This window comes from Pseudomonas sp. G7(2022) (assembly GCF_052660475.1).
The window spans coordinates 5,034,893-5,092,563 of record NZ_CP109659.1 but is presented as its reverse complement, the minus strand read 5'-3'; the positions used below and the strand labels follow the sequence as shown (position 1 = coordinate 5,092,563).

At 60.0% G+C, this 57,671-nt stretch carries 42 protein-coding genes and 1 pseudogene (2 of these 43 running past the window's edge); 23 read left to right on the top strand and 20 right to left on the bottom strand.

The features are described from left to right. The 5 genes from ispG to der all read left to right on the top strand — a co-directional run. On the top strand, positions 1 to 526 hold the 3' end of the coding sequence (gene ispG / locus NE357_RS23240) for a flavodoxin-dependent (E)-4-hydroxy-3-methylbut-2-enyl-diphosphate synthase (protein ID WP_169431778.1). Its footprint begins 584 nt before the window's first position; only the last 526 of its 1,110 coding nucleotides appear in the window; its start codon lies off the left edge, out of view; its stop codon occupies positions 524 to 526. A 22-nt stretch (positions 527 to 548) separates the two neighbouring features. After that, positions 549 to 1,838 carry a histidine--tRNA ligase gene (gene hisS / locus NE357_RS23235; protein ID WP_169431777.1) on the top strand — a complete coding sequence of 430 codons (1,290 nt, stop codon included), beginning with the start codon at positions 549 to 551 and terminating at the stop codon, positions 1,836 to 1,838. Between the two features lie 41 nt (positions 1,839 to 1,879). Then, entirely contained in the window at positions 1,880 to 2,521 is a 642-nt protein-coding gene (locus NE357_RS23230; protein ID WP_085734102.1) for a tetratricopeptide repeat protein, read from the top strand. Next, entirely contained in the window at positions 2,514 to 3,665 is a 1,152-nt protein-coding gene (gene bamB, locus NE357_RS23225) for an outer membrane protein assembly factor BamB (protein WP_169431776.1), read from the top strand. Before NE357_RS23230 ends, bamB begins: the two co-directional genes overlap by 8 nt. Positions 3,666 to 3,925: 260 nt before the next feature. Further along, the gene (gene der, locus NE357_RS23220; RefSeq protein ID WP_169431775.1) at positions 3,926 to 5,398 is read left to right on the top strand and encodes a ribosome biogenesis GTPase Der; all 1,473 of its coding nucleotides are present in this window, start codon (positions 3,926 to 3,928) and stop codon (positions 5,396 to 5,398) included. A 48-nt stretch (positions 5,399 to 5,446) separates the two neighbouring features. Here the strand turns inward: der and NE357_RS23215 are convergent, their stop codons facing one another. Beyond that, positions 5,447 to 6,667: a hypothetical protein gene (locus NE357_RS23215; protein WP_169431774.1), complete on the bottom strand. Its 1,221-nt coding sequence runs from the start codon at positions 6,665 to 6,667 to the stop codon at positions 5,447 to 5,449. 248 nt (positions 6,668 to 6,915) lie between these two features. Between NE357_RS23215 and NE357_RS23210 the strand changes: the two genes are divergently transcribed. Both NE357_RS23210 and NE357_RS23205 read left to right on the top strand, forming a co-directional pair. Further along, a complete protein-coding gene (locus NE357_RS23210; RefSeq protein WP_169431773.1) occupies positions 6,916 to 8,064 on the top strand; it encodes a pyridoxal phosphate-dependent aminotransferase in 1,149 nt (382 codons plus the stop codon). Continuing rightward, on the top strand, positions 8,052 to 8,843 hold the full coding sequence (locus NE357_RS23205) for an amidohydrolase (RefSeq protein WP_169431772.1): 792 nt from the start codon (positions 8,052 to 8,054) through the stop codon (positions 8,841 to 8,843). Before NE357_RS23210 ends, NE357_RS23205 begins: the two co-directional genes overlap by 13 nt. Before the next feature lie 202 nt (positions 8,844 to 9,045). Here NE357_RS23205 and leuA read toward each other — a convergent pair whose 3' ends face one another. From leuA to NE357_RS23185, 4 genes are all read right to left on the bottom strand, one after another. Next, on the bottom strand, positions 9,046 to 10,725 hold the full coding sequence (gene leuA / locus NE357_RS23200) for a 2-isopropylmalate synthase (protein ID WP_169431771.1): 1,680 nt from the start codon (positions 10,723 to 10,725) through the stop codon (positions 9,046 to 9,048). 342 nt (positions 10,726 to 11,067) lie between these two features. After that, positions 11,068 to 11,889: a peptidoglycan DD-metalloendopeptidase family protein gene (locus NE357_RS23195; RefSeq protein WP_169431770.1), complete on the bottom strand. Its 822-nt coding sequence runs from the start codon at positions 11,887 to 11,889 to the stop codon at positions 11,068 to 11,070. A gap of 3 nt (positions 11,890 to 11,892) precedes the next feature. Beyond that, entirely contained in the window at positions 11,893 to 13,272 is a 1,380-nt protein-coding gene (gene xseA / locus NE357_RS23190) for an exodeoxyribonuclease VII large subunit (RefSeq protein ID WP_169431769.1), read from the bottom strand. Positions 13,273 to 13,282: 10 nt separating this feature from the next. Then, on the bottom strand, positions 13,283 to 14,170 hold the full coding sequence (locus NE357_RS23185; RefSeq protein ID WP_169431768.1) for a LysR family transcriptional regulator: 888 nt from the start codon (positions 14,168 to 14,170) through the stop codon (positions 13,283 to 13,285). A 100-nt stretch (positions 14,171 to 14,270) separates the two neighbouring features. On the opposite strand from NE357_RS23185, the gene NE357_RS23180 reads away from it, so the two are divergent. The 4 genes from NE357_RS23180 (at position 14,271) to guaA (ending at position 18,922) form a co-directional block, all read left to right on the top strand. Then, on the top strand, positions 14,271 to 15,038 hold the full coding sequence (locus tag NE357_RS23180; RefSeq protein ID WP_169431767.1) for a sulfite exporter TauE/SafE family protein: 768 nt from the start codon (positions 14,271 to 14,273) through the stop codon (positions 15,036 to 15,038). A gap of 73 nt (positions 15,039 to 15,111) precedes the next feature. Further along, positions 15,112 to 15,660, top strand: a complete 549-nt coding sequence (locus NE357_RS23175) for a sugar ABC transporter ATPase (RefSeq protein ID WP_169431766.1) — start codon at positions 15,112 to 15,114, stop codon at positions 15,658 to 15,660. Between the two features lie 115 nt (positions 15,661 to 15,775). Next, positions 15,776 to 17,245 (top strand): IMP dehydrogenase, encoded by a 1,470-nt coding sequence (gene guaB / locus NE357_RS23170; RefSeq protein ID WP_034156270.1) that lies wholly within the window; start codon positions 15,776 to 15,778, stop codon positions 17,243 to 17,245. Positions 17,246 to 17,344: 99 nt separating this feature from the next. Beyond that, on the top strand, positions 17,345 to 18,922 hold the full coding sequence (gene guaA, locus NE357_RS23165; protein WP_011335797.1) for a glutamine-hydrolyzing GMP synthase: 1,578 nt from the start codon (positions 17,345 to 17,347) through the stop codon (positions 18,920 to 18,922). A 127-nt stretch (positions 18,923 to 19,049) separates the two neighbouring features. Here guaA and NE357_RS23160 read toward each other — a convergent pair whose 3' ends face one another. Further along, a complete protein-coding gene (locus NE357_RS23160) occupies positions 19,050 to 21,122 on the bottom strand; it encodes a TerD family protein (RefSeq protein WP_169431765.1) in 2,073 nt (690 codons plus the stop codon). A 235-nt stretch (positions 21,123 to 21,357) separates the two neighbouring features. Here NE357_RS23160 and NE357_RS23155 point away from each other — a divergent pair. After that, positions 21,358 to 21,438: pseudogene (locus tag NE357_RS23155) on the top strand (GMP synthase (glutamine-hydrolyzing)); the annotation flags it as partial. An 81-nt stretch (positions 21,439 to 21,519) separates the two neighbouring features. Here the strand turns inward: NE357_RS23155 and NE357_RS23150 are convergent. Beyond that, positions 21,520 to 24,615: a membrane-targeted effector domain-containing toxin gene (locus NE357_RS23150; protein WP_169431764.1), complete on the bottom strand. Its 3,096-nt coding sequence runs from the start codon at positions 24,613 to 24,615 to the stop codon at positions 21,520 to 21,522. A gap of 193 nt (positions 24,616 to 24,808) precedes the next feature. Between NE357_RS23150 and NE357_RS23145 the strand changes: the two genes are divergently transcribed. Both NE357_RS23145 and tadA read left to right on the top strand, forming a co-directional pair. Then, positions 24,809 to 26,191 carry a multicopper oxidase family protein gene (locus NE357_RS23145; RefSeq protein WP_169431763.1) on the top strand — a complete coding sequence of 461 codons (1,383 nt, stop codon included), beginning with the start codon at positions 24,809 to 24,811 and terminating at the stop codon, positions 26,189 to 26,191. Beyond that, positions 26,191 to 26,688 carry a tRNA adenosine(34) deaminase TadA gene (gene tadA, locus NE357_RS23140; RefSeq protein ID WP_065261858.1) on the top strand — a complete coding sequence of 166 codons (498 nt, stop codon included), beginning with the start codon at positions 26,191 to 26,193 and terminating at the stop codon, positions 26,686 to 26,688. The genes NE357_RS23145 and tadA overlap by 1 nt, the downstream gene beginning before the upstream one ends. A 123-nt stretch (positions 26,689 to 26,811) precedes the next feature. On the opposite strand, the gene cmoB is transcribed toward tadA, so the two are convergent. The 9 genes from cmoB to NE357_RS23095 form a co-directional block, all read right to left on the bottom strand. Then, entirely contained in the window at positions 26,812 to 27,768 is a 957-nt protein-coding gene (gene cmoB / locus NE357_RS23135; RefSeq protein ID WP_007956659.1) for a tRNA 5-methoxyuridine(34)/uridine 5-oxyacetic acid(34) synthase CmoB, read from the bottom strand. Then, positions 27,765 to 28,472, bottom strand: coding sequence for a carboxy-S-adenosyl-L-methionine synthase CmoA (cmoA, locus tag NE357_RS23130; RefSeq protein ID WP_218888027.1), 708 nt, complete (start codon positions 28,470 to 28,472; stop codon positions 27,765 to 27,767). Before cmoA ends, cmoB begins: the two co-directional genes overlap by 4 nt. A gap of 121 nt (positions 28,473 to 28,593) precedes the next feature. Then, complete coding sequence (locus NE357_RS23125) at positions 28,594 to 29,238, bottom strand: lysoplasmalogenase (RefSeq protein WP_169431762.1); 645 nt, start codon at positions 29,236 to 29,238, stop codon at positions 28,594 to 28,596. A 2-nt stretch (positions 29,239 to 29,240) separates the two neighbouring features. Then, positions 29,241 to 29,633: a protease inhibitor I42 family protein gene (locus tag NE357_RS23120; protein ID WP_169431761.1), complete on the bottom strand. Its 393-nt coding sequence runs from the start codon at positions 29,631 to 29,633 to the stop codon at positions 29,241 to 29,243. 121 nt (positions 29,634 to 29,754) lie between these two features. Continuing rightward, positions 29,755 to 30,132: a hypothetical protein gene (locus tag NE357_RS23115; RefSeq protein ID WP_169431760.1), complete on the bottom strand. Its 378-nt coding sequence runs from the start codon at positions 30,130 to 30,132 to the stop codon at positions 29,755 to 29,757. 171 nt (positions 30,133 to 30,303) lie between these two features. After that, complete coding sequence (gene lon / locus NE357_RS23110) at positions 30,304 to 32,727, bottom strand: endopeptidase La (protein WP_243433436.1); 2,424 nt, start codon at positions 32,725 to 32,727, stop codon at positions 30,304 to 30,306. Between the two features lie 708 nt (positions 32,728 to 33,435). Continuing rightward, positions 33,436 to 33,804, bottom strand: a complete 369-nt coding sequence (locus NE357_RS23105) for a DUF6124 family protein (RefSeq protein WP_169431759.1) — start codon at positions 33,802 to 33,804, stop codon at positions 33,436 to 33,438. 395 nt (positions 33,805 to 34,199) lie between these two features. Further along, a complete protein-coding gene (locus tag NE357_RS23100; protein ID WP_169431758.1) occupies positions 34,200 to 36,611 on the bottom strand; it encodes a glucose/quinate/shikimate family membrane-bound PQQ-dependent dehydrogenase in 2,412 nt (803 codons plus the stop codon). 153 nt (positions 36,612 to 36,764) lie between these two features. Then, positions 36,765 to 38,126 carry a carbohydrate porin gene (locus NE357_RS23095; protein ID WP_169431757.1) on the bottom strand — a complete coding sequence of 454 codons (1,362 nt, stop codon included), beginning with the start codon at positions 38,124 to 38,126 and terminating at the stop codon, positions 36,765 to 36,767. A gap of 300 nt (positions 38,127 to 38,426) precedes the next feature. Between NE357_RS23095 and NE357_RS23090 the strand changes: the two genes are divergently transcribed. Both NE357_RS23090 and NE357_RS23085 read left to right on the top strand, forming a co-directional pair. Then, the gene (locus NE357_RS23090) at positions 38,427 to 38,657 is read left to right on the top strand and encodes a VF530 family protein (RefSeq protein WP_007956650.1); all 231 of its coding nucleotides are present in this window, start codon (positions 38,427 to 38,429) and stop codon (positions 38,655 to 38,657) included. Position 38,658: 1 nt separating this feature from the next. Beyond that, on the top strand, positions 38,659 to 39,297 hold the full coding sequence (locus NE357_RS23085) for a Pr6Pr family membrane protein (protein WP_169431756.1): 639 nt from the start codon (positions 38,659 to 38,661) through the stop codon (positions 39,295 to 39,297). A 15-nt stretch (positions 39,298 to 39,312) separates the two neighbouring features. Here NE357_RS23085 and NE357_RS23080 read toward each other — a convergent pair whose 3' ends face one another. Then, the gene (locus NE357_RS23080) at positions 39,313 to 40,098 is read right to left on the bottom strand and encodes a siderophore-interacting protein (RefSeq protein WP_169431755.1); all 786 of its coding nucleotides are present in this window, start codon (positions 40,096 to 40,098) and stop codon (positions 39,313 to 39,315) included. Next, positions 40,095 to 40,670 (bottom strand): PadR family transcriptional regulator, encoded by a 576-nt coding sequence (locus NE357_RS23075; protein WP_169431754.1) that lies wholly within the window; start codon positions 40,668 to 40,670, stop codon positions 40,095 to 40,097. Before NE357_RS23075 ends, NE357_RS23080 begins: the two co-directional genes overlap by 4 nt. A gap of 504 nt (positions 40,671 to 41,174) precedes the next feature. On the opposite strand from NE357_RS23075, the gene NE357_RS23070 reads away from it, so the two are divergent. The 6 genes from NE357_RS23070 to NE357_RS23045 all read left to right on the top strand — a co-directional run bounded on the left by NE357_RS23070 (position 41,175) and on the right by NE357_RS23045 (position 48,152). After that, complete coding sequence (locus tag NE357_RS23070) at positions 41,175 to 41,669, top strand: CS1 type fimbrial major subunit (RefSeq protein WP_169431753.1); 495 nt, start codon at positions 41,175 to 41,177, stop codon at positions 41,667 to 41,669. Positions 41,670 to 41,751: 82 nt separating this feature from the next. Then, positions 41,752 to 44,274: a TcfC E-set like domain-containing protein gene (locus tag NE357_RS23065; RefSeq protein WP_169431752.1), complete on the top strand. Its 2,523-nt coding sequence runs from the start codon at positions 41,752 to 41,754 to the stop codon at positions 44,272 to 44,274. 3 nt (positions 44,275 to 44,277) lie between these two features. Beyond that, positions 44,278 to 45,501: a hypothetical protein gene (locus NE357_RS23060; RefSeq protein WP_169431751.1), complete on the top strand. Its 1,224-nt coding sequence runs from the start codon at positions 44,278 to 44,280 to the stop codon at positions 45,499 to 45,501. Between the two features lie 33 nt (positions 45,502 to 45,534). Further along, positions 45,535 to 46,275 carry a molecular chaperone gene (locus tag NE357_RS23055; RefSeq protein WP_169431750.1) on the top strand — a complete coding sequence of 247 codons (741 nt, stop codon included), beginning with the start codon at positions 45,535 to 45,537 and terminating at the stop codon, positions 46,273 to 46,275. A gap of 57 nt (positions 46,276 to 46,332) precedes the next feature. Next, positions 46,333 to 46,836, top strand: a complete 504-nt coding sequence (locus tag NE357_RS23050; RefSeq protein ID WP_169432696.1) for a CS1 type fimbrial major subunit — start codon at positions 46,333 to 46,335, stop codon at positions 46,834 to 46,836. Positions 46,837 to 46,889: 53 nt separating this feature from the next. After that, on the top strand, positions 46,890 to 48,152 hold the full coding sequence (locus NE357_RS23045) for a hypothetical protein (RefSeq protein WP_249314335.1): 1,263 nt from the start codon (positions 46,890 to 46,892) through the stop codon (positions 48,150 to 48,152). 63 nt (positions 48,153 to 48,215) lie between these two features. On the opposite strand, the gene NE357_RS23040 is transcribed toward NE357_RS23045, so the two are convergent. Further along, positions 48,216 to 53,129: an NEL-type E3 ubiquitin ligase domain-containing protein gene (locus NE357_RS23040; protein ID WP_249314333.1), complete on the bottom strand. Its 4,914-nt coding sequence runs from the start codon at positions 53,127 to 53,129 to the stop codon at positions 48,216 to 48,218. Positions 53,130 to 53,397: 268 nt separating this feature from the next. Further along, complete coding sequence (locus NE357_RS23035) at positions 53,398 to 56,538, bottom strand: transglycosylase domain-containing protein (protein WP_169431748.1); 3,141 nt, start codon at positions 56,536 to 56,538, stop codon at positions 53,398 to 53,400. Between the two features lie 496 nt (positions 56,539 to 57,034). Here NE357_RS23035 and NE357_RS23030 point away from each other — a divergent pair, with 496 nt between their 5' ends. After that, positions 57,035 to 57,671, top strand: the 5' portion of a protein-coding gene (locus NE357_RS23030; RefSeq protein WP_169431747.1) for an amino acid permease. It continues 785 nt past the right edge of the window; only the first 637 of its 1,422 coding nucleotides appear in the window; it begins with the start codon at positions 57,035 to 57,037; the stop codon falls past the right edge of the window.

The following is a 57,671-nucleotide window of genomic DNA, read 5'->3' as shown; positions in this document are numbered from 1 at the left end:
CGCCAAGGAAATCGTTCAGCCGCTGCACTTGGGCATCACCGAAGCCGGTGGATTGCGCTCCGGTACAGTGAAATCCGCCGTGGGCCTAGGTATGCTGCTCGCCGAGGGGATTGGCGATACCATCCGCATCTCGCTGGCCGCCGACCCGGTCGAGGAAGTGAAGGTCGGTTACGACATTCTCAAGTCTTTGCATTTGCGTTCCCGTGGCATCAACTTCATCGCCTGCCCGAGCTGCTCGCGGCAGAACTTCGATGTGGTCAAGACCATGAACGAGCTGGAAGGGCGCCTTGAAGACCTGCTGGTGCCGCTGGATGTCGCGGTGATCGGTTGTGTGGTCAATGGCCCGGGTGAAGCCAAGGAAGCCCATATCGGCTTGACCGGCGGCTCGCCAAACCTGATTTACATCGACGGCAAGCCGTCGCATAAGCTGACGAATGACAATCTGGTGGACGAGCTGGAAAAGCTGATCCGCGAGAAGGCGGCCGAGAAGGTCGAAGCCGACGCAGCGGTCATCGCGCGCGGCTGATCGAACGAATTAAGGAATTTCTGTGAGCAAGTCCCTGCAAGCCATTCGTGGCATGAACGACATCCTGCCGGAACAGACCCCGGTATGGCGCTACTTCGAAGGCACCGTTTCGCGTTTGCTGGATAACTACGGTTACAAGCAGATCCGCATGCCGATCGTCGAATTCACCGAGCTGTTCAAGCGCTCGATCGGTGAAGTGACCGACATCGTCGAAAAAGAGATGTACACCTTCGACGACCGCAACGGCGACTCCCTGACCCTGCGTCCGGAAGGCACCGCTGCGTGCGTGCGTGCCGTGCTCGAGCATGGCATCACCGGCGGTGGCCAAGTGCAGAAGCTCTGGTACATCGGTCCGATGTTCCGTCACGAGCGTCCGCAGAAAGGCCGTTATCGCCAGTTTCACCAGATCGGTCTGGAAGTCTTCAACCTCGACGGTCCGGACATCGACGCCGAGTTGATCATCATGACCTGGCGCCTGTGGGGCGAGCTGGGTATCCGTGATGCCGTCAAGCTCGAACTCAACAGCCTGGGCACCAGCGAGTCCCGCGGCCGTTATCGTGAAGCGCTGGTCGAGTACCTCTCGGCGCACCACGACAAACTGGACGAAGACAGCCAGCGTCGCCTGAAGACCAACCCGCTGCGCGTGCTCGATACCAAGAACGCCGACACGCAAGCCGTCCTGGTCGATGCGCCGAAGATGGCTGACTACCTGGACGACGAGTCCCGTGCCCACTTCGAAGGTCTGAAGGCCCGTCTGGATGCTGTCGGCATTCCTTACGTGCTCAACCCGAAACTGGTACGCGGTCTCGATTACTACAGCAAAACCGTATTCGAATGGGTCACCGACAAGCTCGGCGCCCAGGGCACTGTTTGTGCGGGCGGCCGTTACGACGGTCTGGTCGAGCAGATGGGCGGCAAGCCGACGCCGGGCGTCGGATTCGCCATGGGCATCGAGCGTCTGGTGCTGATGCTGGAAACCCTGGAGCAGATCCCGCAAGAGCTTTCCCGTCAGGTTGACGTCTACCTCTGCGCCTTCGGCGAAGAGGCGGAGCTGGCCGGTCTGGCCCTGGCCGAGCGTGTACGCGACCAGTTGCCTAACCTGCGTCTGCAAGTCAATGCCGGTGCCGGCAGCTTCAAGAGCCAGTTCAAGAAAGCCGACAAGAGCGGTGCGTTGTACGCGCTGATCCTGGGTGACGACGAAATGGCCCAGCAAGTGGTAGGTTTCAAACCCCTGCGTGGCCAGGGCGAACAACAAAGCATTGCCTGGGATGCGCTTGCCGCTCACCTGGCCACCTGCGTCGTGCAGGGTTGAAGCTGTCCAAACAGCCGATTTAGCGATTAAGGAGTATTGGGGTGTCGAGTACCGAAGACGAACAGTTGGCGGATTTGAAAGACTGGTGGACACGCAACGGCAAACCTCTGGTCACTGGCGGCCTGTTGGCGCTGGTCATCGTGTTCGGCTGGCAGGCATTTCACAAGTATCAGAGCAACCAGTCGCAAGGCGCCTCGGTGCTCTATCAGCAATTGCTGGAAACCACGCTGACTCCGGATGGCAAGCCTGACGCCGCGCGCGTTGCGGATCTGGCCGGCAAGCTCAACAGCGAATTCGGCGGTACTGCCTACGCGCAGTACGGCAGCCTGTTCGTGGCCAAGGTTGCGGTCGACAGCGGCAAGCTGGACGACGCGGCGACCGAACTCAAGGCAATCGTTGCCAAACCGGCCAACGCGGCGTTGGGCGAAATCGCCCGTCAGCGTCTGGCGCAGGTGCTGGGTGCACAGAACAAGGCTGACGAGGCCCTGAAACTGCTTGAAGGCGATGCCGACAAGTCGTTCCTGGCCACTCGCGAAGAACTCAAGGGCGACCTGCTGGTACAGCTGGGCCGCACTGACGAAGCGAACGCGGCGTATCAAAAAGCCAAGGCGGCACTGTCGGATGAAGCGGCGGTCGGTGGCCTTCAAATCAAGCTGGACGACCTGGCCAAAGGGGATGCGTGACGTGATCGGTTGGAAGCATGCAGCATTGCTGGCTCTGGCCATTCTGGCCACGGGTTGCAGCAGCAACAGCACCAAGGAACTGCCACCGGCCGAGCTGACTTCCTTCAAGGAAGAAGTGGTTCTGCACAAAGTGTGGAGTCGTTCGATCGGTGACGGTCAGGGCGAAACCTACAACATGCTGGTGCCGGCGATTGATGGTGACACCATCTACGCCGCCGACGTTACTGGCATCGTGATGGCCATGGATCGCAGCAACGGCGACGTGAAGTGGAAGAAAGAACTGGATGTGCCTGTCTCCGGTGCCGTCGGCGTAGGCTACGGTCTGGTTCTGATCGGTACTCTGCGTGGTGATGTCATCGCCCTCGACACCATCAATGGTGAAGAGAAATGGCGCGCCCGGGTGACCAGCGAAGTGCTGGCGCCACCTGCCAGCAACGGCGACATCGTGGTTGTACAGACCCAGGACGATCGTCTGATCGGTCTGGATGCATCCACCGGTCACCAGCGCTGGGTGTATGACAGCACCCCTGCCGTACTGACCCTGCGTGGTACCAGTGCGCCGCTCGCGACCAACCGCCTCGCGGTGGCTGGCCTGTCGACCGGTAAAGTGGTCGCTCTGGACATTTCCAACGGCGTGCCGGTCTGGGAGCAGCGGATCGCGATTCCACAGGGTCGTTCGGAACTGGAACGTGTGGTTGACATCGACGGCGGGCTGCTGCTGTCCGGCGGTACGCTGTACGTTGCCAGCTATCAGGGTCGCGTTGCGGCACTGGACCTGGAAAGCGGCCGTCAACTCTGGCAGCGCGATGCGTCGAGCTACGCCGGTATCGCACAGGGTTTCGGCAACGTCTATGTGAGCCTGTCTTCGGGTACCGTTGAAGGCGTCGACGAGCGTTCCACCACTGCACTGTGGAGCAACGATTCGCTGGCCCGCCGTCAACTGTCGGCACCGGAAGTGTTCTCCAGCTACGTTGCAGTCGGTGACCTGGAAGGTTACCTGCATCTGCTGAGTCAGGTGGACGGTCGTTTCGTCGGCCGCGAGCGCATCGACAGCGACGGCCTGCGTGCCCGTCCGCTGGTGGTGGGTGACACGATTTATGTGTATGGCAACAGCGGCAAACTGGAAGCCCTGACCATCAAGTAACAATTCACTGAAGGAGCCGAGCGAAGATCAGGCAAGGCAAAAATCAGCGAGGGCGCGGAGTTGACTTCAGTCAATGAGCATCCCGAGCTGATTTTTAACGCCGCATGATCGAACGCAGGCCCTTTAGCTATGCTTGGGGTTAAACCCCCAGGCGGCCCCGGTATACCGGGGCTTGCAGCGCTTTTGGGCGTTGCCCCGAGCACCAGCCGCTGCCTCGCAGCGGCTTTTGTATTTTCTGAAATAACGAAGTGGAGAGCCGCATGGTTCCCGTAATCGCCCTGGTGGGCCGACCGAACGTCGGCAAGTCCACCTTGTTCAACCGCCTGACCAGGACTCGCGACGCCATCGTCGGCGACTTGTCCGGTCTGACCCGTGATCGCCAGTACGGTGAGGCCAAGTGGCAAGGGCGTTCCTACATTCTGATCGACACCGGCGGTATCTCCGGTGACGAGCATGGTATGGACGAAAAAATGGCCGAGCAGTCGCTGCTGGCCATCGAAGAAGCGGATGTCGTTCTGTTCCTGGTAGATGCCAAGGCCGGTTTCACCGCCGCCGACCAGATGATCGCCGAACACTTGCGCAAACGTAACAAGCGTTCTCACGTGGTCGCCAACAAGGTCGACAACATCGACCCGGAAATGGCCCGCGCCGAATTCGCCCCGCTGGGCATGGGCCACGCGATCCCGATCGCCGGTGCCCACGGTCGCGGCATCACTCAACTGCTGGAAGCGGCCCTGAGCGACTTCCCGCGTGATGATGACGAGCCGGCGGAAGGTGAAGAGGAAGAAGTGGTCGCCGAAGGCGAGGAAGCCAAGCGCATTCCTGGTCCGAGCGAAAAAGACGGGATCAAGATCGCCATCATCGGCCGTCCGAACGTCGGCAAGTCGACCCTGGTCAACCGCATGCTCGGTGAGGACCGGGTAATCGTCTACGATCAGCCCGGCACCACTCGCGACAGTATCTACATCCCGTTCGAGCGTAACGACGAGAAGTACACGCTGATCGACACCGCCGGTGTGCGCAAGCGCGGCAAGATCCACGAAGAAGTCGAAAAGTTCTCCGTGGTCAAAACCCTGCAGGCGATCAAAGACGCCAACGTGGTGATCTTTGTGATGGACGCCCGCGAAGGTGTGGTCGATCACGACCTCAACCTGCTGGGCTTCGCCCTTGAGGCGGGTCGCGCGCTGGTGATCGCGATCAACAAGTGGGACGGAATGACGCCGAGCGAGCGCGACTTCGTGAAGGTCGAGTTGCAGCGTCGGTTGTTCTTCGTTGACTTCGCCGATATCCACTTCATCTCGGCACTGCACGGCACTGGCGTGGGCAACCTCTACGCTTCGGTGCAGAACTCGTTCAAGTCCGCGGTCACCCGCTGGCCGACCAGCCGCCTGACGCAGATTCTCGAAGACGCGGTCAGCGAGCACCAGCCGCCGATGGTCAACAGCCGCCGGATCAAGCTGCGATACGCTCACCTGGGGGGGGCGAACCCGCCGATCATCGTGATCCACGGCAACCAGGTCGAGAAAGTGCCGAAGTCGTACGTGCGCTATCTGGAAAACACTTACCGCCGCGTGCTCAAACTGGTCGGTACGCCGATCCGTATCGAGTTCAAGGGCGGCGAGAACCCGTACGAAGGCAACAAGAACACGCTGACCGACCGCCAGGTCAACAAGAAGCGCCGCTTGATGTCGCACAACAAGAAAGCCAGCAAGAAGCGCCGCGACAAGCGCTGATGCAATCGGGAAAGGGCGTCCATGACGCCCTTTTTTGTGGCTGTCAGATCAGTTCAGTAGTCGGGCCAGAAAGTGTGTTTGCGATCCGGTCAGATCTTTCGCTGATGCCAGTACTAAAATCCCCGACGAGTCGATCACGATATCCCGAGGTTCTGCGGGTTGTCCGTTGAAAAGAATGGAAGTCCAGCCCCCATCTCTGCCAAATGAAGGGTCGAGAATTCCACGCTCGTTGAAACGGGCAACCACCGTTCCGGTTCCGAAAGGAAATTGCTGCTCGCCGAGTGCAAGAATATGGTTGTCGTGCCATGCGACCTTGATCCAGCAAGTACTCACTTCAGCAGGCGTAATGCTGGGGGAGTGCAGTGGATTACCGTCCCGGTCCAGTTGCGCAATCAGGGCCTCACCTGAGCGGGTTGAGCCACAACACAAGATTCGGTCATCGCAAGGAAGCAAATTATCAAAGTACAGTTCTGTACTTTGCAGTGCTCCGTTATTTGCAAAGCTCTTGTCTTCCATCCCGTTTGGCTGAAAGCGCATGACAATGCCTGTCTTTATGCCTCGAACATCCGTGGTATGACCACACACCAGTATTGCATCCCGTTGGTCTACTGCGATGGCGTTCAGCCTTGTTTCCTCGCCACCACTGAGCGGGAGTTCGACATAGCCTTTGCCGTCATTGAATTCGGTGGCTGGCGTGCCGTTGGCGCGGGTCATTACGATCAGCGTCATGGTCAGTTCAGGACCCGCAACGTGAGGATTTATCGTCACCCATGCGCCGCTGGATTGACGGCTGCCGTCAATGACCGTTCCGCTCGGTGCGCCGTATTCCGGTATCAGGGAAGTGCGAACAACGTGGGTTCCCTGGTCAGCAAAGTCCGTATCGAACGTCCCGTCGGGACGAACTTGTGCTAGACCGGGCAAGGGCGCATTGGTGCCATTGTTGAACTGACCGATCAGAACAATATTTGAGTTTTCGAGGGGGAACGCCTTCAGTCCGACGGAGGAAAGACTGGCATCGGGGGAAAATCGAGCCTCCAGGACTCCATTCGTAGCGAAGGATTTTTCTCGTTCTCCCCGCGGATCAAGTTTGATCAATACGAAGTTCGTAAAGTTGCGTTCTGAACCGTCACTGCTGCCGGCAACGAACAATTCTCCATTGTCTGATCGGCTCAGGCCAAAGGCCTGAAAAAAGTCTCCGTGTGGTTCCAATGGATGAATACCATCATTACCAAACCCGGGATCGAGTTCACCCGCCTTGAGTTTTCTCATGATTTGACCTCTGATTGGAGTCCGGACAGTGAACGCCTCGATGGGTATTTCGACAACTGTCAGAAGTAACAGGTAGCTCGTCATTATTCTGCTGTTGGACGGCATCCGAGAGACGGCCCGATCGGTCTAATCAAAGGCGTGACGCGGCATTCTGTGTTGCGCCAATCCCTTTTTTTATGGGCGCCGGATGGGCTATCCTCGGGCTCTCCCGCGCCGTCGTCAGTGCCGGGGCAGAGCAGGGAACCCCGATGATCAACAGCAAGCTGCCGAATGTCGGCATCACTATTTTCACGCAGATGTCTCAGCTCGCGGCGCAGACCGGAGCCATCAACCTGTCCCAGGGTTTTCCCGATTTCGACGGCCCGCAGGCACTGCGCGATGCGGTCGGTCGGCACATCGCCAGCGGCCATAACCAGTATTCGCCGATGACCGGCCTGCCGGTCCTGCGCCAGCAGATCGCGGCAAAAATCGCCCGCAGCTATGGCGTGAACGTCGATGCAGATCATGAGGTGACTGTCACTCCGGGTGCGACCCAGGCGATCTTCTGTGCAATCCAGGCGGTTATCCACAGCGGCGATGAAGTCATCGTGTTCGATCCGGCCTACGACAGCTACGAGCCATCGGTGGAACTGGCTGGCGGGCGTTGCGTGCATGTGCAGTTGGGGCTGAAGGATTTCTCCATCGACTTCGACAAGCTCAGTGCAGCCCTGAGCCCGCGCACGCGGATGATCATCCTCAACACCCCGCACAACCCGAGCGGCGCCCTGATCAGTCGCGCAGAGCTTGATCAGTTGGCGGCGCTGATCCGTGATCGCGACATCTATGTGATCAGCGACGAAGTCTACGAGCACCTGGTGTTCGACGGCGTTTCACATGTCAGCGTACTGGCCCATGAAGAGCTGTATCAGCGTGCATTCGTGGTCAGCTCGTTCGGCAAGACCTATCACGTCACAGGCTGGAAAACCGGCTACGTGGTGGCGCCGCCGGCGCTGACCGCCGAACTGCGCAAGGTGCATCAATACGTCAGTTTCTGCGGCGTGACGCCGCTGCAATATGCGCTGGCCGACTACATGGCCGAGCATCCGGAACACGTCGAAGAACTGCCGGGCTTCTATCAGGCCAAGCGTGATCTGTTCTGTGATCTGCTGGCGCCGTCCCGATTCAGCTTCACCCGGGTCACCGGCACCTATTTCCAACTGGTCGATTACTCGCAGATCCGTCCCGACCTGAACGACGTCGAGATGGCGATGTGGATGACTCGCGAACATGGTGTGGCGAGCATCCCGGTGTCGGTGTTCTACCAGAACCCACCTGAAGGCCAGCGCCTGGTGCGCTTGTGCTTTGCCAAGCGCGAGGAGACGCTGCGGGAAGCGGCGGGGAAACTATGCGTGATCTGAGTGCGTTGCCCGATCTCAACCTGGCGCTGATCCAGACCAGCCTGGTCTGGCATGACCGTCAGGCCAACCTCGAGCATTTCGACGCGTTGCTGGAGCAGGCGCGTGGTGCGGATCTGATCATTCTGCCGGAAATGTTCACCACCGGATTTTCCATGGAGTCCAAAACCCTGGCCGAAGCCGAAAACGGTCCGACCAGCAAGTGGCTTCGGGCCCAGGCGGCGAAACTGAATGCAGTCGTCACAGGCAGCGTGATTATCCAGGCCGCCGATGGCAGCCACCGCAATCGCTTGTTGTGGGCACGGCCGGACGGCGAAGTGCTGCATTACGACAAGCGCCATCTGTTCCGCATGGCTGGCGAACACAATCACTACACGCCCGGCGAACGCCAGGTGCAGTTCGAACTCAAGGGTTGGCGGGTTCGTCCGCTGATCTGTTACGACCTGCGCTTCCCGGTGTGGAGCCGCGACGCGCAGGACACTGATTTGCTGCTGTACACCGCCAACTGGCCGGGGGCGCGGCGTCAGCATTGGAACCGGTTGTTGCCGGCCCGGGCGATCGAAAATCTTTGCTATGTGGCGGCGGTCAACCGGATTGGCACCGATGGCAAGGGCTTCGCTTATACCGGCGACAGTCAGGTGCTGGATTTCCAGGGCGAGACCTTGCTGGCGGCAGGGGAGGCTGACGGGGTGTTCAAGGTGGTTCTGGAAGCGGCTTCGCTGGCGGCTTACCGGGAGCGGTTCCCGGCGAATCTGGATGCGGACACCTTCGAGTTCACCTGACATCTGCAGCGTCTACAAGGGCCTTTTCGCGGGCAAGCCCGCTCCCACAGTGTTCTATGGTGTACATGAGTCTGGGGTGCACCAGCGTCCCCTGTGGGAGCGGGCTTGCCCGCGAAGGGGTCATTACAGACAGCACCAGAATGGCAGGTAAAAAAGGCCCCGGAGTTCGCACTCCGGGGCCTTTTGCATTTCAGCGGTGAAGTTACGCCGCTTTCGCTTCCGGCTGGCTCAGCGAGCGGTTCAGCGCGCTGAACAGGGCCTTGAAGCTGGCGGTGGTGATGTTTTCATCGATGCCAACGCCGTGTACCGCACGTTCACCGTTCACACGCAATTCGATGTACGCCGCAGCCTTGGCGTTGGTGCCCGCGCCGATGGCGTGTTCGTTGTAGTCCATGATCTCCACCGGAATCGGCAGGCCGGCCACCAGTGCTTCCAGCGCGCCGTTGCCCTTGCCGCGCCAGTGCAGGTTGGTTTCGCCCTGACCCTTGCTCGCCACTTCCACTTCGACGGCGCTGTTGCCGTTTTCTTCCTGCAGGCGATGGCTGACCAGCGCGTACGGGGTGTTGGCTTGCAGGTACTCGCTGTGCAGCAGCGCGTGGATTTGCTGCGCGGTCATCTCCAGGCCCAGCCGATCGGTTTCACGCTGCACCACTTGGCTGAATTCTATCTGCATGCGACGCGGCAGGCTGATGCCGTATTCCTGCTCCAGCAGGTAGGCGATGCCGCCCTTGCCCGACTGGCTGTTGACGCGGATCACCGCCTCGTAGCTGCGGCCGATGTCGGCCGGGTCGATCGGCAGATACGGCACTTCCCACAGGGTGTCCGGTTTCTGCTGGGCGAAGCCCTTGCGGATCGCGTCCTGGTGGGAGCCGGAGAACGCGGTGTGCACCAGATCGCCGACGTACGGGTGACGCGGGTGAACCTGGATCTGGTTGCACTCTTCGACGACTTTGCGCACGCCGTCGATGTCGGAGAAGTCCAATTGCGGGTCGAGACCCTGGGTGTACATGTTCAGTGCCACGGTGACGAGATCGACGTTACCGGTGCGCTCGCCGTTGCCGAACAGGCAACCTTCGACGCGGTCGGCGCCGGCCATCAGGCCCAACTCGGTGGCGGCCACGCCAGTGCCACGGTCGTTGTGGGTGTGCAGGCTGATGATCACGCTGTCACGACGGTTGATGTTGCGGTGGAACCACTCGATCTGGTCGGCGTAGACGTTCGGGGTTGCGCATTCAACCGTAGCCGGCAGGTTGAGGATGATCTTGTGCTCGGGTGTCGGGTTCCAGACCTCGATCACCGCGTCACAGACTTCCTTGGCGAATTCCAGCTCGGTGGCGCTGAAGGTTTCCGGCGAGTATTCGAAGGTCCACTCGGTGTCCGGCTGCATGGCAGCATATTTGACGAACAGCTTGGCGGCGTTAACGGCGATGGCCTTGATCCCGTCCTTGTCCTGGTTGAACACGATGCGACGGAAAGAAGGGGAGGTCGCGTTGTACAGGTGAACAATCGCTTTCTTTGCCCCACGCAGGGATTCGAAGGTGCGCTCGATCAGGTCTTCACGGCCTTGAGTCAACACCTGAATGGTGGTGTCGTCCGGGATGTGGCCGTCTTCGATCAGGGTACGCACGAAGTCGAAGTCGGTTTGCGAAGCGGCCGGGAACGACGCCTCGATTTCTTTCACACCTACCTGCACCAGGGTTTTCCAGAAGCGCAGCTTTTTCACCGCGTCCATCGGCTCGATCAGCGACTGGTTGCCGTCACGCAGGTCGGAGCTGCACCAGATCGGCGCGGCATCGATGGTTTTCGATGGCCAGGTACGATCCGGCAGATTGATCACAGGAAACGCGCGGTATTTCGAAGACGGGTCTTTGAGCATGCTCATCGGGAAATTCCTTATTGTCTGGGCCGAAAAGAGGCGGCCTGCCGGTGGACGAACGTTCTTGGAAAAGCGTGGGACGAGGCGCAGCGATTCAGCCCGGCAGTCGTGCGCTGACGAGGCACAGGCTGCGGTGCTGGCGAAGCTGAATGAGGGTGTGAGAGGTTTTCATGCCTTCAACCCTAACCGCGGGGGATGAGGATGGCAAGCAGTCGAAAAAAATTGAGAGGAATACCCGGAAAGCGGTTTTTTCCGAGATTTTATTCTTGATATGGCGATAATTGTTGGCGGGGATTGCGCGGACCATTCGTCGTGCGCAATCCCTGCTGGAGGGTGTTCAGCCTGGAATCAAGGCTGGAATGCGCCAATGAAAATCGCCGGATCGACCCGCGCATCGTTCAGGCTGACGTTCCAGTGCATGTGCGGCCCGGTCGCCCGACCTGTAGCGCCCACCTTGCCCACCACTGCACCGCGCGCCAGTTGCTGACCGTTCTGCACATCGATCTTCGACATGTGGCAGAACATGCTGATGAAGCCCTGGCCGTGGTCGACGAACACTGTGTTGCCATTGAAGAAGTAATTACCGATCAGGATCACTTTGCCCGCCGCCGGAGTCTTGATCGGTGTGCCGGCCGGCACCGCAAAGTCGAGGCCTGCGTGCGGATTACGCTCTTCACCGTTGAAGAAACGGCGCACGCCGAACTTGCTCGACAGCGGTCCGTTGACCGGTTTGTCCAGCAGCAGATTGCTCGGCGTGTTCGGGCTGAAGCTGCGATAGGCTTTGATCTGTTCGGCCAGTTCGCCCTCGATGCGCTTCAGATTCGCCGGGTTCGGATTGACCTGCTGGGTGTTCTTCAGGGTGATGTGTTGTTCCGGGTATTTCTTGTTGCCGACACTGAAGCTGAGGTTACGGCCGCCACTGCTGATCTGTTGCGCACCGGGTTTGACGGTCAACGGAACGCCGACAATCGCCAGCCAGTTGTTCTGTTCCTTGACCACCAGCACCGGTTTGCCCTGATACGTGGCTTTCGGCGCTTGCGCAGCGGTCCCCAGATCGACGACAGCCACGCCGCCCGGCACCGGTTTGTTCAGCAGGCGGGTGATGTAACTGTCGGCATGGGCGTTGAAGGTCAGGCACAGCAACAGCAGCGGAGCAAGAAAACGCGGCATGGATCAGTCCAGTAGAGAGAGTGTGACAGGCGTCAGGTGATTGTCCTCGACGCGCACTTGCAGTTCGCCTTCGCCCAGTCTGGCCTTCAGACGCTGGCCGGTGTGGGTCTGCGCGGCGTTGCGGATTGCGTTGCCGCGCTCATCCAGCAGGATGCTGTAGCCACGGCCGAGGGTCGCCAGGGGGCTGACCACGTGCAGGGTCTGCATCTGGCTCTGCAACTGTAAACGGCGTCGTTTCAGGCCTTCGTTCATGGCGCGGGGCAGGCGCTCGGCGAGACTGTCGAGGCGCTGGCGCAACAGGGCCAACTGGCGTCCCGGATGTTGCCCGGCGAGACGGGTTTCCAGGCGGATCAGGCGTTCGCGACGGGTGTTGAGCTGGCGCTCGAAGGCACGGCGCATGCGCATGTCCAGGTCATCCAGACGCTGTGCCTGCTGGCGCAGACGTTCGCCGGGATGACGCAGACGACGGGCCATGCCCTCAAGACGCAGCCGATCACGCATCAGGCGGTCACGCATGCGCATCACCAGTCGGCGATGCAGGCTTTCGACCTGACGGATCAGGTGGCTGGAATCCGGGGCAAGCAGTTCAGCAGCAGCGGACGGTGTCGGTGCGCGCACGTCCGCCACGAAGTCGCTGATCGACACGTCGGTTTCATGGCCGACTGCGCTGACAATTGGCGTAACACAGGCATCGACCGCCCGGGCCACGGCCTCTTCGTTGAAGCACCAGAGGTCTTCCAGCGAGCCGCCGCCACGGGCCAGGATCAGCGCGTCGAAGCCACGGGCATCCGCCAGCTTCAGGGCGCGGACGATCTGCGCGGTGGCTTCGCGGCCCTGAACGGCGGTCGGAATCAGCGTCAGTTGCACTTGCGGCGCGCGGCGGCGGAACACGCTGATGATGTCGCGGATCACCGCACCGGTCGGTGAACTGATGATGCCGATGCGTTGCGGGTGCGCCGGCAGTGGCACTTTGCGCTCGGCACTGAACAGGCCTTCGGCGCTGAGCTTTTCCTTCAAGGCATCGAAGGCCAGACGCAGGGCGCCGTCACCGGCTGGCTCCACGGTGTCGAGGATCAGCTGATAGTCGCCACGCCCTTCGAACAGCGAGACCTTGCCGCGCACCTTCACCGCCAGGCCATCCTTCAGCGCCTGACGCACCCGCGCAGCATTCTGGCGGAACAGTGCGCAACGCACCTGCGCGCCGCTGTCCTTGAGCGTGAAATACACGTGGCCGGACGCCGGGCGGGCGAGGTTGGAGATTTCGCCTTCGACCCAGATGTTGCTGAACACGTCTTCGAGCAACACCCGCGCGCGGCCGTTGAGCTGGCTGACGGTCAGGACTTCGCGGTCCAGGCCGAGTCTTGCAAAGGGATCTTTAATCATGGGGCGCAGTTTAAAGGCTTTCGCCGATGAATGTCTGGAGGAAGTGTTGCACCAGAGGTGTGGGATTTTGCCGAGAAGCGAGGGCGACGGTACTTCGGCAATCGCCGGTCAGCGGCAGAAATCGCACACCGGGCGGAGCGATGTCCTGCATCGATTCCGGCAGCAAAGCGATGCCGAATCCGGCCTGGATCAATTGCAACTGCGTGGTCTTGCGCGACATTACCCGCGCAGCCTGAGGGAAAAAGCCGTGGCGCATGCACAGTTCGGCGCACAAATAACTCAGCCCGCCGCGTTGCGGGTGGGGGATGGAGATGAAGGCCTCGTCCTTCAATTGCGCCAAATCGACGACCTCTGCCAACCCCAGTCGATGATCCTCCGGCACGGCAAGCAGCAAACGTTCGGTATAGAGCGGCACAACCTGAACATCCTCGCGCTGGCGCAGAACTGGAAGGCGCAGCAAGCCGATGTCGAGCCGGCCCTCTGCCAGTTCTTCGAGCTGTGCCTCCGAGGAGAGCGTGCCGATGTCCAGCGAAACCCCGGGTTGTTGCTCCAGGTAAGTACTCATGTCGCGCAACAGTCGGCCGCTGATCGGCACGGTGCTGGAGTGACACACGCGCAAAGTACCGCGCTGCCCTTGGCCAATTTCCGTGGCCAAAGTGCTGGCCTTGTTCAATTCATTCAGCAGGTTTCTCGCCCGGGGCAGGAACGCTTCGCCTGCGGCGGTGAGCCGGGGCTGGCGCGCGGTGCGTTCGAACAGCGGCGTTTGCAGGCGGGTTTCCATGTCCTTGATCTGCCGGCTTAACGCCGACTGAGCAATGAACAGGCGTTCGGCCGCGGCGCTGAAGCTGCCGCTCTCGGCGATTTCCACGAAGTAGCGCAATTGACGGGTTGAAAGCACGAGACATGCCTTTTCGAGATGGCTTGGCGGTTTCGATGATATTAGTCGCAACCCTCGGCGCTGGCTAAAGTCATCGCAGGCTTATAAAGGAAGCGAGCGAATGAGTGTGGCGGGGTTGTTGAGCGAATGGTCGTGGGGCGCGCAGGGCTGGGTGGTGATCGGACTGGCCATCGCGCTGGCCTACATCGTGTTCGGGATTGCCGGTTTCGGCACTGCGCTGGTGGCCGGGCCGATCCTGATTCTGTTCATGCCGCTGTCGAAGATCGTGCCGTTGCTGGTGCTGCTGGATTTCGTCGCGGCGTTCGGCAACCTGCTGCCATCGCGGCGCGACGTGGCGAAACCGGAATTGCTGCGGTTGCTGCCGTGCATGGCGGTGGGCTGCACGCTGGGGGTGATTTTTCTGCTTAACCTCAAGTCCGATCTGCTGTTGCTGCTGATGGGGTTGTTCATCAGTGCCTATGCGGTTTACAGCTTGTGGATCAAGGCCCGGCCGGCGCAGTTATCCGCCGTGTGGGCGTTGCCGATGGGCACCGTCGGCGGGCTGTTCGGAGCGTTGTTCGGCAGTGGCGGCTTTCTTTATGCAATCTACCTCAACAGCCGACTCCCCAAAGACGCGGCGCGGGCCACGCAAAGTGCGCTGATCAGTTGCAGCACGGTGGTGCGTTTGAGTCTGTTCGCCATCGCCGGGGTGTATGCCGAGCTACCCTTGTTGATGCTTGCGCTGTGCCTGTTGCCGGCCATGGCGCTGGGCTTGTGGATCGGGCGGCGGTTGACCATGCGCCTGTCCCGCGAGGCCTTCGTACGGCTGGTGACCTGGCTGGTGCTGGCGAGCGGGATTGCGCTGATCGGCCGCTATTTAAGCACTTGACCGGATTTTGTCAGGGATTAAGCTGCCGGCCGCGTTCGTCGCCGAACATCCTTTGACGCAGCAGGCTTGCACCATGAATTCCCAAAGCATCATCGTCCCGAAAATCTCCAACCTGCCGGTGCACGAACCCCGGGCCCGGGCGATCCTGCGCTGGCTGGTGCGCAAGAACATCGTCAAGGAAGAGCTGAGCACCTGCGGACGTACCGGCAACCGCATGGCCTACGCCATCGCCGATGGCGCCCGCGCAGTGGTGCTGCACCCCGAGGCGCTGCCGTTCGGTGAGCCGATCAATGGTCTGGAAATTATCACCAAGCGCTGCATCTTCACACCGGCCAAAGGCTTTCTCGAGGAGGCCGGATGTGCCGAGTGCCGACAGGAAATCGGCGAGGCACTGTTCGAAAGTCTGGAAGACTGGATGCCGGGGCGCACCGACAACTTCACCTGCCCCGAGTGCGGGCATGAAGATGACATCAATGGATTTCTTTATTTGCAGGAGTGCGCGTTTTCCAACCTCGGGTTCATCTTCAACAACTGGCTGGAGGCGGGGTTCAAGCAGAGTTTCATCGACGAATTCGCCGACTGGCTGGATCAACCGGTGAGCTGGGTCAAGGTCGAGTTGTGAGGGGCGTTTTTCCCGTACATCAGCAACATTGATATAAGACAAGTTTTACATTGAACCCGAAGGGGTGTCTGACTATAATGGCGCGCTTCCATTTTCCCGCTCGGGAGCCCCCGCGATGCTGCGTATCAGCCAAGAAGCTCTGACATTCGACGACATTCTCCTAGTGCCCGGTTATTCCGAGGTGCTTCCTAACGAAGTCAGTCTGAAGACCCGCCTTACCCGTGGCATCGAGCTGAACATTCCTCTGGTTTCTGCCGCCATGGACACCGTCACCGAAGCCCGTCTGGCAATCGCCATGGCTCAGGAAGGTGGCATCGGCATTATCCACAAGAACATGACCATCGAGCAGCAAGCTGCCGAAGTTCGCAAGGTCAAGAAGTTCGAAGCCGGTGTGGTCAAGGATCCGATCACCATCGAGGCTGACGCCACGGTTCGTGATTTGTTCGAACTGACCCGCATGCACAATATTTCCGGCGTTCCGGTCCTGCACGATGGCGACCTGGTCGGCATCGTCACCTCCCGTGACGTGCGTTTCGAAACCCGTCTGGAAGCCACCGTTCGTGAAGTGATGACGCCCAAAGAGCGTCTGGTCACTGTTCGCGAAGGCGCCGACAAGAACGAAGTCCGCGAGCTGCTGCACAAGCACCGTCTGGAAAAAGTCCTGATCGTCGACGACAAGTTTGCCCTCAAAGGCATGATGACCGTCAAAGACATCGAAAAAGCCAAGGCCTACCCGCTGGCCAGCAAGGACGATCAAGGTCGTCTGCGCGTCGGCGCTGCGGTCGGTACCGGTAAAGACACCGGTGACCGCGTTGCAGCCCTGGTCAATGCCGGTGTGGACGTAGTGGTGGTCGACACCGCTCACGGTCACTCCAAAGGCGTGATCGACCGCGTTCGCTGGGTCAAAGAGAACTTCCCTGAAGTGCAGGTGATCGGCGGCAACATCGCCACCGGCGCAGCCGCCAAGGCCCTGGCCGAAGCTGGCGCCGACGCAGTCAAGGTCGGTATCGGCCCTGGCTCGATCTGCACCACCCGTATCGTCGCCGGTGTCGGCGTTCCGCAAATCAGTGCCATCGCCAACGTTGCCGCTGCCCTTGAAGGCACCGGTGTTCCGTTGATCGCCGACGGCGGCATCCGTTTCTCCGGTGACCTGTCCAAGGCCATCGTGGCCGGTGCGTCCTGCGTGATGATGGGCTCGATGTTCGCCGGTACCGAAGAAGCGCCGGGCGAGATCGAACTGTTCCAGGGCCGTTCGTACAAGGCTTATCGCGGCATGGGTTCGCTGGGCGCCATGTCCCAGGCCCAGGGTTCTTCCGACCGCTACTTCCAGGACTCCTCGGCAGGCGCCGAGAAACTCGTTCCGGAAGGCATCGAAGGCCGTGTTCCTTACAAGGGCACCCTGAGCGCGATCATTCACCAGTTGATGGGCGGTCTGCGTTCCTCGATGGGCTACACCGGCAGCGCCAACATCGAAGAAATGCGCACCAAGCCAGAGTTTGTGCGGATCACCGGTGCCGGCATGGCCGAATCCCACGTCCACGACGTGCAGATCACCAAGGAAGCGCCAAACTACCGCGTAGGTTGAGGCTTCAAGCAAAACGTTAAATGACCGGGGCTGTTTTATTCAGCCCCGAGTCGTTTCTGAATCAAGACTGTTTCTGAATTACTTAGACGAGACTGAATCATGGCCCTCGACATTCACGCTCACCGCATCCTGATCCTCGACTTCGGTTCGCAGTACACCCAATTGATCGCTCGCCGCGTGCGCGAGATCGGTGTGTACTGCGAACTGCATCCGTTCGACATGGACGAAGATGCGATCCGCGAATTCGCTCCAAAAGGCGTGATCCTCGCCGGCGGTCCCGAGTCTGTGCACGAAGCCAACAGCCCACGCTGCCCGCAAGCGGTGTTCGATCTGGGCGTACCGGTCTTCGGCATCTGCTACGGCATGCAGACCATGGCCGAACAACTGGGCGGCAAGGTTGAAGGCTCCGAGCTGCGTGAGTTCGGTTATGCCCGCGTTGACGTGGTCGGCAAGAGCCGTCTGCTCGACGGTATCGAAGACCACATCGACGCCGACGGCCTGTTCGGCCTCGACGTATGGATGAGCCACGGTGACAAGGTCACCAAAATGCCGAGCGATTTCCACATCCTGGCCAGCACCCCGAGCTGCCCGATCGCCGGCATGTTCAACGACGAGCGCGCTTACTACGGCGTGCAGTTCCACCCGGAAGTGACCCACACCAAGCAGGGCGGTCGCATCCTGTCGCGTTTCGTTCTCGACATCTGCGGCTGTGAAGCCCTGTGGACTCCGTCGAAGATTGCCGAAGACGCCATCGCCAACATCCGCGCGCAGGTCGGTACCGACAACGTGCTGCTGGGTCTGTCCGGCGGTGTGGACTCCTCGGTAGTTGCGGCACTGCTGCACAAGGCCATCGGCGATCAGCTGACCTGCGTCTTCGTCGACAACGGCCTGCTGCGTCTGCACGAAGGCGAGCAAGTGATGGCCATGTTCGCCGAGAACATGGGCGTCAAGGTGATCCGTGCCAACGCCGAAGACCAGTTCCTGAACAACCTGGCCGGCGAAGCCGATCCGGAGAAGAAGCGCAAGATCATCGGCCGCACCTTCATCGACGTGTTCGATGCCGAATCCTGCAAACTGGACAACATCAAGTACCTGGCCCAGGGCACCATCTACCCGGACGTGATCGAGTCGGCTGGCGCGAAAAGCGGCAAGGCCCACGTGATCAAGTCGCACCACAACGTGGGCGGCCTGCCGGAAGAGATGAACCTGAAACTGGTCGAGCCACTGCGCGAACTGTTCAAGGACGAAGTCCGTCGTCTGGGTCTGGAACTGGGCCTGCCGTACGACATGGTCTACCGTCACCCGTTCCCGGGCCCGGGCCTGGGCGTGCGGATCCTTGGTGAAGTGAAGAAGGAATACGCCGACCTGCTGCGTCGCGCCGACCACATCTTCATCGAAGAACTGCGCAAGGCCGACTGGTACCACAAGGTCAGCCAGGCCTTCGTCGTGTTCCAGCCGGTGAAATCGGTGGGTGTGGTGGGAGATGGCCGTCGTTACGCCTGGGTCGTGGCCCTGCGTGCCGTGGAAACCATCGACTTCATGACCGCACGTTGGGCACACCTGCCTTACGAATTGCTGGAAACCGTTTCCGGCCGCATCATCAATGAAATCGAAGGCATCTCCCGCGTCACTTACGACGTGTCGAGCAAGCCGCCGGCGACGATTGAGTGGGAATGATCCCGCGTCGCGCCCTCTAGAATTCAAGGTTGGATTCGCAGAGGCATAAAAGGGGTTATAGAAAATGCCAGTCAGTTAATCTGACTGGCATTTTTTTGGGCGGAAAGTGTGGAGGCGGGCGCAGGTATTAGAGGAACTGTGACCGAATCAAATCCGTATCGAACGGTGTTATCCCTTGATCAGGTGCAAACACCGCTTGTGCCTGCTGCGGCGAAGCCACTCGTTCGCCTCGTGCTCGTACATGCAAATCGAATAATGTCTCCAGATCAGGCCGCGGCGTATGTACCAAAGCCCGCAGCATCAACGATATTCCGCTGAGGTTGTTCCCGACATTGTTCCATCGGGGAGCTGAGGTCAGTCCCAGGTCGGCCCAGATCACGCGCCGCTCCTGCAAGTCCATCACGAATGGCAGGCAGATCTGTGTATCGGATGCGATATCGATACGATCGAACACGGTTCGCGGTTCGAATACTTCGCCCGATGCCGTATCGGTGCGGGCCATCCAGCCAGCAAAGCATTCTGGAAGATCGCAGTACGGCTGTTCGGTGAACGAGTTGATAGACGTGACGACGTAACGGATGCCTTTCTCGACGAGGACTTCAAGATCGAGGTCGATGAACTCCGAAGCCCCTTCGGGTGCGTCGACGATGTCGCCGCTGTGGCAGCCGCCGTAATCTCTCAGGTTGTAGTACGCAACCGTTTCTCTGAACACGAAGTTGGCATCGAAAAATGCGGCGGACAAATCGATGTCAGTGCGTGATCGACCGTTTTTCCACCACAGAAAAAGGCGAATAAAACGTGTGTCGGGCATCGGCAATCGACTGCCCCGCACCAGTGTCCGTAGCGATTTCGAAGAAGCGCGTTGTGCCAGCGGTACCCTGTATTCGCGTAATTCTGGATCGATGTAGCAGCGCCCCAATGGCGGTAGTGTCGCAAAACGCGTAACCAGAGCGACCTCGCAGATTCGGGCTGCACGAGCCAGCACCTCGGGTGCGAGAAGCTCTCGGTCATCCTTGATGCCATAGACTTTGGCGAATGAACCTTTGGGTGTGAACGCCCGAAGTGGCAGGGGGCGCGGTGCACGTGACTGGGCCAGCAACTGCAGCAGGACAGGTGAGGACACTTGTGGTGCAACAGCCTCGAACGCATCGAGAACCGGCTCTGGTTCCGTCGCGCGCCGCAGGGTAGCGTCCAGCCGTCGGGCGAACTCACCGGGACGACTCTGTAGCACGTGTACAAGCTCGGTAATATCACGCTGGGCGAATAATGTTTCGACACGTGAACCGAATGAGGCAGGCGCTTCGTTGCGACGCGCTGCGTTGATGGCGGCCAGCGCTCTTGGGTATTTATCGGCGTAATCGCCCGGATGAAGTACTTCAGCCAAGCGTTTCCATCGCTCGGTTTGTCGCATCACGTCTTCCGTAGCGTCGGGTATACGATCGAGCAGACTCAACAACAGACGGCGCATCGATCGCTTCATCGCTTTGAAACGTGTCGTAGCGGTCGCCAGTGACACGTCTCCACCATTCAGCGCGATCGCAAGTCGTAGCACGTCAGTCGCCGTTTCGACGTTTTGCTCCAGAAATGCATTCACCCGTGCATCGCCAGCTACATGCAGGATCAGTGCGCCGCCAACCTGTGCGCGGATCTCCCGGAACGGGACGACCTCAGGCAGCAGGCGGAACACATCATTTTTGTAGTCGCGGATAAACCGGATGACATCGGCCGCTTCCTCTTCGGAGAGCGAGGTGCGTGATGAAACCAGTGGCTCGAGCAGTGACTCGAACTCAGGGATGCTTCCCGGTTCGATAACACAGGGGATGAAGTTGCCTTCAAGCAGTGGAGGTCGAGATTCTTCAGTCGCGGGTAAACGTCGAAGCGTGAGGTAATGCATGACGGCGTTGAGGTACAGCTCGGCTTCCGAGGCCGTCAGAACCTGCTCAGGAAAGTCAGGATAGAACGGCCGGTGGTGTACATGAGCGCCACTCCTGCGCCGAAGAACTCCGACAATGTCACGCAACCAGTACTTGAGTTCTGTCGGTGACAACAGGCCGATTTGCTCAATCAGAGCTTCTGACAGTACGCATCGGAACGCCGCGATTTCCCGGACAGCCGACGCGACCTGAGCGCGCGTGGCACCGCCAGTGCCCATCGGGACGTGAACTTTGCTACGGCGACGCAGGAACAGCTCCTGATCCATGCTTGATTTTCTCCCTGAGTCACCGTCGTGAGCGAGCTGCAGCGTCATGTCTACAGCCGATATGAAAACGCCTGCTAGGAGCAGGCGTTGAGTGGAGAGCGGAACCCCTAGTTCATAGGGTTTAGAAGGAAGGTGTTCCATAGCCACACCGACATTCTACGGAAGGTTTTCGCTTTTTGTCAGGTTGCTATGTCTTACACACGTAACAAGCTACTTCACCGCGCGTTAGGCACACATCATCAATGAAATCGAAGGCATCTCCCGCGTCACTTACGACGTGTCGAGCAAGCCGCCGGCGACGATTGAGTGGGAATGATCCCGCGACACCGGCTGCATTGATGCAAGGAGAAACCCTGGCTATGGCCAGGGTTTTTTTTCGTCTGTCGCCATGGACAGGTCAGTGGGGAAGGCGGCTTTGCAGTTGCAGCCCCATCTGTTTCAGTGCGTTGGATAATTGCTCAAGATTATCGTAGGGCACGCGGTGTACCGAGCCCCAGGACGGGCGATCAATGAAATAGCGCCCGTCCGCGAAGGTCTGGACAGGGGTTTGAACAAGCTCGCCGCTCACACTTCTGTGGAACAACCGATAGGCGCCTTGTGAACGTTCGAAAACATACATGCCCGAGCGATAAAGCAGTCGGTGTATTTGCAGTTCGCTTCGGCTGACCGGCGCCGCTTCCAATTGCAAAAGCACATCGACGTAATGCGTATCGACAGTACCGCCTTGTACTAGCGTCCCTGAATGTGGGCCCCGTTCTATATCGATGCCCGGATCCAGAGAGACACGTTCCCCCAGTCCCGGATCGACCTCTTCAATCCGTAGACCAATACCGCCTTCCAGTTCGCTGATACCGGCAACGCCCCTGAACGTATTGGTGTTTTCCACCCCTGTCAGAACCACCCACTTACCCACGTCATTCAGGGTTTTGTCCATGAACATGATGTCGGCTGTCAGGTGATTGGTCATGATTTGCTCCTCAGGCAGTGTGAGCGAAACGGGCTTGTTGTAAGTCGCCGCGCAATCGGTCGCCTGGACTCGAATACCGTTTTCCCGGGCGCTCTTCACCAGTGCCAGTTCGTCGAACTGCTCTGCCGGATCGGTACCGAGTCGGCTCAGGTACTGCTGCAGGTCATCGGTCATGACGCCGGACTTGAAGTATGCATTCAGGTCAGCCTGGGCAAAGTCGCTGAGCAGTCGGCGCACATAAAGGGTCTTGACCCCTGCGCGCGCCAGAGCAGGCATGTTTTCAATGATCAGTCGCATGCTTGTGATGCGACCCGGGGTTTCGCCGATAACCAGGCCGGACGCTTCCTCGAGTGCCTGCGCAACGAAGTCCGTGAAGGTCATTGAAGAGGTGATAGCGGGTATCGGCGGACGTGGCGGCAGGTTCGCCCAAGGAAGGTTCTTGTAGAAGCGTCTGGCGGAGATCTGAAGTGCCCGGGCTTTTTCGGCGAAATACAGCGCATAGCGGTTTGGAGCGACTAACCCGCCATCAGGGCCAATGCGCAATTGAATGTGGGTTTCGCGCAGTTGCAGGGCCCATCGCCTCAGTTCGAACTCATGCTGCGGGTCTACCGCGTATGGGGTCTTGAGCAGCCGGATGTTGTTCGAGGTCGATGGCTGGGGCTCGATGGGTGCAGGGTTGGATGGGGCAGGTGGTGTTACGGACTGCTCTGGCTCTTCGGCCGAAGGCTCGTGCGCATCAAGCTCAAGTGCCACATCTAAAGTGCATTGCTTGCCCAGACACTGACCACCCCCCTTGAGTCCCAGTTGGGTCATACGTTCCCATAGGCCTTCGCTGTTCAAACGCACGGGTATTGCGTGGATCAGCTGGTTGGGTTTTACCGGATCGATGATTGCCCAGAATCCGCCGCCCTCTGAATCGTTGAAGTAACGGACGCAATAGGCCGTGTCGTTCATCAGGATGGCATGGGGCGGATGGGTGTTCAGCCTGTAGATTCCCTGGTATTTGCCTGGCTCGGTAACCGGATTCAGGCCCTCGAGTATTTCGTTGGATTGAAAGCGTTGCGGAATCTGTCCGGCTTGTACGGTTTCGGAGGAGAGCGAGGGCCGCTCCTGCAGAACAGGCAGAATCTCGTTCGGTTCTTCTGGCTCCAGCTCCGCTGTTGTTTCGGTTTCTGCCAGTTCGTCTGCCTCGTAGATCTCTGGAGGCACGTCAAACTCGGCCAGTGCACCGAAGCCCTTGAGAAACGGAATGTTAAACAGCGCATCGATACCGCTGAAAATGGCCCCCAGGACACCTTCCTTGCGCTGCGCGGAGGTTTTGCCGTTGACGGCCTTGTCGATATTCAACCCCATGTTGGCGAGGCTGGCGCCAATCACCGGCAATGCGACGGGCCAGCCGACCATGGCCATCGGGCCGAAGACTTTCAGTCCAGCGCTCAGATAGCCGATCCAGAGTTTCTTGCGCAGATCACCGTTCGAGATCAGGGAAAGATCTGCTTCGTCGAACATCGCGTTATGGGTGCAGTCACGCAGCCAGCTGAATGCATCTACCGTGACGGTGTGATCGTTGCGGTTGATCAGATGATGATCCGATTGCCCCCAGGTGCTGACCAATCGGTTCATCAGGTCGCTGATGTGTTCGCTCATCCAGTGCCGGTCTGCCAGCGAGAAATGGTTGAGAAACAGTTCGCGCGGCGCTTTCTCGTTCAACTGTTGCAAGGCCCACCAGTGCATGTCAGTGGGAGTGTCCAGCACATGAAATGGCTGGTTGTCGCCAGGCACGTAAAGGATCTGGCGGCCTGACGAGTCGATGATGCGCAGGATATCGGTGGCCGTGCGACCGTCGATATCCAGCGCGCAAACCCTCAGGCCATGGCCGGGGATGAACTCGGTTTGCAGACTGTGCAGGCTCACAGGCCAGGTCAGCGGGCCGATGACCGCCCTGATTGCAGTCTGGAAGTCCTCGTCGTTCAGGTGGCCGAGCTCCCGGGCTTCAACGGCTTTGCCGAGGAAGTTGCATTTGGCCAGCGTGCGGAATTGGCTGGAGTGCTGGTCCCAGAACGAGTGCAGCTCGTTGCGGTAACGCTCGCTGAAGTTGATGTTCCAGAAGTCGTTGAGTACCTCGTTACCCTGCAGCCGGACTTCGTTGGTTGCATCGAAGTTTTCGGTGTCCGGCCCTGCGCTGTAAAACCCGCCGTATACGTCGAGCAAGTCGGCGTTGTCCTGATCCGTGGCGCGGAACCGGTGTATCACCAATTGCGTCAGGGTCAGGCTTTCATAGGGCTTCTCACCATAATGCTGCCAACCGGTGAATGATATGGACTGACTCTGAGCTGTTCTGAATCGATGGTAATAGACGTGATCGGGGTCGAGACCGGTAATGCCATGTCTGGCGAGCACTTCGATGGCAACCTGACGGGCCGTATCGTTCAGGCTCGGACACGCCGTGACCACCTGTGTGGCCATGACCTGAAGTGCGGCTCTGTCGGTGTCGTTGGGCTGCGGGCGTTGTTCTGTTGGGTTCATTCGCTCTATTCCTTGAGAGAGAGGAGGGAAGGGTGATCCACTCGCTCAAGGGACGTGCGGTACATGATTACCGCCCGATATTGTCCCGGATGTGCGGCCATCCGCCGCTCCGCCCTTACCGTTTCGCAGGCGCAGGTGTATCGTATTCGCCTTTTGCGGGCACCCAGGCCTGCGGCTGATACGTGAGGTAGTTGTGTCCAAATCCTTTACCCGTCGACAGATACTCGGTGGTCTGGCCGGTCTTGCAGTGGTTGGTGCGGGAGCCGGTGGTGCGACGCGTTACTGGTTGGGCAAGGTGGCGGATGCCAACGCGGGGCACGACTACGAGCTGATCGCTGCACCGCTGGACGTAGAACTTGTGCCAGGCCACAAGACCCAGGCCTGGGCGTTCGGCCCGTCGGCGCCGGGCACTGAATTGCGCGTGCGTCAGGGCGAGTGGCTGCGGGTGCGGTTCATCAACCATCTGCCGGTCGCAACGACCATTCACTGGCACGGCATTCGCCTGCCGCTGGAAATGGACGGCGTGCCTTACGTATCGCAACTGCCGGTACTGCCAGGCGAATACTTCGATTACAAATTCCGTGTGCCGGACGCCGGCAGCTACTGGTATCACCCGCACGTCAGCAGCAGTGAAGAACTCGGTCGCGGCCTGGTCGGGCCGTTGATTGTCGAGGAGCGCGAGCCGACCGGGTTCAAGTACGAAAAGACCCTGAGCCTGAAAAACTGGCATATCGACGACGAGGGCAACTTCGTCGAGTTCAGCATTCCACGCGAAGCGGCCCGTGGCGGTACGGCGGGGCGGCTGTCGACCATCAACGGCGTGCCTTTGCCGGTCATCGAATTGCCCGCCGGCCAGATCACCCGCGTACGCCTGCTCAACCTCGACAACACCCTGACCTATCGCATCAACATTCCCGGCGTCGAAGCGCAGATCTACGCACTGGATGGCAACCCGGTCGAGCCGCGCCCATTGGGCAAGGAATACTGGCTCGGCCCGGGCATGCGCATCTGCCTGGCGATCAAGGCACCGCCGGCCGGTGAGGAACTGTCGCTGCGCAACGGCCCGGTTCGCCTCGGTACTTTACGTTCGGTGGCCAACAATGAGGCGCCGACCGACTGGCCGAAAGCACTGCCGGCCAACCCGGTGGCCGAGCCGGACCTGGCCAATGCCGAGAAACTCAACTTCAATTTCGAATGGGTCGGTTCGGTGTCGGTGAATGTCGACAACGGCAAACCGCCGAGCCTGTGGCAGATCAACGGCAAGGCCTGGGACATCACCGACAAGACCTGCGCCGACCGGCCGATCGCCAGCCTGAAACTGGGCCAGAGTTATATCTTCGAACTCAAGAACATGACCCAGTACCAGCACCCGATCCACCTGCACGGCATGAGCTTCAAGGTGATTGCATCGAATCGGCACAAGATCGTGCCGTACTTCACCGACACTTATCTGCTGGGCAAGAACGAGCGCGCGCAAGTGGCGCTGGTGGCGGATAACCCGGGGGTATGGATGTTCCACTGTCACGTGATCGACCACATGGAAACCGGCCTGATGGCCGCCATCGAGGTGAAGTGATGCGCCAGATTCGCCCCGCGGCGATCATCGACCGCAGCCGTGATCGCGACTTCATGCGCGAAGCCCTGACATTGGCGGCGCAAGGCGCCGCCCTCGGCGAGGTGCCGGTAGGCGCGGTGCTGGTGCAGGACGGCGAGATCATCGGTCGCGGCTTCAATTGCCCGATCAGTACCAGCGACCCCAGTGCCCACGCGGAAATGGTCGCGATCCGTGCGGCGGCGCAGGCGGTGGATAACTATCGTCTGCCGGGCAGCACGCTGTATGTGACGCTGGAGCCGTGCAGCATGTGCGCCGGGCTGATCGTGCATTCGCGGGTTGCTCGCGTGGTGTACGGCGCGCTGGAGCCCAAGGCTGGAATTGTGCAGAGTCAGGGGCAGTTCTTCACTCAGGGTTTTCTCAACCATCGAGTGTTGTATGAAGGCGGGGTGTTGGCGCAGGAGTGTGGGGCGGTGTTGACCGAGTTCTTCCGGGCACGGCGCGCGAAACCGGCAGACTGAACACAAAACCAATGTGGGAGCGAGCCTGCTCGCGATAGCGGTCTGACATTCAATACTTCGTTGGCTGTCAGATCCAATCGCGAGCAGGCTCGCTCCCACAGGTTTTTTTGGTGTTTGGAAGATTTACTTCTTCGCGACAATCACCGCCCGCATCGGCGCCGGCAACCCTTCGATCGTCTTGCTGTGATCCTCCGGATCGAGGAAGTCGCTCAACGACTGATACTTCATCCATTCAGTCCCGCGCTGTTCTTCAACAGTGGTGGTGCTCACATCCACGCATTTCACATCCGTGAAACCCGCACGACGCAGCCACAGCTCCAGCGCCGGCACAGACGGCAGGAACCACACGTTACGCATCTGCGCATAACGGTCTTCCGGCACCAGCACTTGGTGCTTGTCACCCTCGACCACCAGCGTCTCCAGCACCAGCTCGCCACCCTTCACCAGGCAATCCTTGAGCGCCAGCAAATGCTCGATCGGCGAGCGACGGTGGTAGAACACACCCATGGAAAACACCGTGTCGAAACCTTCCAGATTCGGCGGCAGGTCTTCGAACGGGAACGGCAGGTGCCAGGCATTCGGCTCTGACAGATAACGCTGCACTGCCTGGAACTGGCAGAAGAACAGCCAGTTCGGATCGACGCCGATCACGCTGTCGGCGCCGGCACCGAGCATGCGCCACATGTAGTAACCGTTGCCGCAACCGACATCGAGAATGCGTTTGCCCTTCAGGTCCAGATGCGGAGCGACCCGCGACCACTTCCAGTCCGAACGCCATTCGGTGTCGACGTGCACGCCGAACAGATCGAACGGCCCCTTGCGCCACGGCGACAGACCCATCAGCGCGGTGCGCATTTGTGCGCGGGTTTCGTCGTCGCAATCGGTGTCGAGTTTCAGGCCGTCGAGCAGGTCGACTTCAGTCGGCTGGATCTTCGGCAAGGCGTCCAGCGCACTTTGCCAGCGCTCCAGATCGCCGTGACCCTTCTCCATTTTCTTGTCGAGCTGCACTTGCAGGGTGTTGGCCCATTCGGCCAGCGGCGTGCCGGCCAGACGGCGGGCGAGGGGGGACAGATCAATCATGGCAAGGCAATCAACGAGGCAAAGTTAAGACACTGGAACCACGGCACGACTTTCGAGAACCCGGCGGCCAGCAGGCGTTCGCGATGTTCTTCGAGGCTGTCGGGCTTCATGACGTTTTCGATGGCGCTGCGCTTCTGGGCGATTTCCAGTTCGCTGTAACCGTTGGCGCGTTTGAACGCGACGTGCAGGTCGGTCAGCAGCGCGTGTTCCTCGGCATCGTTGAAACGCAGCTTCTCCGACAAGATCAGCGCGCCGCCCGGCAGCAACGATTGGCGAATACGCGACAGCAGCGCCGTGCGCTGATCCGGGGCGATGAATTGCAGAGTGAAGTTCAGCGCCACCACCGAGGCCGGTTTGAAATCGAGGGCGAGGATGTCGCCTTCGATCACCTCGACCGGCAGCAACTCCTGGAACATCGAATCCTGACCGTTGAGGTATTCACGGCAGCGCTCGACCATCGCCGCCGAGTTATCCACCGCGATCACCCGGCAACCGTCGGTGCGCACGTGGCGGCGCAGGGCCTGGGTCACAGCACCCAACGAAGCGCCAAGGTCATAGAGCACGCTGTTCGGCTGGGCGAACTGCGCCGCGAGCACGCCGAGGTTCTCGACGATGGTTGGGTAACCCGGCACCGAACGCTTGATCATGTCCGGGAACACCCGCACCACGTCTTCGTTGAAGGCGAAGTCAGGCACCTGGGCCATCGGCTGGGCGAAAATGCGATCGGGTTCTTTGCTCACGGCGGTTCCGGCGGTGTCGATGAAAAGGCCGGCATTTTAGCCAAACTGGCGCGCAGATGCGCGGGTTGTCTGATAAACCGCTGGTTCAAAGCTCCGGACGTTTGCTCTGTGAAAACGCCGACGCCGCAATCCCCCACTGCCCCAGCCAGTAACTGAGAATGATGATGTAAGGCGCCGCGTTGAACGGTGAGACAAAGCGGTTGATGCCGATCACGCTGTCGGAGAACACGAACGCCACTGCGCCGCCCGCCGCCAGCAGTGCCGAACGTTGCGGTACGTCGCTGCCGAGGCGGGCGAGAGCGCGCCAGAGCATGGCGCTGATGGCTGTGCCGTAGACGATCACTGGCACGGTCAACGGGCCGAGTCCGCTGCCGATCAATATGCCCAACAGCACGGCGCCGACGCTGAGTGCCAGGATCAGCGGCAGCAGGGCCAAGCGCCGGCAATCGCTGAGGTAAGCCTTTAGATACGCCAGATGCGCGACCAGAAATGCGCCCAGGCCAAACACGAACAAATCCCCCGGCCACGCCAGCAACACATCGCCGATCAACGAGAAAATCAGACCGAGACTGATCCAGCGGCGATAGTCACTGGGCGGCGCATCGTGCAGCCAGCCAAGCAAGGCCAACACCGGCAGCGGTTTGACCAGCAGACAAAGCAACGCCGCATGGGTGCTGACGCCATAGAGGAAGGTCACGGCGCCCATCAGTGCGAGGATCAGCCAGCCCACGGTCAGTTCACCGAAATGGCGCAGTCAAAGGTTTCCACCGGCAACACTTCCGGTGCCCACGGTTGCTGCGAGGTCAGACGCAGGCGCCCGGTGCCGGTGGCGAAAGCCTGGAAGCGCCAGGTCGAGAGACCGGCTGCGCCGACCACACCGGCATCTTCCGGATTGCTGTAGACCTCGGGGCTGAGGGCGCGCAATACGCCGCCGGCAGAATCCTGGATGGCCCAGCGGTAACCGGTAGTCGGGTTGCTCGGGAGCATGACGATCAGGTTTTGCCCGTTGGTCAGCCGTACCGGACATTCGCTCTGTTTTTCCACGGTCACGTTGTGTTTCGGTTGCGTGGCGCAGGCGGCCAGCAGGGCGAAGGACAGGGGGACAAACAGGCGAGTGGGGGACATGGATTCAGTGGCTCCGGTGTTGGCGACGAACGGCGAGCATAACTGAAGATGAGACAAAGTGTGACCAAAGCCGCGCAGGCAAAGGCTGCGCGCTGCTGATTAGCCTGAGACTGGGGAGCGTTTATCCGCTAACGTCGAGTTGCACGTGAATAGCATCGTGATTGCCGTGAAACTCAAGTACGAAACTGATCCGGTATTTCCTGTTGGTGTTGTCCAGCTCGGAATTGAAGGTTCCCCTATAGGCGTACTGCGTTCCTTGTCTGTTGAGGTAGTAAACTTCTACCAGCTTTTCACCCCTCTTGAATTCGTGCTCGCCGTTAGTCGTGGATGGATCAATTGTAAGTTTGATTGCCTGTCCATCTGGAAGGCCCAGTTTCCTGGATCCTTCGATAGTTATGTAGCCTTGTTCGTGCTTGACCTCTATATGGTCGGTTTCGAAGAGTTTTTCGCCGTTTTGTGTAGCCGTAAAATAATCGGAATTATTCGTGGGTGTTGACATCAATGGACTCCCTGAATGACTAAATTCGAGAGAGCAGTCTGAGGGGGGGATGTGGCGACGGGCTACTGTAAGAGTTGACAGGTTTTTATCGTTTTTTGCGATAGGGTTTGTTCGCTTGGTTATTTAGGCCAAGGCATTGCCAATCCGAGGCAATGCCTTGGTTGCATCGGGTTAAAACAAGACTTTCGCCACATCCGAAAACTTCTTGGCGAAATGCACAGTGATGCCTTCCTTCAAGTAATCCGGCAGTTCCTCGAAGTTACCCCGGTTCGGTTCCGGCAGAATCAACTCGAAAATCTTCTGCCGCCGCGCCGCAATCACTTTTTCGCGCACCCCGCCAATCGGCAGTACATGCCCGGTGAGCGTCAGTTCGCCGGTCATCGCCACGCCTTTTTTCGGCGGCTGATTACGGGCGAGGGAGAGCAGGGCGCTGGCCATGGTCACGCCGGCACTCGGGCCGTCTTTCGGCGTGGCGCCTTCCGGCACGTGCAGGTGGACGAACGCCTCGTCGAAGAATTTCGGATCGCCACCGAAGGATTTGAGGTGCGAACTGACGTAGCTGTAGGCGATCTCCGCCGACTCCTTCATGACATCGCCCAGTTGCCCGGTGAGTTTGAAACCACGGTTGAGCGTGTGAATGCGCGTAGCTTCGATCGGCAGGGTCGCGCCGCCCATGCTGGTCCAGGCAAGCCCCGTGATGACACCGGTGCCGGACAGCACTTGCTCGTTGCGAAACACCGGATGGCCGAGAGACGCTTCGAGGTCTTTCGGGCCGAGCTTGATCACGGCTTTCGGCTCGTCGATCAGCTTCATCACCGCTTTGCGCACCAGTTTGCCCATCTGTTTTTCCAGCTGGCGCACACCGGCTTCACGGGCGTAACCGTCGATCAGGGCCTTGAGCGCCGTGTCGCTGATGCTCAGGCTGCCCTTGGACACGCCGGCCTTTTCCAGCAGTTTCGGCCACAGGTGACGCTTGGCAATGGCGACTTTTTCTTCGGTGATGTAGCCCGACAGGCGAATCACTTCCATCCGGTCCAGCAGCGGGCCGGGAATCGAATCCAGGGTGTTGGCGGTGCAGACGAACAGGACTTTCGACAGGTCCATCCGCAGGTCCAGATAGTGGTCGAGGAATTCGACGTTCTGTTCCGGGTCGAGGGTTTCGAGCAGCGCCGAGGCCGGGTCGCCCTGGTAGCTCTGGCCCATCTTGTCGATCTCGTCGAGCATGATCACCGGGTTCATCACTTCGACGTCTTTCAACGCCTGCACCAGTTTGCCCGGCTGCGCGCCGATGTAGGTGCGGCGGTGGCCCTTGATCTCGGCCTCGTCGCGCATACCGCCGAGGCTGAAGCGGTAGAACGGCCGGCCGAGGGATTCGGCGATGGACTTGCCGACGCTGGTTTTACCCACGCCCGGCGGGCCCACCAGCAGCACGATGGAACCGCTGATCTCGCCTTTATAGGCGCCGACGGCGAGGAATTCGAGAATGCGGTCCTTGATGTCGTCGAGGCCGGCGTGGTGTTTGTCGAGCACCTTGCGCGCGTGCTTGAGGTCGAGTTTGTCCTCGCCATACACGCCCCACGGCACCGAGGTCGCCCAGTCGAGGTAGTTGCGGGTGACCGCGTACTCCGGCGATCCGGTTTCGAGGATCGACAGCTTGTTCATCTCTTCTTCGAGGCGCTTCTGCACCTGCGTCGGCAGGACCTTGCCCTCCAGGCGCTGCTCGAACTGTTCGAGGTCGGCGCTGCGGTCGTCCTTGGTCAGGCCGAGTTCCTGCTGGATGACCTTGAGCTGTTCTTTAAGGAAGAACTCGCGCTGATGCTCGCCGATCTTGCGGTTCACTTCGGCGGAGATTTCTTTTTGCAGGCGCGCGACTTCGACTTCCTTGCGCAGCATCGGCAGGACTTTTTCCATGCGCTTGAGCATCGGCACGCAGTCGAGCACTTCCTGCAGTTCATTACCGGTCGCCGACGTGAGGGCGGCGGCGAAATCTGTCAGAGGCGACGGATCGTTGGGGCTGAAGCGGTTGAGGTAGTTCTTCAGCTCTTCGCTGTACAGCGGATTGAGCGGCAGCAGTTCCTTGATCGCGTTGATCAGCGCCATGCCGTAGGCCTTGACCTCGTCGGTCGGCTCGGTGGGCTGGTGCGGGTATTCGACCTCCACCAGATACGGTGGGCGATGGTGTTTGAGCCAGGTCTTGATGCGTACACGGCTCAGGCCCTGGGCGACGAATTGCAGTTTGCCGTTTTCGCGGCTGGCGTGGTGCACCTTGACCAGGGTGCCGTATTGCGGCAATGCCTTGGTGTCGAAGTGGCGCGGGTCTTCCTGGGGCGTGTCCATGAAGAACAGGGCCAGGGAGTGGTGTTCGGATTTGCTGACCAGTTCGAGGGTTTCGGCCCAGGGTTCTTCGTTGACGATGACCGGCAGGACCTGGGCCGGGAAGAACGGGCGGTTGTGGATCGGGATGATGTAGACCTTGTCCGGCAGGTTCTGGCCGGGCAGGGCGAGGCCTTTGCCGGGGACGTGGTGTTCGATGTGTTCGGCGTCGGTTTCGGTGATGTCGTCGGGGTTCTCGGGGAATTCTTGCTGGTCGCTCATGGGGCACCTGCGCAATTGGGTATGGCTGTTAGATGGGGCAGGGTTTGGGTGGTTTCAATGGGGGTGGGTGTTTCTGCTTGTGTGTTCAGGGTTTTGACAGGGTTTTGGGGAGTGGGCTTGGCGGCCTTTGGGCCGACCATGCTCTGGGTGTTTTTTGTGAATATAGGTTGCTTCGGGTGTTGCCGCTGGCGGTTTCGCCCTTACGGCGAGTCCCTTTGGCAAACGCCCCAAAGGAACCAAAGGTCTAGGCCCCAACGTTCGGCACCTCGCTGTGGCTCGGTGTTCCTTCGTTCCGGGATTCATCCGGGGGCATCGCCTCCGGTTTGCTTCGCTGCACCTCCTCTCGATGTGTTCGACTTCGTCGAACGGTCGCTGCGCTCCCACCCCCGGATAAATCCCTCCACTCAGCCTGCCGACGGGGCCAGCACGTCAAAAGCGGTACTTGAGCTAACGCTCATCGTGTTGAGTGGTTAGAGGCAGATTGGTGGTGGTGGTGGTGGTGGTGGTGGTGGTGGTGGTGGTGGTGGTGGTGCGAGGAGGGAGCCGATTGGGGGCTCTAAAACCTGAGTTCGACTCGGTATCTCACGTCGGCGTACCTCTCCGAAACAACGCGGTCAGTCCCCTCTCCCTCCGGGAGAGGGCTAGGGTGAGGGCAGCGTCCTGACTGACTCACCACAAGCCTGACTCCCGCAGAGATCTCATTAGCATTTACGCCGGATATCGACTGACCTCGACATTGTCCAGCACCCGGTTCACCGCCAGCTCGGCCAGCATGATGATTTGCTGAATGGCCAGGATTGTCCGCCGTTGCGGGAGGTCGATGTGTGAGGCGATGTCACTGGTCATGAGGCTGGCCTGTGCCAGTGATTCGCAGGCGTGGACCAGCAGGCTTTCGCTGTCCTGATCGGGTGCGACCTGGAACATGGTGCTGGGTTTATGGAAGCGCAGGGTGGTGGCGTTGGGTTTCAGGTAGTGGTCGAGCGCGCGCTCGGCGGCGTCGTGGAGTTTTTTGGAATCTGGCGATTCGTAGGGCGATGCGTCGTTTGATTCGGGGGGATTGGGTGTTGGTTTTTTCATTTTTTACTCCTCAGGAATTGGACCATTCCTCTAATTGCCGCGACGCAAAAAGAGGGGTGGCAGCTGTACGCGGGTTCGCGGACCGACCTGAGGCATTCGGCATACCCGAAGGTATCCCGCGCACAGCCACCATAAACAAGCACTCGAGGTGCTGCTATTAAGCGGCGGCAATTATGCCTCAGAAGTTGGGCCGCGACGCCCCATCGCTGAATTTGCAGCGACCCCCAAAGCCTATCCACCCCGTTTCCTAGGGACAACCGACGCGACATGTCAGAAACATCCCCTGCAAATACCCTGTCTGTAGGACATACACATCCCGTGTAGGAAAACGCAGCCCACAAAAAAAGGCGACGCCCCTCACAGGGCGTCGCCTTCTTTCTTACTGCCGTTACAACTTATTCCGGCAGTTTGTAAGCAATCACATAGTCACCCATCTTGGTGCCCAGCGAGCCGTGACCACCCACTACGAGCAGGACGTATTGCTTGCCGTCCTTGCCGGTGTAGGTCATCGGAGTCGCTTGACCACCCGCAGGCAGACGCGATTTCCACAGCTCTTTACCCGTGTTCACGTCGTAGGCGCGCAGGTACTGGTCCAGGGTGCCGCTGAGGAAGCCGACGCCGCCGGCAGTCACGATCGAGCCGCCCATGCTTGGCACGCCCAGGGTGAAGCCGATCGGGATTGGCGAGCTGTCGCGGCTGGTGCCGTTTTTGCGTTTCCAGACGACTTTGCCGGTGGTCAGGTCGATACCGGCGACGTAGCCCCAGGCCGGGGCCTGGCACGGTACGCCCAGTGGCGACATGAACGGGTGCATGATCACCGCGTATGGCGCGCCGGTGTTCGGTTGCACGCCAGCGGTTTCGCTCTCGCGTTTGCTGCCGGCCGCGACTTTTTCGCGAGGCACCATTTTCGAGACGAAGGCCATGTAGTTCGGGCTGGTGAACAGCATCTGGCGAACCGGGTCGACCGAGACGCCGCCCCAGTTGAACACGCCGACGTTACCCGGATAGATCAGGCTGCCCTGTTCCGACGGAGGCGTGTATTGGCCTTCGTAGCGCAGTTCCTTGAACTGGATGCGGCACAGCATCTGGTCGAACGGGCTGGCGCCCCACATGGCTTTTTCGGTGAGTTCCGGGGCCAGCAGGTTCAGGTCCGAACGGGCCTGGGTCGGTGCGGTGTGGTCGCCTTTCACGGCGCCTTGCGGAACCGGGATCTCGCGGATCGGGATGATCGGTGTGCCGTCGCGACGGTCGAGTACGTACAGGCTGCCCTGTTTGGTCGGGGCGATCAGCGCAGGCTTGATGCCGTCGGCGGTTTTCATGTCCAGCAGGGTTGGCTGGCTGCCGACGTCCATGTCCCACAGGTCGTGGTGGGTGAACTGGTAGTTCCAGCGCACTTTACCGGTGGCCAGGTCCAGCGCGACGATGCCGGCGCTGAATTTCTCGGCGCCTGGAGTGCGGTCGGCGCCCCATTGGTCCGGTGTCTGGTTGCCCAGTGGCAGGAAGACCATGCCGAGTTTTTCATCGACGCTGGCCAGCGACCACATGTTGGCCGAGTTGCGGCTGTAGGTCTGGCCTGGAGCCAAGGGTTCGGTGGCGTCCGGGTTGTTGCTGTCCCAGTTCCATACCAGATGACCGTCGCGCACGTCGTAGGCGCGGATCACGCCGGACGGCTCGTTGGTCGATTCGTTATCGGTAACGTGACCGCCCATGATCACCAGATCGCGAGTGATCGCGGCTGGCGAGGTGGAGTAGTAGCCACCCGGGGTGAACGGGCCGATGCCTTGAGTCAGGTCGACCACGCCTTTGTTGCCGAAGCCTTCGCAGATTTTGCCGGTGTCGGCGTTCAGTGCGATCAGGCGAGCATCGGCGGTTGGCAGGTACAGGCGACGCGGGCATGCCTGGGCGACGGCTTTGCCGGCCTCGGAGATGACGGCGGACGCAGCGTTTTCAGACTTGGCGTAAGCGGCTTCGTCGTAGTACGACACGCCACGGCAGGTCATGTGGGCGAAGCCCTTGAAGCCGACCGGGCTCTTGATCTGCGGGTCGAAGCGCCACAGTTCCTTGCCGGTGTCCGGGTCCAGCGCCAGCACTTTGCTGTGGGCGGTGCAGGCGTAGAGCATGCCGTTGGCTTTGAGCGGGGTGTTTTCGTTGGTCAGCTCCACCGGGTCATCAGCAGTCGGCAGATCGCCGGTCTGGATGCGCCAGGCTTCTTGCAGCTTGCCGACGTTGGCCGGAGTGATCTGCTTGAGTGGCGAGTAACGGTCACCGAATTCGGTGCGGCCATAGGCCTGCCAGTCGCCGTCCGGCATTTGCGGGGCGGTGCTGGTGGTGTCGGCGGTGTCGCGACCCAGTTCGCCAAAGGTTTCGCCCGGGTGGGTGAACAGGCTGGCCAGGGCGGTGACGCCGGCCAGAATCACGGCCACGGTCAGGCCGCCGGTGCCCATCGGCGCCGGGCCTGCGAGCAGCAGCGGACGACGGAACCATGGCAGCAGCATCACGAAGCCGAGGACGAACCACAGCGCCAGACGCGGCACCAGTTGCCACCAGTCCAGACCGACTTCCCACAGCGCCCAGACGGTGCTGGCAAACAGCACGATGGCGTACAGGCCCAGTGCCGCGCGACGGCGCATCAGCAGCAGCATGCCGGTCAGCGTGATGCCGATACCGGCCAGCAGGTAGTACAGCGAGCCGCCGAGCGTGCTCAGCTTGATTCCCCCGGCCAGCATGGCCAGGCCCATCAGTAGAAGCAGAATGCCGAGCAGGCTCGGAAGCAGACGGCCTCGACTCGAAGCACTTTCGGTGCTCATAGTGTGGTTCTCCGTGACGTTTCAAGTAGTCCCGCGCTGTAGTCACTGTAGATGACGATTGGGCGCGGGCATGGTTCAGATAAAAACTTGTGTAGCTATCGAATTTCCTGTGCAGGACTGAGTCGCCTCCAGGCGGCTCAGTCCTGCATGGGATTAGAACGACGACTGAATCTTGATCCCGCCGATCAGCGCGTCATCGACCTTGTCCACACCGCCCGGATGGCGGATGTATTGCAGGTTCGGGCGCACGGTCAGCCAGTTGGTGACGTGCACGCCGTAATAGAGTTCGGCGCTGTATTCGGTGTCCTGCGGTGGCAGGAAGGACGGATCGTCGTAGTCATAGACGGCACGGGCCTGGTTGGTCGCTTCGGCGTTCTTGCGGTAGGCCGGGTTGACGTGGACGCGGGCCAGGGCGAAACCGATGTCGTCTTTTGCGCGGGCGTCGAACAGGCCTTTGTAGACCACGCCGGCCTGGACGTAGTTGTCGATGGCGTTGGTCTTCTTGTCGTGCATCGTGCCGTTGGCGAACACGCTCAAGCCGCGGGAATTGTCGCTGGCGACGCTGGTGATCTGCTGCTGCACGCCGAGCCACACGCCGTGTTTGCTCGAAGCGCTGCGATAGGCCTCGCCGCTCAGGGCCGCCGGCTGGCCGTTGCTGTCTTTATAGGCGTCGGTGGCCTTGGCGTTGCTGTAGTAGTAACCGGCGCGGTATTCGCCCGGCAGGCCGTTGAGCTTCGGTTTCCACACCAGTTCGATCGGCAGGATCGCGCCCTGGGTGCCGTTGCCGCTGAGCTTGAAGCCGTTGCCGCGGTCAAGGTTCGACGGGTTCTGCTCGTAGGCGCCGATTTGCGCGTACAACTCTGGCGTCAGGTGATATTTGACGCGCAGCGCCCATTGGCTGACCGGCCAGTTGTACCAGATGCCGCCGACCCAGTTGCCGACCTGCGAGCCGCAGAACGCCAGGTTCTGGAAGTCGCACGGGAAGCTGTTGAAGTCTTCGCCTTCACCGAAGCGGCCGACCTTGATGTGGAGCTTCTGATCAAAGAATTTCTGCTGGTACCACATCTGCGTCAGGCGCGTGGTCTGGCCACGACCCCAGACTTCCTGGGCGGAAGTGAAACCGCCGACGCGCGGGTCGTTGATGCGGTCGTTGCTGATGTTGTTGCCACTGCGTTTGGTCACGGTCAGCTGGAATTCGGCATCGTTCCAGCCCAGCAGTTTTTGCAGGTCCAGATGCGTGCCGAGGCCCCATTGATCGCTGTAACGCGCGGTGCGGTCGTGATCGTAGCCGCCGTGCAGATTGCTGCCCATCTCGCCGGTGTAGTCGAGCTTGAAGTCGATACCTTTTGCCGCGAGTTCGCTGCGGGTGCCGTTCCAGTCACCGAGCATCCACGGGGATTCACTGTCGAAGGCCGGGGCGGCCTGGGTGCAGGTGGCGAGGCCAAGAGCGGTGCAGCCACCGAGCAGGCGCAGCGTGGAGATAGCGCTGTCTCGGGAGAACGGAAAATCGGGCATGAATAGGGTCTTTCTTGATCTTTTTGGGGGATAAGCTGGCCGCTACGATTTGACGCAGGCAGTGAAGCGGTTCAGCAGAAGGGCGGCAGGATAATGTCCCGTTACAAAAACACAAAGTGCTTTTGCAGACATGAACCCTTTCGGATTCGGTAACAGTGCGGCAATACAGCGCATTGCGGGCGTTGGCGCAGGCTGCGATCTTCTCCGGTTGGCCTACATTTAACCCAAGGCCTTCCACCCGCCCATGCCCTCGGCTAAGGTGCGCGGCTTCTGCATTTTCACTTCGCCCAAAGGCCCGGCATGAACGACCATAACCCCGATCCGCTGCACGGCGTGACCCTCGAACAGATCCTCAATGCACTGGTGACCCATTACGAATGGTCGGGGCTGGCCGAGCGCATCGACATTCGTTGCTTCAAGAGCGATCCGACCATCAAGTCGAGCCTGACCTTTTTGCGCAAGACGCCATGGGCGCGGGAAAAGGTCGAACGCCTGTACGTGAAGCTGATGCGCACCAAGCGTCCGCTCTGAGATGAACGCCGTATGGCGGCGACGCCTGATCACTTCGGCCGCGGTATTGGGCTGGGCCGGGCTGGGGATTCAGCTGTACCTGATTTTCTTCGCACGCCTGAGCGTCGGCGCCAGTCTGCTGGGCGGGCTGGTGAGTTTCTTCAGTTACTTCACCGTGATCACCAACACGTTGGTGGCGGTGGTGCTGACCTGCGCGGTGACCGATCGCGAATCCGCTGCACGGCGCTGGTTTCTGCAACCCTGGGTCAGCAGCGCGATTGCCGTGAGCATTGCCGTGGTGGGCCTGGCCTACAGCATTCTGCTGCGGCATCTGTGGCACCCGCAGGGCTGGCAGTTTATCGCTGACGAATTGCTCCACGACGTGATGCCGCTGGTGTTCCTGGCCTATTGGTGGCTGTGCGTGCCGAAGGGCACCCTGCGTCTGAAGCATCTGCCGCTGTGGCTGATTTATCCGCTGGTGTACTTCGCCTATGCGCTGCTGCGCGGGCATCTGCTGGGGGCTTACGCCTATCCGTTCATTGACGTGGCGCTGCTGGGGTATCCACAGGTATTCGTCAATGCCGGGGGGATTCTGGCGGGGTTTGTGCTGGTGGCGTTGCTGGTGATGGGAATCGACCGTTGGCAAGGGCGGCGCCAATAGCGCCGCCACTTTTAGTCACTCTTGCTCGGAGCCTTCGGCACGCCAGTAACCGACGGCTTTGACGAACTGCTCATCCAGCCCGTGCTCATCGAGCAGCACCCGGCGGATCTGCCGCGAGACTTTGGTTTCCGTCGCCACCCACGCATACAGATTGCCCTTGGGCACCTGCAATTGTTTGACGGTGGCCAGCAGATTGTCTTTGCCCCCCTCGCGCAAGACCCAGATCACGTTGACCTGAGCCGCGCTTTCCAGGATTTGCTGTTCCTTGCCGTTTTCCACTTCGACCACCACCAGCGCCTTGCGATTGGCCGCCAGGCCTTCGAGGCGGCGGGCGATGGCGGGCAGGGCGGTCTCGTCGCCGATCAGCAGGTAACTGTCGAAGATGTCCGGCACGATCATCGAGCCTCGCGGACCGCCGATGTGCAGGAACTGCCCCGGCTTGGCCTGTTCAGCCCAGGTCGAGGCAGGGCCGTCGCCGTGCAGGACGAAGTCGATGTCCAGTTCAAGCTTGTCGAGGTCGTAGCGGCGCGGGGTGTAGTCGCGCATCGGCGGCATCGGCACGTCGCTCTTGCCGGCACCCAGCACCAGGGTTTCCAGCGCGGCGGCCTGTTCGGCGTTCTGCGGGAACAGCAGTTTGACGTGATCGTCGGTACCGAGGCTGACGAAGCCTGCCAGTTCCGGCCCGCCGAGGGTTATGCGGCGCATGCGCGGGGTCAGGTCGACCACTCGCAACACCTCGAGTCGGCGGCGTTTGATTTCATGCATCACACGGTGGATGCCTTGGGTCTGGACTTCAGTCATTCGGCTTTCTCCGGGGCAGATTGAACGGCGGGGCCGTCGACGATGGCTTTGGCGGTGTCGTTGAGCAGGTCGCGCACTCGCAGGATTTCTTCCGGGCTCCAGCGCCCGTGGTGCATTTGCAGGGCGTGTCGCAGGTTGTGCACCGCTTCATGGATTTCCGGCGGCCGGTCGTGGCCGCGCAATGAGCGCTTGCTGACGTCGATGCGCATGCGCACGCCGTCCAGCGCCACAGCTTGCTCGCCGAGGGACTGGCGGCCGGCTTCGGTGACGCTGTAGCGCTTTTTGCCGCCCTCGGCGTCGCCGGTGATCATTTCGCTTTCTTCGAGAAACGTCAGGGTCGGGTAGATCACGCCGGGGCTGGGGCTGTAGGCGCCGTCGAACATGGTTTCGATCTGGCGGATCAGGTCATAGCCGTGGCACGGCTGTTCAGCGATCAGCGCCAGCAACAGCAATTTCAGATCGCCGGGGGCGAATACCCGCGGGCCGCGACCGCCGCGCTCTCGGCCATGGCGTTTTTCGAAGCCGTCACGGCTGTCACCGTGGTCGCGGTGGGGGGAATGATGGTCTCTCATTTCAGTCTTCTCTCGTCGTATTTAGATACAACTTAAGATATATCTTTTGGTGTGGGCAAGCGGTTTTTTACCGAGCGCGCCTCCGCCCTGACGAGCGGCGTGCAGACCTGGAGGCGCATTTCCCCCATTCGGAAACACCACGAAATATTTGTATCAATGACTAAAAAGTTAAAGTTTAAACTCTATAAGTGATTGAGTAGATGCTCTAGAAAGTGCAATTATCCCCGCATTGGTTAGTTGAAAATGCTGTATGGTTTTTTGTCTGAAACTGTAGGTAGGGTATGACTTACAGCTATTGTTTTGAATGTTGAAAATATTGCGTTTTTTCTTTCTGGCTATGAGCTGTTTTAACTACAAGCTTGTGGGAAGTTGCCTGCTTACATTCCAGAGTGAACAGTCGATCATGCCCCGGCGTTGAAACTCAGGATCAATAAAGCCCTTGTTGGCTTGAATGACTTGAACGTTCAACGCTTCGATCCTTTAAAAGAAAACAGGTAATGACCGATGTTCAAGAAAATCGCTTTCGCTGCTCCGCTGGCTGTTCTGGCTTTGAGCTCTTCCGTGGTCTTCGCCGCCGGTGAGGCACGTCACTCCATCAGCCTGGTGGCACATGTGCCGACCAATGGTTTCTATGTGGTGCCGACGGATGCTGATCTGGTCAACAAGGATCAGGACATGAGCTTCAGCCCGATCACCGGCACCATGAAACCGGTGGAAGGCTTCTTCGATGTGCGCAACAACAACGGTTCGGTTCACGGTTCCCTCGAAGGTGTGCCGAAACTGATCGGCGGTTCGAGCGCTATCGATCTGAAAGTCGAATTCAACGGCAAGGTGCTGACCCAGACTCCGCAAATGGTCGTGGGCGAAGCCGAGTCCGATGTGAACTATCGTGCGCCGTTGCGCATTACCGCTTCCGGCACCGACTTCACTCCGGGGGATTACACCGGCGCGGTCACCATGATGTTCGACGCGGTTCCTCCGATCGGCGGCGCGCTCTAACCCGTGAAGTAACAAAAGCCGGCTGACTGAGGCGAATGCCTGTCAGCCGGACTTTTTCCGTTCGCAATCAGAGTCCGTGTTCATGTTCCCGATGACCCCCATCGCGGCTGCGCTTGCGTTGTTGTTTTGTGTTGGCGCAGTAGCGGCCCCCGAACTTGCCGGTACGACACCGCGTAGTTTGCTCGCGCAGGCCAAAGGTTTGCCGAAAGACTTCGAGGAGCACTTTTTTGATGTCCCTCTGGCCGTCCGGGTCGAGCTTGACCAACAGCCGCTGGGTGAAACGATGATCGTGCTGTCTCGCGATGACCGCCTCACCTTGCTTGAATTTACCGATACCAGCGAAAACCGTTTCGGCGCCGCCGAACGGGAAAAATGGGCGAGCTACCTCAAGCCCGGCGTAGCGCTTGGATCCTGCACCGGTCAATGCCCCGAGCAAATGCTGGCGGTGCATTACAACCTGGAAAACTCTTTGGTTTCCATCCTGACTGAAAATGCCGAGCGCGATACCGAGGCCAAGCGTTTTCACGAGCAGCCGGAACGAGGCAGTACCGGTCTGATCGTGCGCAACCAACTCAATCTGAACGGTGGCCAGGAGCAGGATCTGGGCGGTCGGTTCGGTCTGGAAGCCAGCAGCAGCCTGGGCAACTGGAGCCAGACGTTCAACATGCAGCTGGCCCGTCTCGGAGGCCCCGACGACCAGCTCTACCACGCCGTCTACGAGCTGCACACACAGCGCGAACTGCAAGGCCGTTTTCTGCGGCTGGGCTATTTCACGCCCACTTCGGAAGGCCTGACCCGTCAGCCGCGTTCTTTCGGCACCAGCCCCGATACCACCGTGGGCGTGATGTACGGCAGTTCCGACAGCCTGGCGATCGACTTGCAGAATCCCAGCGTCTACCCGATCTACGTCACCGCCAACCGTCAGGCATCGGTGGAAATCTACCGGGATGGACTGCTGATCAATACCCAGTCGGTGCCCGCCGGATTACAGACCCTGGACACCCGGCCATTGCCCGGTGGCATTTATGAGGTGGAGGTGCGCCTGATCGAAGATGGCCAGACCACCTCGACCACCCAGGAGCTGGTCTACAAGCCGAACAACTGGCGCAACCCCGATGAGCGCTGGCGCTACAACCTGTTTGCCGGTCAGGAGACCAAGTTGCTCAGCAACTGGGACAAGCAGGCCAGCGGTGATGCCACGGCCGGCGCTTCGCTCAACTACTTGCTGCACCCACGGGTCATCCTCGGGATGTCGGCGCGCCAGGTTCGGGAGAAACTGCAGTACGGCACTTCTATCGACTGGACTCTGGCCAGCAGCACCAGTGTGTACGCCAACTTCTACCAGACCGAAGACCACGGCACCGGCCTCGACCTGCAGGGCCTGTACAACTACGGCGCCGGCAGCCTGGTGATCAGCCACAACCGCAGCTGGCTGGACACCACCGATCTTTACGACACCTTGCCGGATGGCACGCGCATTCGTCAGCGCAATGTGTTCGTCGGGCAGACCAGCAACTCTTCGCTGGCGCTCAATCACCGTATCAGCCGCAACAGCTCGCTCAACGCCCGAGTGTCTCACAGTGAAGGCAATGTCGAGGGCGTCGGCGTTGACCTGGGCTGGACCCAACGCACCACCGTGTTCGGCAGTGATTCGAACTGGCGGTTGTCCGTGTTTGATCGCCCCGGCAGTTTTAGCAGCGGCGATGCGCGCAACCGGGGCGTTGACCTGAGTCTCAACGTGGCGCTGGGCGGCCCTGGCCAGCAGGTTTCCGGCAGCATCGGCACGCGCACGGCCCGCGATGGCAGCCGCGACAACAACGCCTCCCTTGGTTACCGCAAGACCCTTGAAAACCACGTACTGCAAAGCGTGGCGGGCACCGTGATCACCGACACTTACGGAGTCGGCTTGAACGGTCAGGCGTATTTCAGCACCGACACGATCAATGGCGATGGTTTCCTCCAGCGCTCGTCCTATAACGGTAATTACACCGGCGGCCTGAACCTCGACAGCACGGTCGCGATCGGCGCACAGCAGATCGTGATGACCAGCCAGCATCAGGGGAGGGGGGCGGGAATGATCGTGGATGTCGAGTCCGATATCGACGGCATCGCCCTGCGCGCCGATGACTTGAGCGGTGGCAGTGCGGCCTTGCGGCCGGGTCGCAACTTTATTCCCCTCACGGCTTACAAGAACAGCTCTGTGAGCTTCGACTTCGAAGGCAATGATGTGCCGGCAGCGTCCATCGAGCCGACGCGCACCCGTTATCACCTGAACAAGGGCGGCGTGGAGTACAGGAAGATACGTGTGATGAAAACCCTGACCGTGCTGGGCCGCCTGCTCGATCCTCACGGGCGTCCGCTCAAGGGGCACCACGTCATCAATCACGCCAGCCGTGGAGTGAGCGAAGTGGATGGATTCTTCTCCATGGAGATGAATGCAGGTTCACCGACCCTCGAAGTCCGCTACGCCGATCAATTGCTGTGCCAGTTCCGCCTCGATCCTGAACAGGGGCGGGTGGAAAACAACGTGCTGATGATCGGGGATCTGCGGTGCAGCCCCGACACCCTCGCCGATGCCACGTTCACTGATCAGAAGGCGGGCTGAACCATGAAGACAACAGCATATTGGCTGGGCTTGTCAGCGGTGCTGGGCATGTCGGGGGTGCAGGCGGCGAGTCAGGAAATCCGGGCACTGTTCCAGCCTGATTCGTCGCAACCCCACAAAAACGTGTTCATTAACAAGACGCCGAACAGCGGTTATTGCGCGAGCTATCCGGCTCAGTGCGCGGATAACAACATGTTCAGTATTCAGGTGCCGATTCGCTTCAGCACCGTCAGCCCGTTGTTTGCCAATAACGGCGTGTGGGTAAAAGCGCCCTCCGAGTGGCGTCAGTTGAATGTGACCAATCATGAGACTCAGGAATCGAGCGTCGTTGAAGTGCGCATCAGTGGTATCGGGTCCAGGTTCCAACTGAGCAAACCGGTCACCGAACTGACGGGGCAGTCCGATGTGCTCGAGGGGCATCGAAAGTTGTGGACCGGCAACTCCTGGGTATACGCACCGCCGCCTTGCGAGTACAGCGGCGTTGGCTTTTTCAGTCCTACCACCTACCAGTTTTTCTGGAAAACACCCCAGCCGGGAATGTGCATCAAGACGGCCGCATTCGATGTCGGGCACATGTCGTTCGAATACCTCGATATTGCCTATGAGTTACGCACGCCGAATCCCTTGAACATGTCTTCCGGGCTGTACACCGGATCGCTGACCTACAGTGTCGGCCGGGGCAGTGCCGACTTCACCATGGGACCGTTCCTGGGGGCGGATGACGGCAGCCTGACGCTGGATTTTGTGCTGGATGTGCAGCACACGCTGAAAGTGGATCTGCCACCGGGTGGCAACCGGATCACGCTGCAGCCCGAAGGCGGGTGGCAGCGTTGGTTGAATTCGGGGCAGGTCCCGCAACGGCTGTTCAGTGACCAAACCTTCCATATATCCGCCAGTTCCAGATTCAAGATGTACCTGGAGTGCGGCTCCGGAACGGTAACGGCCTGTGGATTATGGAATGAGGGGACCAGTTACGGCACACCGATCATCGTCAGTGTGACCCTGCCCAACGGTTTGACCGACACCAGTGGACGGCCAGTCAAGCGACAGGAACTGTTCCCGCAGGAGTCGAGGGCCATCGTTTTTCAACCGGGAATCTATGTCGATCGCAAGCCCGGAACCCTGCATTTCGAAATCGACAAGGCTAACACCGAACGAATACTCAAGGCTGATCGTGGAAACAGGTATTCCAGTACGGTCGTGGTGATTTGGGATTCGGAAATCTGATCGAGTCACTGTACTCAAATCGAGGTTCTGCTAATGAAACAACTCGTTGCTCTGCTGGTGGCAGGTCTGCTTTTCCAAAGTGCCTACGCCGGCCCGAACATCAATATCGGAGTGGTCTACGACTATCTGGCCGGCGATAAAAGTACCTATCTGAAACGGGTATACAACAGCGGTGACAGCACGGCGTTCGTCAAGATCAATGTGCTGGAAATCATTTACAACGCCGATGGCACGTCTTCCGAAGTGCCGGTCAAGGTGCAGGCCGATGCCAGTGCCCGGGATGGCCTGATGGCCAGCCCCGCCCGTTTGATCATCCCGGCCCAGGGCATGCAGGGCACCCGGTTGCTGTTCATGGGCGAGCGCGACAGGGAGCGTTATTTCCGGGTGCGCTTCATACCGGTAGTGCCGGAAAAGGAGGACGAGTTCGCGGTCTCTCATGAAGAACGGGAAGATTACAAAAAGACCCTGACCGCCGGCGTAAACGTGATGGCGGGGTTCGGCACGATCTTCTTCGTGCGTCCGGCCGACGCGCGATTCGACAGTGTGATCGAAGACCGTGCCGGCACTTACAAAGTGCGTAACAACGGCAACACAGTGGTCGTGATCGACGAGTTCAAGAGTTGTTCGAAAACCGACGAGACCGATTGCGAGCCGACCACCAAGCACCATGTCATGGCCGGTAAGTCATTTGAATTCGAAAAGCGGCCGGGGCGTGATTACCGCTTCATCCTCGTCGAAGGCGACGCAAAGAAAAACCTGCGGGTCGCCGGGTGACAGCGCTCGCCGGCGTGCGCGAACGTGTTCATTCATGCAAGTAACGGGTATCGGAAAATGATCAGACAGTGGATCGCTCTGACATCGGCCAGCGGGCTGGCGTTGACGAGCGCCTGGACGTTTGCCGCGCGCGAGGAAATCGAATTCTTCGTTTCGGTGGACATTCCTGCGTTGAATTTCTATGTCATTCCCAGCGAGCCGGACTGGATACATCGCGAGCAGCGGCTGCACTGGAATGTGAACACCTCGACGCTGGGCACACTGCGGCGCAACTTTGATGTGAAACACGACAGCAGTGCCATAGAAGCGCGCCTGGAAGGCTTTCCGTACCTGACCAATGGCCGGGACTCTCGGGAAAACATCAACTTGCGTGTGACTTTCAACGGCAGGGAGCTCACCCACAATCCCGTTCCGTTGCAAGTGGTGTCGGCCGAAGACGCGAGGGCCGGGGTGCGTGTGCCGCTGGAGATCGAACCGAGGGAGCAGGCAGGAGGCTATAAACCGGGGGATTACTACGGCACCGTCAATATCATTTTCAACGCGGCAGCTCCGGCGGGCTGACCGAAGACCACCCCCCATGAATTCACCACGGCTTTCAGTGCAAGGAAGGGTCAATGGATTTCAGCTTTGGAACAGTCAGGACGTTCGGTAAAGGTTGGTTGTTCATGCAAGTGCTCGCCGGAGTGTTCTCGTCTCCGGCGCAGGCGGTCACGCAGGAGATACGAGCCAGCTTCGTTCCCGATTCCGCCAATCCGCACAACAATCAGTTCATCAACCAGACCCCGCAAAGCGGCTATTGCGCCAACTACGTCAACGATTGCAAGACGTACAACCTGTCCGGTCTCAGGTTGCCCCTGCGTTTTGCCGCCATCCATCCCATCGAGCCTGGCGCGCCGGCACGTGCCGGGGCGACGCTCAAGGCACCGGCGCAGTGGCGAAGCCTGAATGTCTCGAATGTGGTGACAGGGGAGTCGCATTCCATGGAGATCCGGATCGGCGCGCTCGGGTCACAGTATGTCCTGAGTGACACCGCGGCCAATCTGACGGGGGCATCCGGTGATCAGGAAGGGCATAACCGATTGTGGATCGGAGGCTCATGGGGAGGGGCGCCGGGGGCCTGTCAGAGCGGCGCGATGGCCAGTCTGGGACCTGACAGTTACACCTTTTTCTGGCGGACACCGAACGAGTCGGCCTGCAGCAAGGGCGCCGCCTTCACGATTCCGTGGATGTCCTACGACTATCTGGACGTGGGCTATGAGTTGCGTACTCCCGACCCTTTGGCCATGTCGTCGGGGCTTTACACGGGCGAACTGATTTATTCCATCGCGCCGGGCGGCGACTTTGACATGGGCGACAACATGCTGCCGGACAATTCGAGCCTGACCTTTCGCTTTGTCCTGGATGTCCAGCATGTGCTCAAGGTCGCCCTGCCGCCCGGCGGCAACAGGATCGAACTGGTGCCGCAGGGAGGCTGGCAGGCGTGGCTGCAGGAAGGACGCCGGCCGGCACGCCTGTTCCGGGATCAGACCTTCAACATTTCGGCCTCTTCGAAATTCAAGATGTTCTTCGAGTGCGAGCATGGCGGAATCGGTGCCTGTGCCCTGCGCGATACCGAAAGCGGCTCGACATTTCCCCAGGTCTACATGAGCGTCAGCCTGCCCCACGGCATCACGGACATGGCGGGCCAACCGGTCAAACACCGTCCTCTGACAGATGATGCGCAAGGGACGGTCTTTCAACCGGGGTATTTTCTGGATCGGGCGCCCGGCACGCTGCACTTCGAAATACCGGCGTTCTATCTTGAGCAGATGTTGCAGCCCGGTCGGGCCAGGCGGTATGCCGGCAACGTCACCGTGATCTGGGATTCGGAAGTGTAGGCCTGGCCACCGTTGTACCGTGAAGGCAATCGATCCACGCCTTCACGGCTCCGTCGAGTGGGATCAGATCCCCGCCCGAACCATGGCCTCGCGTGTCAGCGTTCTGGGCAGTTCCTTCTCCTGATCACCGATGGCCTCCAACCAGCGAGAATAGGTTTCCTCGCTTATCTTCTCTTCTGTGAACACCTCTTGATCGGGTATCGACAATTGGCGCGCCAGCTCGCTGAGTGCGTGCCTGCGCAGGTACTGTTGCTGCGGTGGCAAGTGCGCCGCTTCAACCCAGTCGTGCTGGGCCGCCTGCAAATCGATCAGCAGGTCGCCCTTTGCCTGATGAGCGCGGGTGTTGGCGAGGAGTTCTCCTGGCCAGGTTTCGCGCAAATATTGGCCCCAGAACGGTTGCTCGATCATTTGGTTGACCAGCCCGTCGCCGGCCTCCTGGCCGATGATCCTGTCGTAGGCCTCGGCGATGGTCTCGTCGTCGACACCGGCGACCGGACGAAATTTCATGGCTTCGGACTGCCAGGGCAAATCCAGGCGTTTGGCCAGCCCCGTTTCGTAGGCCAGGTGAACCTCGACCTCATCGGGATCGCCGTTGCGAGCCTTGATGTCGTCTCGGGCGATTTCGCTCACTTGTCTCAGGCGTGCCGCCCCCTTGGCCAGTGTCACCAGTTTGCGCTCCAGCTCGGCGTGACTGGTGGAGAACAATCGGGCTTCGGACGCCAGCACCCGTATGCCCATGTTGTTGAACAACTGGGCACTGGCATCCTCGCAGCCTTCAGGATCGGTCGACATGAGAAACAGGTCTTCGCGCAATCGGGTGTCGATGTCCATGGCGGCAATCATCCGCCAGACCCGGTCGGTCAATTGATCCCGCGCCTTATCACCGGCCAGATAATCGGCGGAGCGGGTCAGGGCCTGCAGCACTTTCAGAAAGCCGTCTGAATCGGGCTCGCTGGCCACCGCATGCCACGCTTCGCCGCGATAGGCGCCGATGCCCGCGCTGTCTTGCGCCAGCGAGGTATCCAGGGAAATGGGCCACTGCTGGAGTAGGTCTTCGGCGGCGGTGGAGTAAGTTTCATGGGCGGATATCCCCACTGACGTCCGGTAGGTCTCGAAGGTTGCACGCGCCGAAGTCGACAACCTTTCTCCATGAAGGCGAGTACGCGCAATCAGCCATGCCTTGTCGGACCCCGGAGCAACCTGGGGCATCTGCGTAATCGGATTTGACCTCAGATCCAGGAAAAAACCCCGTGGCCGGGCTTTCAAGAACAGCCCCACGGGCCAGTCACTGATCTGTGTGTTGACCAGACTCAACACCTTGAGTCTCGGCATCCGTCCGATATCCGGTGGCAGGCCCAGTGGATTGTTGTCCAGGCGCAGGGTTTCCAGGCGTGTCAGATTGCGCAGTTGCTCCACCACCGCAGGCGTCAGGCGGATCTGATTGTTGTTCAGGCGCAGGGTTTCCAGCAGGCGCATCTGACCGACGCCATCGGGCAAGGCATGCAGTCCGCAATTTCGGGCGCTGAACTGCCGCAAATGGCGAAAGTCTTTCAACAAACCGGTTGCATCCGGGGAAAATCTCGATCCATCCACACTCAGGGTGGTGATCTGATCGAGCCAGGGTTTCAAACCGTCCGGCAGTTGTCGCCACCAGCGCTGGAGATCGCGAGACAGGTATCCGCTGGAGAGGTCCAGCGCATAGCCACTTTCCAGGCTGGTGAAGCGCTCGCCGAACAACTCGGACTTTCGCTCGAAACATTCCAGCAGCCGATCGGCGATGTCACGACCGCCCCTGTGCAGATAGTCGAAGTAGGACCTGGGCAGGTTAGTGTCGGGACTGTCGGCGTCCCAGCTGCTCAGAAAACTCTGCCGCCATTGTTCGAGTTTCTGTTTCAGGCTATTCAGTTCGCGCTCAAGGCGTTCGATCCCGGCGTGGGGATCGCCGTTGCGCTGCAGCGACCGGGTGAACGCTGCGACTTGCGCTTCATTGAAATGCGGATAGAGATTCTGCACTTTCTCTTCCACGGTTCGAGCGCCTTTGGACAGCCAGCCACCGCGCAGCAACAATCCGGTTTCCAGCGGTACGACCGGACGGATCGGTGGTCGGGCCAGCAGGGTCCGACGTTCGGCCGGCGGCTCGGTTTTGGCGATCAGCCATTGCCTGAACCGTTCTCCCTGCCCGGGTCGATATCCCAGTGTGTTGCGCAGTTCGGAAGGCAGGGCCAACAGAATGGCTTCGTACAGATTATTGCGTTCAATGTGCGCGCCGTTGCGCACCTCGTAACGGCCGTACTCGTCCCTGATCAATATTCGCTGTTGGGCTGCGTCCGGGGCGCCGGCGCTGCAGCGCAAGGGGCCGTCGTAAGTGCCGGCGCGTACCTCAATGCGCAAATCGGCGAAGGTGTGGGTATGGACTTTCAGGGTGTTGAGCACGAGGCGTTCGGTGTCCAGGCCCAGCAGCGCTGGCTCGTGCAGGCCTTCGACCGCGCGTGCGGCCATCACCTCGAAAGCGCTTTCCCGTGCCTGATCCTTCAGGCGCAGGGGAATTCGATGTTCTTCGAGCATCACGTTCTGTTCGTCGGGGGTTGCCTTTGACAGCAGGATTTCAGCGACCCTGGAAGGCAATGGCGGATACTGCCGTTGCAGCAACTGGATACGCGCATCGCCGTTGTAATCCTTGAGCCGGTACTGGTAGTCGAAAATTTCCGGGAGGCGCCTTTGCGCGGCATCGGCCAGTTGGTTGCGCAAGGCCTGTGCCCGTTCGGCCTTGGGGTAGTTGCCGCCCAGCAAAGATTTCATGTCGGCATCGTCAAGGAAGTCCGCCAACCGTTCCGGCAATCTGCCAGCCATCATGTCCGAGACACTGATGCCGAGCGTCTGAGCATCCGGTGCCTGGGGATTTCCATACTTGCGAAAGCCACCGCTTGTATCGCCGTTCTCAAAGACCTTCAAGGCCTTGTCGGCGGGCCAGCCGGGCAGGTCCGGTGCCATGCGCTCGAACCAGTATGAGGCCGGATCCAGCGGCTGGCCGGTACGAATCCGCTGACTGAGGCTTTTCGCTTCCTCCCAGGTATTGAAGCGCGTCACCGTGTCGGCCAGCAGCGGTGGGGGAGACGTGTTTTCCACATGGATCCTGCGCAAGGCTGCAGGTGGGGTGCCACTGATGGCGCGCAGGTTCTCCTGCTCGGCCTGGGTGTATCCCGCCACGGAATGCCCCAGGCGCTGCATCAGCGTCGGCCCTTCCCAATCTTGTGGGGTTTCCGCTTCGTGAGTCCATGCCCCCTGGCCGTTGTGCCGCAACTGCGGAGAATAGGCCTGCGGCCGAACGGGGTGCTGAACGCGATGATGGCCGCTGTTGCGATCGTATTTCACCTCGTAATGCTTGCCCTCCAGGGGCAGAACGGTCTTTCCGGCATGGTGATGCAAGCCCAGGACATCTGGCCTGGAGGTGTCGGGCGGAGCCAGCGCCGGTTGCTCGTAAGGTGTCAGGTCGGGATTCCAGAGCCGGGTCTTGCCGTCGAACGACTGAACCGGTTTCATGTTCTCGACAAACGGGGAAAGCTTGAGGCGAAATGAACTGCCGATGGCATGGCCGGCACCCAATGCGGCGAACTCAATCACATCGGTCACCACGCCGACCACGTGTTGCGCCGCGTCGGCCCAGTGGGCGTGAGTGAGGTCGACCACGCCTTCAACGACTTCGCTGGTCAGTTGATAAGCGGTATAGGCCAACATCAGTTCGCCCAGTCCCGGAACGAATGGCGTCAGGACCAGTAGCGCGGCATTGAAGATGTCCGAGGCGATCTTCTTGAAATTCTCCCACCAGGCCCAGCGTGCGTTGTTGTCGGCGTCGGCAGTCGACACGGCGATGCTGCGTGCGTCATTGAGGATTTTGTTGAGCCGTTGTCGGTAGAGATAAGTCCACAGAGGCGCTGTGATCGGTGGTGCGCTGAATTGCAGTTGAGGCTTCTCGACCGGCGTTTCCCGCCAGGACGGTCGGGCGTCACCCGGTTCCTTCGCATACCATTTGACGAAGGTCAGGCGCTGTTCGAGTCCGGCGAAAAAATGACCGCGCTGTTCGTGGTCGACAAACTGACTGAAAAACGTCCGGTAGCCGATACCCGAAGACGGCAACGTTCTGTCTGCCCGCAACTGGCGGGTCAACTCGTCCATGAATGCCAGTGTGGAGGCATATTCCTTGAGCGGGTGATCGGGGTCGTGCGGCACGTAGGCAATCATTTTCTGCGAGTGTTGCGCCTGCGCCGGATCGGGGCGGATGATCACGACCCCGGTCAGGGTCAGGTCCATCATGCCCAGATCGCACACGCACATGGCCTGACCATCGAGCGTCAGGTTCTGCCGGCCCAGCAAAAGGTCGCGAATCAGCGCATAGGCGCCGGGGCCAATGTCCTTTTTGATCTGCGCCATGCGGGCGGCAGCCTTCAGTGCGGCTTGCAGGCTTTGCTCGACCCTTGTACGCAAATAGGTTTCGGCAACCGGTTCCGGATTCAGCAGGATTGTGTCGAGATGGGCCCTGTACTGCGCTCCGATGTCCAGTTGCCGGCACAATGCCTGAAACTGACTCACACTCAGGGTCTTGCCAATTGGCGAGATATCGAACAAGTCACGGACAGCGTCGGTTTTTATAATGAATGTTGAGTAGTGTTGATAAGTTTCATCGCGCGCGAAGTTCTGCAACGCAGCGTCAAGCATTGAAACGGTACGGGCTTTGGAACCCTTCGCGATATCAATCGCATACCAGGGTGTTGTTGCTGCAGCGTAAAGCCTTACATAGGTATTCCTGACGTCGACGTCGATATTGAACTGTTCAAGCAACTTCGCTTTCAGCAGCGGTTCGGCAAAGGCGTAAATGTCCTGGAGACGGCCGAGCAGGCGGTCGATGCGATTCTGCGCTCCCCAGGCGCGACGGTTATCGTCGGACAGGCGTTCCAGCCTGGCTGCTGGCGTCGCGATCATCCACGACTCACGGTTTGGCGATGTCTTTGCCAGCGCTCGGGCACGGTGCAACTGCATATCGCTGAATACCGGATCGATCCGCGATTTAATTAAGTCGTAATGTTGCCCTTTATATGTGGATGTTGCAGTCATTGTGCAGGCCTTGAATAAGTAAAGAGTTCTCAGCCTAACGTTCAAAGTCCTGATTAATTAGTTTAAAAGCCTGCTGTCTCGGTGTCGGATTAATACGTTAATGATTGAATATTGAAATGCATAAAACACATAACTACTACCCGGCATCGGCTTCAAATGAAGCGGATGCCACAGTAGGTGTCTGCGGTGCAAGGCACTGTGAATCACTGCCCGGCTGCAAGTACGGCATCAGAATCGGCGCCATGCCCTTGAGCACCTGCACCGGCAGGGCCGAGGTGAACTTGAAGTTCTCCGCCGAGCGCCCCGGCACGAATGCGGTGAGCGTGCCGAAATGGTGGTCGCCGATGTAGAACACGAAGGTCGCCGTACGGTTGATCGACTTGGAGCTCAAAATGCGTCCGCCGGAACCGATGGCTTCGATGCGGTTGTCACCGGTACCGGTCTTGCCGCCCATGGTCAGCGGTGTTCCATCGTTCAGTTTGAAACTGCCGGAAACACGTTTGGCCGTCCCCGAGTCCACCACTTGCGAAAGCGCTTCACGCATCGCCGTGGCGACTTCGGACGGCATCACCCGTTTGCCGACGTGAGGGTCATTGACCAGTTTGGTTTCGTAAGGCGTGCCGGCGGCGAAGTGCAGGCTGTCGATGCGCAAGGTCGGCATGCGAACACCGTCGTTGAGGATGGTGCCGATCAACTCCGCCAGCGCGGCGGGACGATCACCGGAACTGCCGATGGCGGTGGCCAGCGACGGCACCAGGTGATCGAACGGATAGCCGACTTTCTGCCAGCGCTGATGGATGTCGAGGAACGCCTCGATTTCCAGCATGGTGCGGATCCGGCTGTCGCGGGCGCCCTTGTGCTTGCTCTTGAACAGCCAGCTGTAGACTTCCTGACGTTCGAACTGACTGGCCTTGACGATCTGGCTCCAGGTCGCGTCCGGGTGGTTGAGCAGGTAGCCGATCAGCCACAGGTCCAGCGGGTGGACCTTGGCGATGAAGCCCTGATCCGGCAGGTCATAGGTGCCGGGCCCGTAGGCCAGATAGAGCCGTTCCAGGCGTTCGTCGGTGAGTTTTTCGGTAATTTTTACGCCCTTGAGGTGCGAGCGCACAAAGGTGTTGAAGTCTTCCTGACTGGCGTTGGGCAGCAGGTAACGGTGCACGGCGGCCATGCGGATCGGGGTCGGGCGCATGCTGTCGAGGAAGGTATCGAGGCGGGCCTGGGTGTCCTTGTTCCGGTACTTTTTCCAGAACTTGAGCAGGAACGAAGTGCCTTCGCGGTCGGCGAACGAGGCGAGGTATTCCTGACGCCGCGGGTCGCGATCGTCCTTGAGCAGCTCGGCGCTGTTGTTGGGGCCGGAGTAGGTGGTGTAGCGAACCAGATCGCGCATCAGGCGAATGAACGGCAGGTTGATCGACTCGCGCAGAGCATCGCGCAGGGTCGGCATGCGGCCGTTGTCTTCCTTGCGAAAGTTGTGGAACACATGCAGCCCGCCGCCGGTGAAAAACGCCTCGCCGGGGCTGGCGGAATATTTGCGGTCGAGGGCTGCGCCGAGCATCTTCGACAGGTCGTGATCCTTGTTCTGGATCAGGTAATCGATCACCCACCGGGTCAGGCGGTCCTGATCCGGTACGTCCACTTTCTTCAGCTCCGGCACGGTCATGGCGCCGTACTTGTCATGCAGCTCAGAGATGATTTGCAGGTAGGTGGTCAGCACCCGCATCTTGGCGGTGGAGCCCAGTTCCAGCTTGCTGCCCTCGTTGATGTCGAACGGCTGGTCGGTGCTGTCGGTCTGCACCCGCACCCGCGAACCGTCCGGTGTCAGCTCGAACAGGGTGAAGCTGTAGCGCACTTGCGTGGTGCTGGTGGGCGTCAGCAGACGTTCGCCGAGCAGGCCGATTTCGGCGGCGTAGGCGGGGTCGGCGAGTTTTTTCAGGTAGGCGGTGGCCTGGGTTTGCAGCTCGCCTTGCAGGGTGCTGGTGGCCGAGAGGTCGAGGCGGTCGAGATCGTAGAGCGGACGATTGAGCATCGAGGCCAACCGGCTGCGGGCGACGCTGATGCCTTTGTTGGTCTCGATCGGCTGGATGGTCGGCTGGGTCTGCCAGTCGCGGTAAGTGACCTTGCTGGCCAGGGCGGCATCGGCCAGCGCGTTGTCGATCACGCCGTTCTGCTTGAGCAGCCGCAGGTGGCTGTCGGTGAGGTCGGCCAGCTCTTCCCGGCCCTTGGTCAGGTAATGCGAAGGGCGACGCTGGGCGATCATCAGCGAGAGCATTTCGCGCAGGGCCAGGCCCTTGTCGGCCATGGCCTTCGGATCGGTCGCGGTGCTCGCCAGTTTTGCGTTGGCTTCGTTGAAGTCGGCGCCGTACCAGACCCGCAAACCTTCGGCCATACCGTGGACTTCACCATGCCCCGGCACCGCTGACAACGGCACGCTGTTGAGGTAATCACGAATGATGTTGCGCCGTGCCGACAAGGTGTCAGGGCCGGCCTGATAGGCTCGCACGCTGGCGGAAATCATCTGGCGGATTTTCTCGGCGCCGCTCACCGTCCGTCCGTCAGGCGAGTGGCGATACTTTTCCAGTTGCGTGGCCAGGGTGCTGCCGCCGGCCGACTGTCCCGGCAAGTGCAATAACTTGGCGACCTGCGACCACGCGGCCATGCCGAAGCGCGGCCAGTCCACTGCCGGGTTGGCCAGCGGTTGTTGGGGGTCTAGCAGAAAGCGGTTTTCGATGAACAGCAGGCTGTTGACCACCACCGGCGGGATCGACTCGAAACTCGAATACAGCTGCTGTGGATAGTTGTACTGATACAGCGGCGCGGCGCGGCAATCGGTGATCGACAGCCCGGCCTGGATTTTCTCGGAGTAGGGCACGAACAGGCCCTTGTCGGTATAGCCGAGCAGCGCTGGCGAGAAGCGCGTCTGTTCGGTGATCACGTAGTTGCGCTTGAGCAGCCGAGGCAGAAACTCATCCAGCGAGCTGTAACCCAGACGCAGATCGAAAGGCCCGTTGCCCGGATAACGAATGGCTTCGCTGGGCCCCGGTTGCAGTTCATAGGTCAATTTGGCGGCGTACTGGCTGACCTCGCGGGATTGAAAACGCGAGGTGCGCATTTCCTTCATCGCGGCCAGGCCCACCACAATCGCAATGATCACCAGCAACAGCCAGAAAGCCTTCCACCCATGCCGGTTGCGACGGGGTTTCTCAGGGACAGGCGCTTCATCCACACGTTCAGTCGGAACCACTTTTTCACTCGAATCGGTTTGCCACAAAGCGCCCATAGTCGATTGATCCATTCACGCAGATTGATCGGACTTGACTGAAGCTTAGTCGGTGGTTGGCGCGGGTGAAAAAATTGTGAAGCCTGGACCCTGAACAAATCTGCGCGGCGGGCAATCCGGCAGCGACGGGTGTGCAGGTCCTGGAAAAGGGCGGAACAGAGCGGTTCTCGGGTAAATACGACTTGGGTAGGGGCATGACGATGCACCATTGCTGTGCAATACTCGGCGCCCATTTCGGCAGTGAATAATCCGGTTTTTTCAGGAGTGTTTGTCTCGAAATGCCGATTTATAACGATGCTTGTCGCTGAATATGTCGGTTTTTAGAGTGAAATTTCCTGCGGGAAGCTTTTTATACTGCCAGCCCCTCTGATCCTCAGGCCCGAACCTGCAGGACGCGTCCGCCCACGAGGCCGGCGCGGTGTCGGGAAGCCATGGCTTATCGGCCGACGCTTCGACACTCGGTGGTCTATCCAATAACAAGACGAGGAAGTCCCCCATGCCAGTCGGCAATCACCCGCCCCATGGCGAGACCGCTAACGGCGGTCCACTCAAACGCGAACTTGGTGAACGGCACATTCGCCTGATGGCGCTCGGCGCCTGTATCGGTGTCGGTCTGTTTCTCGGTTCGGCCAAGGCCATCGAAATGGCCGGCCCGGCAATCATGCTGTCTTACATCATCGGTGGTCTGGCGATCCTGGTGATCATGCGCGCCCTCGGCGAAATGGCCGTACACAACCCGGTGGCCGGCTCCTTCAGCCGTTACGCACAGGATTACCTCGGCCCGCTGGCGGGTTTTCTGACCGGCTGGAACTACTGGTTCCTGTGGCTGGTGACCTGCGTCGCCGAGATCACGGCGGTGGCGGTGTACATGGGCATCTGGTTTCCCGATGTCCCGCGCTGGATCTGGGCGCTGGCGGCGCTGGTCAGCATGGGCTCGATCAACCTGATCGCGGTGAAGGCCTTCGGTGAGTTCGAGTTCTGGTTCGCCCTGATCAAAATCGTCACCATCATCGCCATGGTGCTGGGCGGCATCGGCATCATCGCCTTCGGTTTCGGCAACGACGGTGTGGCGCTGGGGATTTCCAACCTGTGGGCCCACGGCGGCTTCATGCCCAACGGCGTGACGGGCGTGT

Excerpts from the sequence above, each read along its gene's own strand:
- bamB (WP_169431776.1), top strand. The coding sequence starts at position 2,514 with ATGCGTGACGTGATCGGTTGGAAGCATGCAGCATTGCTGGCTCTGGCC.
- der (WP_169431775.1), top strand. The coding sequence starts at position 3,926 with ATGGTTCCCGTAATCGCCCTGGTGGGCCGACCGAACGTCGGCAAGTCC.
- NE357_RS23215 (WP_169431774.1), bottom strand. The coding sequence starts at position 6,667 with ATGAGAAAACTCAAGGCGGGTGAACTCGATCCCGGGTTTGGTAATGAT.
- NE357_RS23210 (WP_169431773.1), top strand. The coding sequence starts at position 6,916 with ATGATCAACAGCAAGCTGCCGAATGTCGGCATCACTATTTTCACGCAG.
- NE357_RS23205 (WP_169431772.1), top strand. The coding sequence starts at position 8,052 with ATGCGTGATCTGAGTGCGTTGCCCGATCTCAACCTGGCGCTGATCCAG.
- leuA (WP_169431771.1), bottom strand. The coding sequence starts at position 10,725 with ATGAGCATGCTCAAAGACCCGTCTTCGAAATACCGCGCGTTTCCTGTG.
- NE357_RS23195 (WP_169431770.1), bottom strand. The coding sequence starts at position 11,889 with ATGCCGCGTTTTCTTGCTCCGCTGCTGTTGCTGTGCCTGACCTTCAAC.
- xseA (WP_169431769.1), bottom strand. The coding sequence starts at position 13,272 with ATGATTAAAGATCCCTTTGCAAGACTCGGCCTGGACCGCGAAGTCCTG.
- NE357_RS23180 (WP_169431767.1), top strand. The coding sequence starts at position 14,271 with ATGAGTGTGGCGGGGTTGTTGAGCGAATGGTCGTGGGGCGCGCAGGGC.
- NE357_RS23175 (WP_169431766.1), top strand. The coding sequence starts at position 15,112 with ATGAATTCCCAAAGCATCATCGTCCCGAAAATCTCCAACCTGCCGGTG.
- guaB (WP_034156270.1), top strand. The coding sequence starts at position 15,776 with ATGCTGCGTATCAGCCAAGAAGCTCTGACATTCGACGACATTCTCCTA.
- guaA (WP_011335797.1), top strand. The coding sequence starts at position 17,345 with ATGGCCCTCGACATTCACGCTCACCGCATCCTGATCCTCGACTTCGGT.
- NE357_RS23160 (WP_169431765.1), bottom strand. The coding sequence starts at position 21,122 with ATGGATCAGGAGCTGTTCCTGCGTCGCCGTAGCAAAGTTCACGTCCCG.
- NE357_RS23150 (WP_169431764.1), bottom strand. The coding sequence starts at position 24,615 with ATGAACCCAACAGAACAACGCCCGCAGCCCAACGACACCGACAGAGCC.
- tadA (WP_065261858.1), top strand. The coding sequence starts at position 26,191 with ATGCGCCAGATTCGCCCCGCGGCGATCATCGACCGCAGCCGTGATCGC.
- cmoB (WP_007956659.1), bottom strand. The coding sequence starts at position 27,768 with ATGATTGATCTGTCCCCCCTCGCCCGCCGTCTGGCCGGCACGCCGCTG.
- cmoA (WP_218888027.1), bottom strand. The coding sequence starts at position 28,472 with ATGGCCCAGGTGCCTGACTTCGCCTTCAACGAAGACGTGGTGCGGGTG.
- NE357_RS23120 (WP_169431761.1), bottom strand. The coding sequence starts at position 29,633 with ATGTCCCCCACTCGCCTGTTTGTCCCCCTGTCCTTCGCCCTGCTGGCC.
- NE357_RS23115 (WP_169431760.1), bottom strand. The coding sequence starts at position 30,132 with ATGTCAACACCCACGAATAATTCCGATTATTTTACGGCTACACAAAAC.
- lon (WP_243433436.1), bottom strand. The coding sequence starts at position 32,727 with ATGAGCGACCAGCAAGAATTCCCCGAGAACCCCGACGACATCACCGAA.
- NE357_RS23105 (WP_169431759.1), bottom strand. The coding sequence starts at position 33,804 with ATGAAAAAACCAACACCCAATCCCCCCGAATCAAACGACGCATCGCCC.
- NE357_RS23100 (WP_169431758.1), bottom strand. The coding sequence starts at position 36,611 with ATGAGCACCGAAAGTGCTTCGAGTCGAGGCCGTCTGCTTCCGAGCCTG.
- NE357_RS23095 (WP_169431757.1), bottom strand. The coding sequence starts at position 38,126 with ATGCCCGATTTTCCGTTCTCCCGAGACAGCGCTATCTCCACGCTGCGC.
- NE357_RS23090 (WP_007956650.1), top strand. The coding sequence starts at position 38,427 with ATGAACGACCATAACCCCGATCCGCTGCACGGCGTGACCCTCGAACAG.
- NE357_RS23085 (WP_169431756.1), top strand. The coding sequence starts at position 38,659 with ATGAACGCCGTATGGCGGCGACGCCTGATCACTTCGGCCGCGGTATTG.
- NE357_RS23080 (WP_169431755.1), bottom strand. The coding sequence starts at position 40,098 with ATGACTGAAGTCCAGACCCAAGGCATCCACCGTGTGATGCATGAAATC.
- NE357_RS23075 (WP_169431754.1), bottom strand. The coding sequence starts at position 40,670 with ATGAGAGACCATCATTCCCCCCACCGCGACCACGGTGACAGCCGTGAC.
- NE357_RS23070 (WP_169431753.1), top strand. The coding sequence starts at position 41,175 with ATGTTCAAGAAAATCGCTTTCGCTGCTCCGCTGGCTGTTCTGGCTTTG.
- NE357_RS23065 (WP_169431752.1), top strand. The coding sequence starts at position 41,752 with ATGTTCCCGATGACCCCCATCGCGGCTGCGCTTGCGTTGTTGTTTTGT.
- NE357_RS23060 (WP_169431751.1), top strand. The coding sequence starts at position 44,278 with ATGAAGACAACAGCATATTGGCTGGGCTTGTCAGCGGTGCTGGGCATG.
- NE357_RS23055 (WP_169431750.1), top strand. The coding sequence starts at position 45,535 with ATGAAACAACTCGTTGCTCTGCTGGTGGCAGGTCTGCTTTTCCAAAGT.
- NE357_RS23050 (WP_169432696.1), top strand. The coding sequence starts at position 46,333 with ATGATCAGACAGTGGATCGCTCTGACATCGGCCAGCGGGCTGGCGTTG.
- NE357_RS23045 (WP_249314335.1), top strand. The coding sequence starts at position 46,890 with ATGGATTTCAGCTTTGGAACAGTCAGGACGTTCGGTAAAGGTTGGTTG.
- NE357_RS23040 (WP_249314333.1), bottom strand. The coding sequence starts at position 53,129 with ATGATCGCGACGCCAGCAGCCAGGCTGGAACGCCTGTCCGACGATAAC.
- NE357_RS23035 (WP_169431748.1), bottom strand. The coding sequence starts at position 56,538 with ATGGGCGCTTTGTGGCAAACCGATTCGAGTGAAAAAGTGGTTCCGACT.